General features: G+C 31.8%; 56 protein-coding genes and 1 tRNA gene (1 of these 57 running past the window's edge). 24 read left to right on the top strand and 33 right to left on the bottom strand.

Annotated elements, in window-relative coordinates; all coding sequences use genetic code 11:
* The first annotated feature begins 349 nt into the window (after nt 1–349).
* The 4 genes from ACKTTV_RS17010 to ACKTTV_RS17025 all read left to right on the top strand — a co-directional run bounded on the left by ACKTTV_RS17010 (nt 350) and on the right by ACKTTV_RS17025 (nt 3656).
* Nucleotides 350–976 carry an ABC transporter ATP-binding protein gene (locus tag ACKTTV_RS17010; protein ID WP_408032070.1) on the top strand — a complete coding sequence of 209 codons (627 nt, stop codon included), beginning with the start codon at nt 350–352 and terminating at the stop codon, nt 974–976.
* Nucleotides 973–2490 (top strand): ABC transporter permease, encoded by a 1518-nt coding sequence (locus tag ACKTTV_RS17015; protein WP_408032071.1) that lies wholly within the window; start codon nt 973–975, stop codon nt 2488–2490. The genes ACKTTV_RS17010 and ACKTTV_RS17015 overlap by 4 nt, the downstream gene beginning before the upstream one ends.
* Entirely contained in the window at nt 2483–2926 is a 444-nt protein-coding gene (locus tag ACKTTV_RS17020) for a hypothetical protein (RefSeq protein WP_408032072.1), read from the top strand. The genes ACKTTV_RS17015 and ACKTTV_RS17020 overlap by 8 nt, the downstream gene beginning before the upstream one ends.
* A gap of 166 nt (nt 2927–3092) precedes the next feature.
* Complete coding sequence (locus ACKTTV_RS17025; RefSeq protein ID WP_408032073.1) at nt 3093–3656, top strand: DinB family protein; 564 nt, start codon at nt 3093–3095, stop codon at nt 3654–3656.
* On the opposite strand, the gene ACKTTV_RS17030 is transcribed toward ACKTTV_RS17025, so the two are convergent.
* The 13 genes from ACKTTV_RS17030 to ACKTTV_RS17090 all read right to left on the bottom strand — a co-directional run bounded on the left by ACKTTV_RS17030 (nt 3657) and on the right by ACKTTV_RS17090 (nt 17222).
* Nucleotides 3657–4517 carry a hypothetical protein gene (locus tag ACKTTV_RS17030; protein WP_408032074.1) on the bottom strand — a complete coding sequence of 287 codons (861 nt, stop codon included), beginning with the start codon at nt 4515–4517 and terminating at the stop codon, nt 3657–3659.
* A gap of 8 nt (nt 4518–4525) precedes the next feature.
* On the bottom strand, nt 4526–5722 hold the full coding sequence (locus tag ACKTTV_RS17035; protein WP_408032075.1) for an Ig-like domain-containing protein: 1197 nt from the start codon (nt 5720–5722) through the stop codon (nt 4526–4528).
* A 115-nt stretch (nt 5723–5837) separates the two neighbouring features.
* Nucleotides 5838–7472, bottom strand: coding sequence for a pyruvate dehydrogenase complex dihydrolipoamide acetyltransferase (locus ACKTTV_RS17040; protein ID WP_408032076.1), 1635 nt, complete (start codon nt 7470–7472; stop codon nt 5838–5840).
* A gap of 24 nt (nt 7473–7496) precedes the next feature.
* Nucleotides 7497–8486, bottom strand: a complete 990-nt coding sequence (gene pdhA / locus ACKTTV_RS17045) for a pyruvate dehydrogenase (acetyl-transferring) E1 component subunit alpha (RefSeq protein ID WP_408032077.1) — start codon at nt 8484–8486, stop codon at nt 7497–7499.
* A gap of 142 nt (nt 8487–8628) precedes the next feature.
* The gene (locus ACKTTV_RS17050; protein ID WP_408032078.1) at nt 8629–9303 is read right to left on the bottom strand and encodes a hypothetical protein; all 675 of its coding nucleotides are present in this window, start codon (nt 9301–9303) and stop codon (nt 8629–8631) included.
* A gap of 157 nt (nt 9304–9460) precedes the next feature.
* Entirely contained in the window at nt 9461–10132 is a 672-nt protein-coding gene (locus tag ACKTTV_RS17055; protein WP_408032079.1) for a M15 family metallopeptidase, read from the bottom strand.
* 9 nt (nt 10133–10141) lie between these two features.
* Nucleotides 10142–11788: an ArnT family glycosyltransferase gene (locus tag ACKTTV_RS17060; RefSeq protein WP_408032080.1), complete on the bottom strand. Its 1647-nt coding sequence runs from the start codon at nt 11786–11788 to the stop codon at nt 10142–10144.
* Nucleotides 11789–12014: 226 nt separating this feature from the next.
* Nucleotides 12015–12464, bottom strand: a complete 450-nt coding sequence (locus tag ACKTTV_RS17065; RefSeq protein WP_408032081.1) for an ankyrin repeat domain-containing protein — start codon at nt 12462–12464, stop codon at nt 12015–12017.
* 10 nt (nt 12465–12474) lie between these two features.
* Nucleotides 12475–13794 carry a serine hydrolase domain-containing protein gene (locus ACKTTV_RS17070; protein ID WP_408032082.1) on the bottom strand — a complete coding sequence of 440 codons (1320 nt, stop codon included), beginning with the start codon at nt 13792–13794 and terminating at the stop codon, nt 12475–12477.
* 24 nt (nt 13795–13818) lie between these two features.
* A complete protein-coding gene (locus ACKTTV_RS17075; protein ID WP_408032083.1) occupies nt 13819–14325 on the bottom strand; it encodes a nuclear transport factor 2 family protein in 507 nt (168 codons plus the stop codon).
* 123 nt (nt 14326–14448) lie between these two features.
* Complete coding sequence (locus ACKTTV_RS17080) at nt 14449–16437, bottom strand: PspC domain-containing protein (protein ID WP_408032084.1); 1989 nt, start codon at nt 16435–16437, stop codon at nt 14449–14451.
* Entirely contained in the window at nt 16430–16774 is a 345-nt protein-coding gene (locus tag ACKTTV_RS17085) for a PadR family transcriptional regulator (RefSeq protein ID WP_408032085.1), read from the bottom strand. The genes ACKTTV_RS17080 and ACKTTV_RS17085 overlap by 8 nt, the downstream gene beginning before the upstream one ends.
* A gap of 19 nt (nt 16775–16793) precedes the next feature.
* Nucleotides 16794–17222 (bottom strand): DUF4870 domain-containing protein, encoded by a 429-nt coding sequence (locus ACKTTV_RS17090; protein ID WP_408032086.1) that lies wholly within the window; start codon nt 17220–17222, stop codon nt 16794–16796.
* 156 nt (nt 17223–17378) lie between these two features.
* Here ACKTTV_RS17090 and ACKTTV_RS17095 point away from each other — a divergent pair, with 156 nt between their 5' ends.
* Nucleotides 17379–17834 carry a DUF4442 domain-containing protein gene (locus ACKTTV_RS17095; RefSeq protein WP_408032211.1) on the top strand — a complete coding sequence of 152 codons (456 nt, stop codon included), beginning with the start codon at nt 17379–17381 and terminating at the stop codon, nt 17832–17834.
* A gap of 42 nt (nt 17835–17876) precedes the next feature.
* Nucleotides 17877–18674, top strand: a complete 798-nt coding sequence (locus ACKTTV_RS17100; RefSeq protein ID WP_408032087.1) for a TIGR00266 family protein — start codon at nt 17877–17879, stop codon at nt 18672–18674.
* 65 nt (nt 18675–18739) lie between these two features.
* On the opposite strand, the gene ACKTTV_RS17105 is transcribed toward ACKTTV_RS17100, so the two are convergent.
* Together ACKTTV_RS17105 and ACKTTV_RS17110 are read right to left on the bottom strand one after the other, a co-directional pair.
* On the bottom strand, nt 18740–20137 hold the full coding sequence (locus ACKTTV_RS17105) for a TlpA family protein disulfide reductase (RefSeq protein WP_408032088.1): 1398 nt from the start codon (nt 20135–20137) through the stop codon (nt 18740–18742).
* A gap of 139 nt (nt 20138–20276) precedes the next feature.
* Nucleotides 20277–21665 (bottom strand): TlpA family protein disulfide reductase, encoded by a 1389-nt coding sequence (locus ACKTTV_RS17110; protein ID WP_408032089.1) that lies wholly within the window; start codon nt 21663–21665, stop codon nt 20277–20279.
* A gap of 544 nt (nt 21666–22209) precedes the next feature.
* Between ACKTTV_RS17110 and ACKTTV_RS17115 the strand changes: the two genes are divergently transcribed.
* The 3 genes from ACKTTV_RS17115 to ACKTTV_RS17125 all read left to right on the top strand — a co-directional run bounded on the left by ACKTTV_RS17115 (nt 22210) and on the right by ACKTTV_RS17125 (nt 25918).
* The gene (locus ACKTTV_RS17115) at nt 22210–22728 is read left to right on the top strand and encodes a hypothetical protein (RefSeq protein WP_408032090.1); all 519 of its coding nucleotides are present in this window, start codon (nt 22210–22212) and stop codon (nt 22726–22728) included.
* A gap of 1737 nt (nt 22729–24465) precedes the next feature.
* Nucleotides 24466–25407 (top strand): hypothetical protein, encoded by a 942-nt coding sequence (locus ACKTTV_RS17120; RefSeq protein WP_408032091.1) that lies wholly within the window; start codon nt 24466–24468, stop codon nt 25405–25407.
* 31 nt (nt 25408–25438) lie between these two features.
* Nucleotides 25439–25918, top strand: coding sequence for a DinB family protein (locus ACKTTV_RS17125; RefSeq protein WP_408032092.1), 480 nt, complete (start codon nt 25439–25441; stop codon nt 25916–25918).
* Nucleotides 25919–26772: 854 nt separating this feature from the next.
* Here the strand turns inward: ACKTTV_RS17125 and ACKTTV_RS17130 are convergent.
* Nucleotides 26773–27438, bottom strand: a complete 666-nt coding sequence (locus ACKTTV_RS17130; RefSeq protein ID WP_408032093.1) for a hypothetical protein — start codon at nt 27436–27438, stop codon at nt 26773–26775.
* A 334-nt stretch (nt 27439–27772) separates the two neighbouring features.
* Between ACKTTV_RS17130 and ACKTTV_RS17135 the strand changes: the two genes are divergently transcribed.
* On the top strand, nt 27773–28750 hold the full coding sequence (locus tag ACKTTV_RS17135) for a TolB-like translocation protein (protein ID WP_408032094.1): 978 nt from the start codon (nt 27773–27775) through the stop codon (nt 28748–28750).
* Between the two features lie 60 nt (nt 28751–28810).
* On the top strand, nt 28811–29392 hold the full coding sequence (locus tag ACKTTV_RS17140; protein WP_408032095.1) for an NAD(P)H-dependent oxidoreductase: 582 nt from the start codon (nt 28811–28813) through the stop codon (nt 29390–29392).
* 158 nt (nt 29393–29550) lie between these two features.
* Here ACKTTV_RS17140 and ACKTTV_RS17145 read toward each other — a convergent pair whose 3' ends face one another.
* Entirely contained in the window at nt 29551–29736 is a 186-nt protein-coding gene (locus tag ACKTTV_RS17145; protein WP_408032096.1) for a hypothetical protein, read from the bottom strand.
* A 432-nt stretch (nt 29737–30168) separates the two neighbouring features.
* Nucleotides 30169–30648, bottom strand: a complete 480-nt coding sequence (locus ACKTTV_RS17150; protein WP_408032097.1) for a hypothetical protein — start codon at nt 30646–30648, stop codon at nt 30169–30171.
* Between the two features lie 928 nt (nt 30649–31576).
* Between ACKTTV_RS17150 and ACKTTV_RS17155 the strand changes: the two genes are divergently transcribed.
* Nucleotides 31577–32419, top strand: a complete 843-nt coding sequence (locus ACKTTV_RS17155; RefSeq protein ID WP_408032098.1) for a CPBP family intramembrane glutamic endopeptidase — start codon at nt 31577–31579, stop codon at nt 32417–32419.
* Nucleotides 32420–32640: 221 nt separating this feature from the next.
* Here the strand turns inward: ACKTTV_RS17155 and ACKTTV_RS17160 are convergent.
* Nucleotides 32641–32714: transfer RNA gene (locus tag ACKTTV_RS17160), tRNA-Met, on the bottom strand.
* Between the two features lie 104 nt (nt 32715–32818).
* On the opposite strand from ACKTTV_RS17160, the gene ACKTTV_RS17165 reads away from it, so the two are divergent.
* Nucleotides 32819–33202: an START-like domain-containing protein gene (locus ACKTTV_RS17165; protein ID WP_408032099.1), complete on the top strand. Its 384-nt coding sequence runs from the start codon at nt 32819–32821 to the stop codon at nt 33200–33202.
* Nucleotides 33203–33371: 169 nt separating this feature from the next.
* On the top strand, nt 33372–34208 hold the full coding sequence (locus ACKTTV_RS17170; RefSeq protein ID WP_408032100.1) for an aminotransferase class IV: 837 nt from the start codon (nt 33372–33374) through the stop codon (nt 34206–34208).
* 3 nt (nt 34209–34211) lie between these two features.
* Here the strand turns inward: ACKTTV_RS17170 and ACKTTV_RS17175 are convergent, their stop codons facing one another.
* From ACKTTV_RS17175 to ACKTTV_RS17195, 5 genes are all read right to left on the bottom strand, one after another.
* Complete coding sequence (locus tag ACKTTV_RS17175; RefSeq protein ID WP_408032101.1) at nt 34212–34775, bottom strand: YqgE/AlgH family protein; 564 nt, start codon at nt 34773–34775, stop codon at nt 34212–34214.
* A gap of 73 nt (nt 34776–34848) precedes the next feature.
* Nucleotides 34849–35598: a LytR/AlgR family response regulator transcription factor gene (locus ACKTTV_RS17180; protein WP_408032102.1), complete on the bottom strand. Its 750-nt coding sequence runs from the start codon at nt 35596–35598 to the stop codon at nt 34849–34851.
* 60 nt (nt 35599–35658) lie between these two features.
* Nucleotides 35659–37707, bottom strand: coding sequence for a histidine kinase (locus tag ACKTTV_RS17185; RefSeq protein ID WP_408032103.1), 2049 nt, complete (start codon nt 37705–37707; stop codon nt 35659–35661).
* Between the two features lie 168 nt (nt 37708–37875).
* Entirely contained in the window at nt 37876–38964 is a 1089-nt protein-coding gene (locus ACKTTV_RS17190; protein WP_408032104.1) for a hypothetical protein, read from the bottom strand.
* A gap of 55 nt (nt 38965–39019) precedes the next feature.
* Nucleotides 39020–39235, bottom strand: a complete 216-nt coding sequence (locus ACKTTV_RS17195; RefSeq protein ID WP_408032105.1) for a hypothetical protein — start codon at nt 39233–39235, stop codon at nt 39020–39022.
* A 197-nt stretch (nt 39236–39432) separates the two neighbouring features.
* Between ACKTTV_RS17195 and ACKTTV_RS17200 the strand changes: the two genes are divergently transcribed.
* From ACKTTV_RS17200 to ACKTTV_RS17230, 7 genes are all read left to right on the top strand, one after another.
* Nucleotides 39433–40116 (top strand): DUF6058 family natural product biosynthesis protein, encoded by a 684-nt coding sequence (locus ACKTTV_RS17200; RefSeq protein ID WP_408032106.1) that lies wholly within the window; start codon nt 39433–39435, stop codon nt 40114–40116.
* Nucleotides 40117–40119: 3 nt separating this feature from the next.
* Nucleotides 40120–40659: a dihydrofolate reductase family protein gene (locus ACKTTV_RS17205; RefSeq protein ID WP_408032107.1), complete on the top strand. Its 540-nt coding sequence runs from the start codon at nt 40120–40122 to the stop codon at nt 40657–40659.
* Between the two features lie 65 nt (nt 40660–40724).
* Nucleotides 40725–41702 carry a D-cysteine desulfhydrase family protein gene (locus ACKTTV_RS17210; RefSeq protein WP_408032108.1) on the top strand — a complete coding sequence of 326 codons (978 nt, stop codon included), beginning with the start codon at nt 40725–40727 and terminating at the stop codon, nt 41700–41702.
* A 72-nt stretch (nt 41703–41774) separates the two neighbouring features.
* Nucleotides 41775–42536: a hypothetical protein gene (locus ACKTTV_RS17215; RefSeq protein ID WP_408032109.1), complete on the top strand. Its 762-nt coding sequence runs from the start codon at nt 41775–41777 to the stop codon at nt 42534–42536.
* A 56-nt stretch (nt 42537–42592) separates the two neighbouring features.
* Nucleotides 42593–43138: a hypothetical protein gene (locus tag ACKTTV_RS17220; protein ID WP_408032110.1), complete on the top strand. Its 546-nt coding sequence runs from the start codon at nt 42593–42595 to the stop codon at nt 43136–43138.
* Nucleotides 43125–43415: a hypothetical protein gene (locus tag ACKTTV_RS17225; RefSeq protein ID WP_408032111.1), complete on the top strand. Its 291-nt coding sequence runs from the start codon at nt 43125–43127 to the stop codon at nt 43413–43415. Before ACKTTV_RS17220 ends, ACKTTV_RS17225 begins: the two co-directional genes overlap by 14 nt.
* 111 nt (nt 43416–43526) lie before the next feature.
* A complete protein-coding gene (locus tag ACKTTV_RS17230; protein ID WP_408032112.1) occupies nt 43527–44201 on the top strand; it encodes an NAD(P)H-dependent oxidoreductase in 675 nt (224 codons plus the stop codon).
* A gap of 65 nt (nt 44202–44266) precedes the next feature.
* On the opposite strand, the gene ACKTTV_RS17235 is transcribed toward ACKTTV_RS17230, so the two are convergent.
* The 6 genes from ACKTTV_RS17235 to ACKTTV_RS17260 form a co-directional block, all read right to left on the bottom strand.
* On the bottom strand, nt 44267–45070 hold the full coding sequence (locus tag ACKTTV_RS17235) for a 3-keto-disaccharide hydrolase (RefSeq protein WP_408032113.1): 804 nt from the start codon (nt 45068–45070) through the stop codon (nt 44267–44269).
* Nucleotides 45071–45085: 15 nt separating this feature from the next.
* Complete coding sequence (locus ACKTTV_RS17240) at nt 45086–45826, bottom strand: class I SAM-dependent DNA methyltransferase (protein ID WP_408032114.1); 741 nt, start codon at nt 45824–45826, stop codon at nt 45086–45088.
* A 44-nt stretch (nt 45827–45870) separates the two neighbouring features.
* Nucleotides 45871–46923 carry a sugar phosphate isomerase/epimerase family protein gene (locus ACKTTV_RS17245; RefSeq protein ID WP_408032115.1) on the bottom strand — a complete coding sequence of 351 codons (1053 nt, stop codon included), beginning with the start codon at nt 46921–46923 and terminating at the stop codon, nt 45871–45873.
* 194 nt (nt 46924–47117) lie between these two features.
* A complete protein-coding gene (locus tag ACKTTV_RS17250; RefSeq protein WP_408032116.1) occupies nt 47118–48254 on the bottom strand; it encodes a Gfo/Idh/MocA family protein in 1137 nt (378 codons plus the stop codon).
* Between the two features lie 8 nt (nt 48255–48262).
* Nucleotides 48263–49492, bottom strand: coding sequence for a nucleoside permease (locus tag ACKTTV_RS17255; RefSeq protein WP_408032117.1), 1230 nt, complete (start codon nt 49490–49492; stop codon nt 48263–48265).
* Nucleotides 49493–49499: 7 nt separating this feature from the next.
* On the bottom strand, nt 49500–50489 hold the full coding sequence (locus ACKTTV_RS17260) for a sugar phosphate isomerase/epimerase family protein (RefSeq protein WP_408032118.1): 990 nt from the start codon (nt 50487–50489) through the stop codon (nt 49500–49502).
* Between the two features lie 199 nt (nt 50490–50688).
* On the opposite strand from ACKTTV_RS17260, the gene ACKTTV_RS17265 reads away from it, so the two are divergent.
* Genes ACKTTV_RS17265 through ACKTTV_RS17275 form a run of 3 tightly spaced genes read left to right on the top strand, consistent with a single transcriptional unit; the run spans nt 50689 to nt 53562 of the window.
* Nucleotides 50689–52395 carry a GMC oxidoreductase gene (locus ACKTTV_RS17265; RefSeq protein ID WP_408032119.1) on the top strand — a complete coding sequence of 569 codons (1707 nt, stop codon included), beginning with the start codon at nt 50689–50691 and terminating at the stop codon, nt 52393–52395.
* A 10-nt stretch (nt 52396–52405) separates the two neighbouring features.
* On the top strand, nt 52406–53038 hold the full coding sequence (locus tag ACKTTV_RS17270) for a gluconate 2-dehydrogenase subunit 3 family protein (RefSeq protein ID WP_408032120.1): 633 nt from the start codon (nt 52406–52408) through the stop codon (nt 53036–53038).
* Nucleotides 53039–53058: 20 nt separating this feature from the next.
* On the top strand, nt 53059–53562 hold the full coding sequence (locus ACKTTV_RS17275) for a c-type cytochrome (RefSeq protein WP_408032121.1): 504 nt from the start codon (nt 53059–53061) through the stop codon (nt 53560–53562).
* Between the two features lie 26 nt (nt 53563–53588).
* Here the strand turns inward: ACKTTV_RS17275 and ACKTTV_RS17280 are convergent, their stop codons facing one another.
* The 3 genes in view from ACKTTV_RS17280 to ACKTTV_RS17290 are tightly spaced (at most 13 nt apart) and all read right to left on the bottom strand, a layout consistent with a single transcriptional unit that may run on beyond the window.
* Nucleotides 53589–55784, bottom strand: a complete 2196-nt coding sequence (locus ACKTTV_RS17280; protein ID WP_408032122.1) for a PepSY domain-containing protein — start codon at nt 55782–55784, stop codon at nt 53589–53591.
* 13 nt (nt 55785–55797) lie between these two features.
* Entirely contained in the window at nt 55798–56283 is a 486-nt protein-coding gene (locus tag ACKTTV_RS17285) for a DUF2271 domain-containing protein (RefSeq protein WP_408032123.1), read from the bottom strand.
* A 7-nt stretch (nt 56284–56290) separates the two neighbouring features.
* Nucleotides 56291–57671, bottom strand: partial view of an ankyrin repeat domain-containing protein gene (locus tag ACKTTV_RS17290; RefSeq protein ID WP_408032124.1) — the 3' portion only. Its footprint extends 113 nt past the window's final position; the window shows 1381 of its 1494 coding nt (coding positions 114–1494); its start codon lies beyond the right edge, outside the window; the stop codon is at nt 56291–56293.

Below are 57671 nucleotides of genomic sequence, written 5' to 3' on the forward strand. Positions count from 1 at the left end.
ATTTCTGTAAATAACTTCGAACCAATGTTAAATCATCTGTATTTATTCGCATGGCAAAATATAAAATTTTGTCAACGAATTAGTTAACCTTTACAATTTCGACCCAAAGGAGAAATCTTTTACTCTTTCAAGCGTAATTTAGATTTCTCAGTCACTACCATTCTTTCGAAAAGACTGTTATAGTAATCAGAATTGAAAGTTTAGATCATTTCTTCCAAAGGAAGCTTTCAAATAATTTTGATATTCTTAATTTTACCTTGAATTTTAAGAGTAATTTTATAAATTCATGTTAACATTTTGTTGTTGCAACTAAATTGCATTAATATTGTTTTATTTTCTAAATTAACTCATGGTAAAAACAACAGGTTTATCCTATTCTTATGGTACCGAGGCGGGGTTTAGTTTTCCTGACATAGATCTTAATCCTACAGAACATTTACTTATTTTAGGGCCTTCAGGAGTCGGAAAAACAACCTTATTGTACTTAATGGCAGGACTTTTACAGCCTTCGAAAGGCAATGTGTTTATTGACGGAACGGACATCAGTTCTTTATCAAGACGACAGTTAGATAAGTTTAGAGGTGAACATGTAGGGCTTATTTTTCAACAATATCACTTTGTTAATTCTTTGAATGTTGCGGAAAACTTGAAGTTACGACAAAGCTTTCCCAAAAAGATAGATGATAAAAAAAGAGCAATGGAGTTAGCAGAGAGATTGGGGTTAGCTGATCATTTGACTAAAAAAGTGTCGAACCTGAGTCAAGGACAACAACAACGATTGGCGATTGCTTTGGGAATAATTCACCAACCGAAAGTTATTTTTGCCGATGAACCTACTTCAAACTTAGATGATGCTAATTGTGATACTGTAATTGAATTGTTGAAAGAAGAAGCTACGATAAGTAAAAGTAGTTTGGTTATTATTACACATGATTTCAGAGTGAAGTCTCATTTTAAAAATCAGGTAACATTATGAAATTAGTTTATTTAGCCTATAAAAATTTGGTATCCAAACCATTCAACTTAGTATTAAGTTTAATGTTGTTAGTGCTTAGCGTTTCTCTGGTTACTTTTGTATTGCAGTTAAGTAAACAAGTAGGAGGGCAGTTAAATAAAAATATAACTCCTTTTGATATGGTGGTTGGAGCAAAGGGAAGCCCTTTGCAGTTGGTATTATCATCAGTACTTCATATTGATGCTCCTACAGGAAATATTAAGTTAAAGGAAGCAAAACAAGTACAAAATAATCCCTTTGTGAAATCAGCAATTCCTCTGTCTTATGGAGATAATTACAAAGGTGTTAGAATTTTAGGTACTACTACAGATTATATAGATAGTTATGGGGCTTCTTTGGAAAAGGGAAGCTTGTTTAGTAAGCCTTTTGAAGTAGTTGTGGGGAGTAGCGTTTCTCAAAGATTAGAATTAAAAATAGGAGATAATTTTAGTGGATCACATGGTTTATTAGAATCCTCTATTGATGTTCATGATGATCATCCATATACAGTAAAGGGAATTTTAAAACCAACAGGAACTGTCGTTGATCAATTAATTATTACTAATTTAGAAAGTATTTGGAAAACTCATGACCATGGCTCACATGATCATGAAGAGGATGCGAAAGAACATAATGATCATGATCACGATACTCACGATCACGGAGATCACAAGGAAGAGCACGATGACCATGACCATGATGTTCACGATCATGGCGATCACAAGGAAGAACATGATGACCATGACCATGATGCCCACGACCACGGAGATCATGAAGGAAAACATGATCATGACCACAATGCCCACGACCACGGAGATCATGAAGGAAAACATGATCATGACCACAATGCCCACGATCATGGAGACCACGAAGAAAAACACAATGATCATGACCATGAGGATGAGAAAGAGAATACGAACAAAAAAATCGATTTAAATAATTATGATGATGCTAAGGAAATTACCTCATTGTTGGTAAAATTCAGAAGTCCAATTGGAATGATACAATTTCCAAGATTTATAAATGAGAACACAAATATGCAATCGGCTTTGCCAAGTTATGAGGTACAACGATTAACAAAGCTTTTTGGTTCAGGAATAAAAATGATTAACGGAATTGCCTTTGCAATTTTATTGGTTTCTGGATTAAGTATATTTATAAGTTTGTTAAAAACAATTAGAGAAAGAAAAAATGAATTAGCTTTGTTGCGAACGTATGGAGTTCGTAGTAGTCAGCTATTGATTTTGGCACTTTTAGAAGGTTTATTCTTGGCAGGATTAGGTTATGTTCTTGGATGGATTTTTGGAAGAATTGGAATATGGGGTGTTTCCAGTTATATGCAAAAATCATATGGCTATGCTTTGCAAATTAATGGTCCTGAAATATTTGAGTTATTTCTATTGGGCATGGTAATTGTAATAGCAGTGGTGGCTACTTTACTAGCTTCTCTTTCAATTTTTAAATTAAATGTAGCAAAAACCTTGTCTGATGGATAAAAAAAATATTGTAACCTTTTTCATTTTTACCTTGTTAAGTATCTGTGCCATTGCTCAGGAAAAATTAAATTGGGTAGATTTTGCCGATGTAACTTTTAAGTCTGAATACAACGCCTTGTATAAGGCAAATTATTTGGTACCTACTTTTGGAGAAACAATAAAATCATATACAGGAAAACAAATTAAAATTAAAGGATATTTCTTAGATCTTTCGGGTGATGGTGAAATGCTTTTATTATCTCAGAACCCAATGGCGGCTTGTTATTTTTGTGGAGGTTCAGGACCAGAAAGTATTATAGAAGTAATGTTTAAGGAGAAGCCTAATTTTAAGACAGATCAAGTTATTGAGGTAGTTGGAACACTTAAGCTTAATGATGAAGACGTTGAGCACTGTAACTATATTCTTGAAAACGCTTCTGGTGTTTTGGTTGATTAATCACATAGTATTGAAATTCATTGGCTTGTAACTCGATAACGTAGTTTTATAAAACTAATCGTAACCTTAATCGTTTTTAACTGCAATAACTCATTTTTTAAAAGTGTTGATTTGAATCAATATTTCTTTCATTTAAAATAAGCACTTTTGGAAAAAGTAAAAAAAGATGATTTTTAACAAGGAAGAATTATTAAATGAACTAGTTGTATTGACAAGCTCTCATATCGAGTTTGTAACGCAATTAAGCAACGAAAATAAAGAGAGTTTACAGTATAAACTAAATGACAAATCGTGGTCTGCAGTTGAATGTATTGAGCATTTAAATTTATATGCTCAGTTTTATAATAAAGAAATTGCTTATAGAATAGAAACATCTAACTACCCAACTTCAGATGTATTTAAATCAGGAAAATTTGGAAATAGATTTGCCATGGACATGCTTCCAGGTGAAAAAATGAAGAAGATGAATACTTTTAAAAGTAAAAATCCTGTGTATTCAAAGCTTAATGCGGAGAACGTGCTTTCGGAGTTTTTACGTCTTCAAAAAGAATTATTAGGGTTACTAGAAAAAGCAAGAGCAAAGAATTTAACAAAAACTAAAACGTCTATTACACTACCGTTGTTAAAGTTTCGCCTGGGAGATACCTTCCGTTTTGTGATTTACCATAACGAAAGGCATATCGTCCAAGCTAAAAAATGTATTAAAAACGTATATAAATTAGTTAACTAGCTATTTGAGGTCGTAGAAAATTCCAAAAGAATACGAAGGATTTGCAGCAATAATTCTTCCTGAAAAGGCAGAATCAAAAGAAATAGAAGCTCCAATATTTTTAGTGAAATAGTAAGCTGCTTCAAACCCATAACTACTAAATTCCACATTATTGGCGAAAATACTACCATTACTATTGGCTGCATTCAGAGTACCATTTTGTAACGATTGTAGGATATTGATTCTTGAACTTAACCATAACTTTTTCTCAATGATATTTACTCCAACTTCAAAGCCTGCTCTTAGTTCATCTGAGAACCCTTCGGATCTGTTATTGTAACCTAAATAAGATTTCAAGTAAGAAGGGCGTTTGAATAAGCGAGTACTATATCCCACAGAGGTTGATAGATATTGATTAAACTCTCCATCTCCTGTTTGATAACTTCCATCGCTTCCTCCAGCTGAGCTTCCAGTAGGTAGTCCTAAAATTAATTTGGCATCTAGGGCCCAATTCCCTTTTTTAAAGATGGCATATCGAACTCCTAAGTCAATATCTCCAAAAGAATTGAAAGATTCACCTGGCTGAATGGTATTACTATTGGTACCTGATATCTGATTGTTTTGAGCAACGCGTGCAAAAAATGGTATATAGGCAATTACATCAAGTTTGTTAGAAAGCCCGTATTCTCCGTATAAATTGGTATTGAATTGGGTTCTAGTAACATTAGGGTCTAACTCACCAGTACCTGTAAAGTGTTGATCAGATTGTAAGTACCAAGCTGATAATTTAAAATATCCTTTACCTTTTCCTTTTGACCATTGTGCAAAGCTTTGAAATCCAACAAAAAGAAAAGCGATTATAATTAATTGTTTTTTGATCATAATAAATATTATTCTATAATTTCTCCGTCTCCAACTTTTACACTAAAAGGTTTACACCAGTATAGTAAATGACTAAAATCGTTTATACCTGCATTTGAAATGATATAGGTGTGTGATCCACTGAAAACAGCTACTTTTTGTATTTCCCTTGCATTTGCCACCGTATTTGGATTGTTGGTCATGTATAGGTATAATCCAGGAAGGGCGGTAGAGGCTCTATAGTCGTCGTTTATTTTTAATTCTAAATCATTTGTTCCTGGAATTTCACTCAATGTAAAAGTACCTGTGAGTTGATAGCTACTGGTTGTTCTTATAGTTCCAGTTTTTGTGTTGATTTGCCCTACTTGTACATTAAATGCATCCATGTCTGATACTTCTTGCCCATTAGTGTTTGTGTAAGAAGCTTTAATGGTTACTTCACCTGCATTTTTTGCGGTTACTAGTCCTTGTGTATCGATAGAGGCAATAGTATCATCAGAACTACTCCATGTTACCGTAACATTTTCATTTTGACCGATGTTATTTGTATAGGTAGCTGTGTATTGATGTGTATCACCAACGGTTAGTTCTTCAATAGGGTTATTAATACTCATTATTTCGCCAACAGGGTTCACAGTAAAACCATCTTCAGCACTTATTGTTTTTCCATCAACAACTGTGGAAGCAGTGATAACAACATCTCCTAAATTATTGGCAGTGACAAGTCCTGTTGAAGATACACTAGCGATATTTGAATCAGAGCTAGACCATGTTATGCTCACGTTTTCTGTTACTCCTAAAGCATTAACAAAGGTGGTCTGGTATTGGTGCTCATTATTTACGATGATATTTTCAATTGTATTGTTGATGGTTAAGCTTTCTTCAAGACTGATAACAGTTACAGTTAAAGAAGAGCTAACATTTTTTCCTTCTGAAGTAGTGGTACTCGCTGTTATGATAGCATTGCCAAGGCTTACAGCAGTTAATAAACCGTTTTCTGAAACAGTTAGAATTGAGGTGTCGGAGCTGCTCCAAACAATATTGGGTGTTAAAACTTCACCAACATTGTTGGTATATTTTGTAGTTAGTTGATGTGTTTTGGTAATGCCTAATTGTTCAATAGGATTATTAAAGCTTAGCTGCTCTTCAACACGATCATCAATGATATCGTTAGATACACACCCGATAAGCATTAAAATGGTAAATAAATGATAGATATGCTTCATACAAATTGGTTATTGTTTTTGGATTTAGTCGAAAGCATTTCTAAACATTACAGAAAATAAAAAAACTCGAAGACTGATCTTCGAGTTTTTAATATAATTATAAGCTTATATAGCACTAAGCCAGCATAGTAACTGGATTTTCTAAATATGTTTTTAACGTTTGTAAAAATTGAGCTCCAACAGCACCGTCTACAGTTCTGTGATCACAAGCTAATGTTAATTTCATTGTATTACCAACAACGATTTGTCCGTTTTTAACAACAGGCTTTTCAACGATTGCTCCAACGGATAAAATTGCAGAGTTCGGTTGGTTAATGATAGAAGTAAAACTTTCAATTCCAAACATACCTAAGTTTGAAACAGTAAAAGTACTACCTTGCATTTCTTCTAAAGAAAGCTTTCTGTTTCTAGCTCTTGAAGCTAAGTCACGAACTTGAATATCAATTTCGTTAATATTCATATGGTCAGCATGTCTTAGTACAGGTACAACTAGTCCATCTGGTACAGCAACGGCTACCCCTACATTGATATGACTATGGAATTGAGTATTATTATCTGTCCAAGAAGTATTTACTTGAGGATGTCTTCTTAATGCCATAGCACAAGCTTTTACTACCATATCGTTAAACGATACTTTAGTATCTGGCATTTGATTAATTATTTTTCTAGACTCAATAGCATTGTCCATATCTACCTCAATGTTCAGATAGAAGTGAGGTGCATTAAATTTAGATGCAGATAAAGACTTAGCAATCGCTTTACGCATTTGAGAGTTCTTTACTTCCTCAGTACCTTCTTGACCTGCAATAGCGAAGCTAGTTACAGCAGGAGTTGAAGCGGCAGGAGCCGATTGTTGAGGTGCAGCTTTAGCAGCAGGAGTATAGTTTTCTACATCTTTTTTGATGATACGACCATTTTCTCCAGAACCTTTGATATCCGCTAAGTTGATTCCTTTATCTTTTGCGATTTTCTTTGCTAAAGGAGATGCAAAAACACGACCGTTAGAAGAACTAGTTGCAGTAGCTTCAACAGTAGCAGTTTCTTGAACAGCAGGAACACTTTCAGTTTTTGGAGCTTCTTTTTCAGAAGTTTCAGTCGCAGCTGATAAGTTACCGTCTTTGTGAGCAGCAACTAAAGCAGCAACATCAGTTCCTGCAGCACCAATGATTGCTAATAAGCTATCAACAGGAGCGCTATCACCTTCATTGATACCGATATGTAATAAAGTCCCTTCATAGAATGATTCGAACTCCATGGTAGCTTTATCAGTTTCGATTTCGGCTAAAATATCTCCTTCTTCTACTTTATCTCCAACATTTTTTAACCAAGAAGCAACAGTTCCTTCAGTCATTGTATCACTTAATCGAGGCATGGTTACGACCTGAACACCTTCTGGTATTACAGTAGCTGAACCTTCAGATGAAGTTGTTTCTTCTTTTTTAGGTGCTTCTTCCTGTTTTGTTTCGTTCGCAGCAGGTTGACCTCCCGATAGTAATCCAGAGAAATCTTCTCCTTCATCTCCGATGATTGCTAATAAAGTGTCAACAGGAGCAGTTTCACCTTCATTTACTCCGATATGTAATAAAGTTCCTTCGTGGAATGATTCAAATTCCATGGTAGCTTTATCAGTTTCAATTTCAGCTAAAATGTCTCCTTCTTCTACTTTGTCTCCAACATTTTTTAACCATTGTGCCACAACACCTTCTTCCATGGTGTCGCTTAAGCGAGGCATATTAATTACTGTAGCCATAATTTAATGAGTTTGCTGGATTTATTATTTTATAAATGGATAATCTTCTTGTTCGTATACCGCATCGTGTAAAAGACTTACATCTGGGAATGGAGATTCCTCAGCAAATTTTTCACACTCTTTAACCAAGTCTTTTACTTCTTTGTCAATAGCCTTGATTTCTTCATCAGTGGCATATTTCTTTTCTTTAATAACGTCAAGTACTTGGGTAATTGGATCGATTTTCTTGTACTCTTCAACTTCTTCTTTTGTACGGTAATGTTGAGCATCAGACATTGAGTGACCTCTATATCTATATGTTTTCATTTCTAAGAAAGTAGGTCCATCACCTCTACGAGCTCTTTGAATAGCTTCATCAACAGCTTCAGCAACTTTTATTGGGTTCATACCGTCAACAGGTCCACAAGGCATTTCATAACCTAAACCAAGTTTCCAAATATCAGTATGGTTTGCAGTTCTTTCTACTGAAGTACCCATAGCGTATCCATTGTTTTCAACAATAAATACTACTGGTAATTTCCAGTTCATTGCCATGTTAAAGGTTTCATGCAAAGAACCTTGACGTGCAGCACCATCACCAAAATAACATAAAGTAACAGCATCACTTCCTTTATACTTATCTCCAAAAGCAAGACCTGCTCCTAATGGAATTTGTCCTCCAACAATACCATGACCACCATAAAAACGATGCTCTTTTGAGAAAATATGCATTGAACCACCTAAACCTTGTGAAGTTCCAGTAGCTTTACCATATAACTCAGCCATCACTCGTTTTGGATCTTCTCCCATACCAATTGGCTGAACGTGGTTACGGTAAGCAGTAATCATCTTGTCCTTGGTTAAATCCATTGCATGTAATGATCCTGCCAAAACAGCTTCTTGACCATTATATAAGTGTAAAAAACCTCTTACTTTTTGCTGAATATAAACGGCTGCTAGTTTATCTTCAAACTTTCTCCAAAATAACATGTCTCTATACCAGTTGATATAGGTATCTTTGGTGATTTCTTTCATTATATATTAGTTGTTTATTTTTGTTTGTTCGTTTTGCCTAACTCAAAACGTAGCTACAAAAGTAGTAGTTTTTAATAATTTAAAAAAGCTTCTAAGTAAAAGAAATTACAAAGAGTTCTTTTATTTTTTGTTAAAATTTTAATTACTTTTCTTTCGCTATAATAATACTAGCTTTTGCACCTGTAGCAAGGTTCCATTGATTTGAAGAAATTAGCATGCCTGCATCATTAAATATTTTGAAGGCAGCTGTATTTGGACCTGAAGTTCCTTGATTCAAAGCAACAATCTCTATTCTATTAACTCCTTCTTCTAAAGGAATGTTAAATGATTGATACCGTTGTTGTAAAGTTAGTTTGGTAATTACAGGAATATCATTCACAAGAATCGTTACTCTGTCACCATCTGGATATTGAAAATCTCTACAGATAATATTTACACTTTTAGATTTGGTACTAAAGCTACCTAAGTCCTGGTCAATAACCGGGTATTGATATTGTCCGTTAATTTTCTGGAAAGATTTTAGGTATTGCTCTTCGGCAATTTTCGCTTTTGTAAGTATTCCTTTATTTAAGTATGCTTCTTGTTCTTGTTTTTTCTTACGTTCTTGTTGTTGTTTGTTGTGAGCTGTTTTAAAACCATTATCATTTTTAAAGTCCAATGATTTTGGTTTTTTTGCTTCCTTAGCAGAAATACTAATGTTACCCAATGAGAAACTTCCTTTTTTATTTCCGCCACTAGAACCATCTATTTGTCCGTGAACGATAGAAGAAAAGCAAAGAGCTAAACTTAAAATTATATACTTACCAGCTTCTTTCATATATCAAATTGTAATAGCAAATATAATGCCGATTTTATATCATAGTCTAAATAAAGCGTTAAAAATTACTTAGTTAATGATAATTAAATTGCTAAGAGGCGTTATTTTGTTAGTTTAGATTGTTTTAAAAGAACAATTAAACCTAATTAAATGTGCTTTATTTGATAGGAAAATTAAAGTATGTTTTAGGGAAAGGTTCATTTCTTAAGGTAAAATGCCACCATTCATTTTTATATGGTCTGAATCCATGTTTTACCATAGTTTTTTGTAATAGAGCTCTGTTTTTTTTCTGTTGTGGTGTGAGCTTTTCAAACGCTATATGAGAAGATTTTCCGAAAAAATCGAACGGACTTCCCATATCCAATTCCTTATTTGTTTTAAGATTAACAACCGTTAAATCAACCGAACTACCTCTTGAGTGACCCGATTTAGATGAAATATAACCGAGTCTAAACAAATGTCTTTTATTGATTTTTGGATAGTAAGCAGATTTCATTAGGGTATCATTTATAACTCTGGCCCAGCGAACAAAATGGTTGACAGCTTGTTGTGGTCTGTAGGCATCAAAAATTTTTAAAGAATATCCTTTTTTAATAAGCTCGTCTTGAACTTTTTTTAATGCTTTTGCTGTTAAAGTAGAGGTGATTAACACATCATCTTGATACCCGTCTATAGGAACTCCAACAAAATTGTTATGGTTACAGTAGCGTAATTCTCTTTGAATGCTTGGAGCAACATCTCTTATATAAGAAAATCCTTTAGGTAATTGCGACCATGTAATAAAAGTGGACAATAAAAATGTGATAGTTGTTATCGTTTTAACTTTCATTTTTTTATTTTATTTCAGAGTGATTATATGTGTTTTACTTACGTTATTTTTCCTTGTGCTTTTGTTGGCAAATTTTATATTTAATTTGGTAATTCGAAAATTATCAAAATTTTGATTTATCGAATAGTCGATGTTGTTATTGTCTAATTGCTTTAAGAAATTATCACTAACATAGAAAGTCTTGCCTTTAAATGATGTTGACTCCTCAATATTAACTCTATTAATAGTCTTTTTAGTATAATATTCAAATCCGAAATCGGCGGAATCTTCTTCAAAAACATGAATATCGGAATTTGATTGATTGTCATGTCTTGCGGCATAAACACCTCCTTGATACTTTAATAAGGTAGGGTAGAAGCTTGTTATTAGAAACGTATACACTAGTATAAATGATAGCGAGCTTATCACAAAAAACTTATCAACTTTATGAAGTTTTCTCTTTTTTAAAGTGATAAATAATAACACAAGAACAATGATGGTGGTAATAATAAAAGTAGTACTAATTTGATCTACCATTAAATATAAAAGAACTGGAATTAAAAAAATGGGTAGTATTGAAATTACACTTTGAATTATCACATATAGTTTCTGCTTATTTTGATATTCCTTCTTGATTTTGTATATAAAATCGGCAGTAACAATGGCCATAAAGGGAAAAATAATGTTGGTATAGTGTGCTAATTGAAATTTACTTATAGAGAAAACAAGTATGGCTGTGAGTGCTGCAAAAACTGAATAGTATTCTTCGTTTCTATTGGCTTTTTTAACATTGCGCTTAATCTTGAAAAAGGTGGCTAGGTAAAATAGGATAGACCATGGTAAAAATGCCCATAAAAGGGTATGTAAAAAAAAGAAGATGCTTCCATTATGGTTAACTATAGGACCAGTGTTAAAAAAACGTCCAAATTGACTATCCCAAAAGAAGAATTTTAGCCCCGAAACATTGTTTTTTCCGAAAACTAACTTTTCAGGGTGAAGGTCAAACTGGGTGTATAGCGTATAAAGTTCAGGAATTGTTACTACAAAAGCCGCTATCAGTGCTACAATCCAAATAGGAGAGAGAAGTTGTTTCCAGTTTCTTTTTACGATAAGTTCACCGCCTAGGGCAGCTATAATTGGAATTAAAGTAAAAATACCTTTGGTCATTAAAGAGAATCCAGCAAATAAACATCCTAAAAGTAGAAACTTTATTTTTTTGTTTTTGATATAACTATCAAAATAATATACTGAGGCAATAATAAACCCTGTTAAAAAAGGTTCAGCACGTACATCAAAGTTGGAAATTACGCTATGCAATGAGGTGGCTAAGATAATGGCTGCAATGAGAGCTGTTTCCTTGTTGTAGTTTTGTTTGGTGAATTTATAGGTTACCCAAATACCAAAAATGAAAACCAACACAGCGGGAAACTTGTAAGCAAAATTGTTAAGTCCGAAAACTTTAAAAGACAAGGCTGTTAGCCAGAAAGGCATATGTGGTTTATCTAACCAATCTTTTCCTAATGAAAACAGATTGATAAAATCGTTATTTAAATACATGGTTTTGGCAATAGAAGCATATAAAGCTCCATCGGGAGCCATAATATCTATAAATAAACCAAAAGCCGTAACGAAGCCTATTAAAATTAAAATACTTAGAAGTAAGTTTTTTGTTTTCATTGATAGCTTTTTATCCTTTTGCAAAGTAATGTAAAAAAATATAGGCTAGCGGCTATTATTGTATAAAATAAGAATGAAAATAAAAAAGCAAAAAAAGCCAAAGCATATCGCTTTGGCTTTTAACTAATAAAACCAAGTATTAGTACTTTTATTTGAAGTTAGCTAACAAAGTACTAATGTTTTCCAGTTGGGAATTTTTTGAGATACCTGAAATTCCCAACATTATTTATTTCTTATATTTATTTAAATAATTTTCAATTTCCTGTTGTTCATATTTCTTTGCATAGTCTAAAGCTGTTCTTCCTCTGTTCGTAGTTTCAAGACTAGCTCCATTTTCAATCAGGTATTTTACAGCATTCAACTGTCCGTACTTTGTGGCGTACATTAAAGGTGTTTTTCCAGTGCATTCTCCTTCTAAGTTGGCCTTTCTTTTAACAAAATACTTCAGTGATTCTAATGATTTCATTTTAATTGAAATAGCCAGAAAATTGTACGAGCTACCTCGAACTTCATAACACTTATTTAAATCATCATCTGTAATTAGCTTATCTAAATCTTGGAAATTCTCGTTTTTAATGGCCATAAGAACTTCGTTGGAAATACTTTGGGCTGTAACAATATTTTTATAGAATAAACTAAAAAAGAGGATTAGGGATATTTTAATTGTTTTTTTCATGATTAGTTGATTATATTTCTTCGTTCTTTATATATTTTTCTTTGAAGTTTCCTTGTTCAAAAGTGAGCTCTTTTCCGTCATCGGTAAAAATGAATTTTATATTGGTGGCGTACATTTGCTCAAGAATGAATTGGTTATTCCCTTTATAAACTAAAGGACATTTGTATTCATTTTTTATGATATGAACCAATGCATTGTTTTCGTTGATGAAAACGATTTGATCTGTTTTGGTTTTAGATGATGTATATGTACCTGTGAAAAGTTTAACCTTTTTTGGATCGGCCTTTACTGGAGCGTCATTACAATATAGTTTAAAGATTTCCTGATAGAGAATATTGATATCTTCTTTAGAACCGTTTGAAATCATGGTAAAACTTAAGTTTTCCTTAGGAAAATAGATGGCAGTAGCTCTGAATTCATCAATATGTCCTCTATGACCGTAGCCCGTTCTGTCATTTAATGTATATTCCACAAGGCCTAAACCGTATTCACTTTTGATTGTTTTCATCTCTTGCAATGAATTTTCGGATACCACACTGCCTCTTAAAAGAGACTCCAAGAAATGATTTGTTTCTCTTGTTGTTGATATAATAGATCCAGAACCGATTCCGACAGATAAACTGGTTGGAGCAAATTTCATCCATTTATTACCGTAAGTATAAGAATGGCATTGGGTGTTTGTGTTTTTTTCAGAATAAGTGTTTTTTAAATTGAGTGGTGAACATATTTTGTTTTGTAAAAGTTCTTCATAAGAAGTTTCATAAATTTTTTCTAAAATCCTTGCTAAAAGGAAGTAATTTGAATTACTATATTCACTTTTCGCGTTAGGCTCGAAATCACTGCCATATTTGCTTATTCTTAAAAGCATTTCTTCAGAAGAAACATATTGTGTGCGAGTTTCCCAGAAGGCCTTATCTTTTGTAAAGCTATGTACTCCACTTCTGTGTTGTAAAAGTTGTTTTATGGTAATTTTATCAGCGTTTTTTATCATAGGGAAATACTGCTGAATAGTTTCGTTTAATTGTAATTTATTTTCTTCAACTGCCTTCATAACAAGAACAGCGGTAAATGTTTTAGAAATGGACCCTATGTTGTACTGAGTATTTAAGTTTGATTTTCTATTTGCTTCTACATCTTCAAATCCAATAGCTTTTTCATATACTTTGTTACCATTGGAGCTTATATAAATACTCCCCATAAAAGCTGTGTTCTTTTCTTTTATCGTTAATAAACTATCAATTTTATTTGTGAATAAAGTTGATGTTGTTGCTTTTTCTTGTTTACAAGAAAGGGTCAACAGGATTATTAAAAGTAGTACAGGATTTCTCATTGTTTAGCAGTTCATGTTGATCTTTTAGTGCAGACTAACGACCTTGGTAATAAGCCATTGATCGTTGCTTTTTTTCCATATTGTAATAAACTTACTAGGAATTGACTTTGCATTTGGTTCTTGACTATTAAAAAACTTATGGTACCCAATTTCAACAGCTCCATAATTATGTATAGGGTATACCTCAATGCTACCTTTAATCAAAGTTCGGGTAACTTTATTACAAATATTATTTTTTATAGCATTAAGGATATCTTTCTTTGAAGTTGAAAGTCCGGTATTATCGTGAAAAAACTCAATATCATCGCTTAAAATTTTAGCTTGAGTTTCCATATCGCAGTTATTATACGCATCGAAGAAAGTAGCATCCATTTTTGAGATTTCTTCGAATAATTGTTGATTTTTAGGTTGAAACTGTGGGATTTCATGTACCTGGCCATTGGTAAACCATGATACTAAAAGAGCATACAATAGCATCAGTAATTTCATAAGGAAGTTACCTTTGAAAAAGAAGTCGAAAATTGAGTCCATAGTTTTTAATAGTTTACTCACAAAGTGTGAGGGTAAAATACTTCAACCTATACTAAAGTTGAAGTATTTATGGTTGTGTTGAATTTCCAATAGAGTTATAAGGTGATTTAAAATTTGGTGTAATTACCAAATTTTAAAGGAATAGCTTTCGCCATTTTCATCATAGTTTCTAATGAAACCATGTTTGCCAATTCCAATAATAGTGCTTTTTGAAGCGCTTTTCCCTTTGAAGCCATCGTTACAATCAACTTCAATTTTATACGTTTTTATTTTACCATTATCATAGAATGTAGATTCGGAAAAATCGATATCAATGTTTTTTCGATTCTTGAACCAGCGAGCTAGTTTTTTAAGTTCATTTTTTGTAGTTTCTTTAGTAACAACAAGTTCTGCTTTGAAATCATTAATGGTACTTTCAAATAGAAAGCTTATATCTTCCATGTCCTCATCTTCGTTGTCAAATGAATCTTCTTCACTTTCCTCATCATCAAAATTAGTATTCGATTTTTCACAATCAGTGCACTCAAGGCCTCTAGAAGTCATTTTAAAATGATGGTTAACCATATCACGGTCATAAATATCATCTGTATTGTCAATACTATACAAGAAATCACGTGATGATCTTTCAAAATATACTTTTGAACCTTCAGGTAGGTAAAGAGTAGCTTTTACTTCTTCATCTTTCCACATGTTTTTGAAGTCATTTAAGAAATAGGCATCAAAAACAATTATATTATTATCTGATTTAAAATTATAACGAATATTTTCGGCATTTTTATTTGCTAAATTACGCTTTCTTCCTTCTGAGGTTTTCTTAATTTCTATGTAAGCATTACCTGTTTCACTCTTTTCAATATCGATGTTTACATCGTTTGAATATTTCATCTCTGTATCATCGACCATTACATTCACATAATTATGACTGTTTCGAAGTCGAGATTGGTAATAAATATTATCGTCGTTAACCACTCTAATTTTTAATGGCTTTTCAGTGTCATAAGTAAGACTATGTTTTTCAACATTAGTTCCATTATATGCTCTTGACGTTGAAAATTCGATAGCCGAAAAACCAACTCCTAATAGCGCAACTAACCAAATACCCAGTAACGTTAATACTGTAGAGGTGTTTAATTTCTTAATATTTGGAGAAAGAATACGTAAACCTAAAATGAATAGAACTACAAATGGAATACCTATTAGAATGAATAAGAACGTTGCCAATAACCATCTAGGCATTGATGACTCATAGAAAAATGGTGGGTAATGAACGATATCATTATCAATTTGTAAAATTTCCAAACTTCCAACTGAGAAAATACCTAACAGCAATGAAATCAAGGTAGCACCAGCAATAAAAATTAAAATGACACCCATAAATTTTCCAAAGACTTTGAATACTGCAAGTAATATTTTACCTAAAGTATCTATAAAATCTTGAAATCCCGACTTAGTTTGTGCTCTAAGTTTTTCATAATCTGCACTCGAAATTTTGTCAGATAGTTCATGGGCGCCATCTTTCAGCTTGGTTGATAGGTTTTCAAACTCGTTACGAATTTTTTTTTCAATGTTATCAATATTTACAGCCTCTCCTTCCATTTGAAGTTTTTCAGAAGTAGTTCTGGCTTCGGGAAGAAGAATCCATAAAATAATATAGACTAAAGGAGAGAATCCACTTGCAATTAATACAATAAAAGCTAAACGAATCCAAATAGCGTCAATACCAACATAATGTCCTAATCCAGAACAAACACCTCCTAAAAACTTGTCATTTCCATCTCTGAAAAGCTTTTTACCAGCACCTTTTCTTCGGCTGCTACTTGAAGTAGTTTTAGTGTACTCTTCTTCAACATCGGCATAATCTTCAGGTTGCCCCATGATAGCAATAATTTCATCAATATCACTTTCATTTACAACTTGACGAGCATCCGTTATTCTTTCTGACAATAACTCACTAATTCTGGCTTCGATATCAGAAATAATTTCATCTTTCCCTTGAGGGTCGTCACTTAAAGAACGTCCGATTGCGTCTAAATAACGTTTTAATTTTTGGTAGGCGGTTTCATCTATATGGAAGAAAAATCCACCTAAATTTATGTTGATCGTTTTATTCATTTTCAGTTGATTTTGTACTTGTTACTTGGTTTACAGCATTCACTAGGTTATTCCATGTTTTGTCTAATTCTTTTAAGAATAGTTGTCCATTTTCGGTTAAAACATAATATTTTCTTGGGGGTCCAGAGGTTGATTCTTCCCATCTATAGCTTAATAACCCGGCGTTTTTTAATCGAGTTAATAGTGGGTAAATGGTTCCCTCGACCACTATCATTTCAGCGCTTTTTAAGGTGGATAGAATTTCTGATGTATAAGCATCTCCATTTTTCAGAATGGATAAAATACAGTATTCTAACACTCCTTTACGCATTTGAGCTTTTGTGTTTTCTATCTTCATTGAGCGTGGTTTAGAGTGGTTATTTAATAAATTTTATGGTAAATGGATACTTGTAAACTTCTCCATTGTTTGCTTTCATGGCAGCTAAGATGATTAAAGCTATTTTAATAAGAGTAACAATACTAACTAAAGAAGCAACTCCTAAAATTCCAAAAAGTCCGTTGTAAGAATGATGTCCTCCAAAGTCAATATCTACGCCATTGAAAATGTCGAAAAAATTGCCAAAAATAAATGAGAAAAAAGAAGCGCCTAAAATAAAAATATATAAGCTGAAGCTAATGTTAAAGTTAACAGCTTCCTTTCCATGTTCGTCTAAATAAGGACTTTTATCTTTTAGGGTTTGCCAAATAATTAGTGGAGTTATAATGCTGCCTAATGGAAATAAATATCCAGCAAAAGATGAGATATGTATTAAAAAGGCGTTTGTATTCTCGTTATTGTTTTGCATAATAATATGATTTATATAATACTTGACAATACAAATATATAGATATTAAATGGTATTATGCAATACATAGTACTAAAATTTAACAAAATTTAACATTTAGATTAGATGTTAAAATTTAGTTTAAAGTTGTATTTTGCCAGTAAATCTTATATAGAAATGAAGTTTACACCGAGAAAAATAAATACATTCTTACTTTTTAAATTACCAGCAGCTTTTTTTACAGGGGTTCGTGTTGCCAGTATCTCAGAGACTAATTCAGTTGTTCGAGTACGCCATAGATGGGTAAATCAAAATCCATTTAAGTCGATGTTTTGGGCAGTCCAAGGGATGGCTTCAGAATTATCTACGGGAATTTTAGTAATGAAAGCAATAAGTGATTCAGGAGAAAAGGTATCAATGCTCGTTACTAATATGAATGCGGTGTTTACAAAAAAGGCAGTGGGTAAAATACGATTTGAATGTAATGATGGGGCATTAATTAAAGAGGTAATCAAAAGGGCGGTAGAGACAGGTGATGGGCAAACGGTATTGGTTACTTCAGAGGGAATTAATGAAGAAGGGGTATCTGTGTCGAAATTTGAATTTGAATGGAGTTTGAAAGTGAAGTCGTAACAAAAAAAGTAAAATAGCGTCTAACCAATAAAACTAATTATTATGAATGCACACGAAATTGACTACCGAATATATGGTGAAGAAATGCAATATGTAGAAATTGAATTAGATCCAGAGGAAGGTGTCGTAGCGGAAAGTGGAAGCTTTATGATGATGGATTCGGATGTTAAAATGAATACTATTTTAGGAGATGGATCGAATCAAGAAAAAGGCTTACTTGGGAAAATATTTTCTGCAGGAAAAAGAATTCTAACCGGTGAAAGCTTGTTTATGACCGTTTTTACAAATATTGGACACGGGAAAAAACAAGTATCTTTTGCATCACCATATCCTGGGAAAATTGTACCTGTCGATTTAACTGAGTTTGGAGGAAAGTTTATTTGTCAGAAAGATGCATTTCTTTGTGCAGCTAAAGGTGTTTCTATCGGTATTGAGTTTTCAAAAAAACTTGGTAGAGGACTTTTTGGAGGTGAGGGTTTTATTATGCAAAAAATGGAAGGTGACGGTATGGGATTTATTCATGCTGGAGGAACCATGGCAAAGAAAGTTTTACAGCCGGGTGAAGTTTTAAAAGTGGATACAGGGTGTATTGTTGGGTTTACTCAAGATGTCGATTATGATATTGAGTTTGTTGGAGGGATAAAGAATACCATCTTTGGAGGAGAAGGCTTGTTCTTTGCGACTTTAAGAGGACCTGGTACAGTATATATTCAATCGTTGCCGTTTAGTAGACTGGCAGGACGTGTTCTTTCGATGGCTCCGCAATCGGGAGGAGATAGAGGAGAAGGTAGTATTTTAGGAGGTATAGGAGATCTCTTGGATGGAGATAACCGATTTTAATAATAAAAAAGTAGTGGAGAGCAATATTCTAGTTACTTTCCACTACTATTCTAATTCAATAAATATTAGATATTTAAATTATCAATAATATTTTTCAATTTATCATCTTCAGATGGTCTGGGGGCATTAGGTGTAACAATTTTACCAGTTGGGTCTAGAATAATAAACCTCGGAAGTCCTTCAATAGCATATTTTTGTATAAAGTCGGACTTCATTTCATTGTCAGCAAATAATTGATGGCCGGATAGTTCTTTTGTTTTAATAACTTTTTTCCATTTATCGAAGCTACTTTTTTTGTCAACACTGATTCCAATAAATTCTATGTTTTTGTCATGATAAAGAACCTCGAACCTTTTTAATAAAGGGATTTCTCGCTCACAAACGTTACACCAAGTAGCCCATACATCGATTAGCTTGTATTTTCCATTGTTTAAAAAGTCATCCAAAGAGTTTATTCCTCCTTCATAATTTTCATAATCAAAAAATTTAGGAGTGTTATTACCTTTAGCGGTAAGTTTTAACACATTGTACTTTTCTGTTATTTTATTGTTATACGTGTTGTTTGTGGAGTTTTTAATATAATAGTCATAATACTCTTTAATATAATCGGTATAGGTGATTTGTTTTATTCCTTTTGTAAAGAATAAATCATTTTTTATTAGTGTGTCGTTAATGTTGTTAGTTACTGTTTTTAGATAATTAATAAATGGTTTACTATTTTGATCTTCAGTGTTTGTCTTGTTTGTTTTTCTCTCTAATAATTCTTGAATATATTTTCTGTACGAAAGAAAATCTAAATAATCCTCTCTATGGTCTAATTTGATTTCAGGGATTTTTTGAGAAAAAGCACTTGAAACGTTAAAATCCGTTTCTCCAGTCAGTTTTCCGTGAAAGTCCTCATAATTATTAAAATTTCGAGTAATTTCATAATCTATGTGTCTATACTCTTTATTTTCGATATCAACAGGAAACTTGTTTGAAGCACATAAGGATTTTAAACTGTCTTTGTAATTGTCCATTGTTTGAGTAAATGACTCTTCATTTTGTTTGAATAGAACATAGGCAGACTTAACAATAGAAGAATAAAGCTTACTTTTTTTAATAAAGTAGTTATTGACCTGCTTATTATCTCCTTTAAAAGATGTTTTTTCCAGGTTTTTAAGGTTACTATTAATTTCTAAATTGTCAGATTTAGTGAGGTAAAGTGTTAAGTATTTGTTTTTCGAAAAGACCAAATTGTAATATCCTGTTCTTGGGATTTTAATGGTGTCATTAAAGGTTTTAGAAGATTTATTAATCTTTATCTTATGTTCATAATTGTAGCTAGTTAGTTTAATTTCTTTTTTTTTGAATCCGTCTATTTTACCTTTAATAATGAGTTGTTCTATGGGGGTAGGGGAATTACAGGAGGTTGTTAAGAAGATAAAACATAACAGTAATAATAGTAAGTGGGAAATTTTCATAATTACTTCTTTAATTGATTAAAGAAGTAAATCTCTGTAAAATTTTGATAAACACAAAAAACATTTTTTTTTGTGAATTATTAATAAAAAAAATCCGCAGTAATGCGGATTTTCTTGTAATATAAAGGTGTGTTTTTGTTTAGATGCTAATTCCTAACTCTTCAAACATATTCATTAGTTTTTCACCGTCTGAAGGTCTAGGAGCATTTGGACTGATAATGTTTCCTTCAGGATCAACCATAATAAATCTTGGTAGTCCTTTAATAGCAAACTTCTTAATAAAATCAGAACCAAAAGATTTGTCAGCGAATAATTGAACGCCTCCCATTTCTTTTTGTTCAATGGTTTCTTTCCATTTATCTTTAGCGTTAATATTGTCAACACTAATACTTACAAATTCAATGTTTTGATCGTGGTACTGTAACTCAAGTCTCTTTAAAAGTGGAGTTTCACGCTTACAGAAACTACACCAAGTAGCCCAAACATCAATGTATAAGTACTTTCCGCTATTTAATAACTCGTCTAATGAAGTAGTTCCTCCTGCAATGTTTTCATAGTTTTCAAACTTCGGACAAGGCATTCCTTTTGCTGTTAACTTTAAAGAATTATAGATTTCCGTAATTCTATCTTTATGAGCTTTATTTGTAGAGAAAGCGATGTATTTGTTGTAATATCCTTCTAAGTCTTCTGTGTAAGTAATTCCCTTTTGACCTTTTTCAAACAATAAATCGTTTTTAACAATGCTATCGGTAACTTCAGTCTGAACTGTTTCCAAATAGTTAAGAGCAACATCTGCATCTTCAGTAGCTCTTTCATCAGCTAATCTTTGAATTTCATCCTGAACAATCTTTTGGTAAAAATCAAAATCTTTGTAATCTTCTCCTTCGTTGAAATTGATTTTATCAGTTACAGAAGGAAAGTTTTCTGAAGGAACGAAGTCCTCATTACCACTCAAAGCAGGGTAATATGTAGGATAGAAATATAAATCTCTTAAGTATTCATATTCTATATTCTTTATTTCTTTCTTTAAAAATGCTTCTGGTAACTTGCTGTTGATGGCTAAGTCAGTTAATGCATTTTTATAAGTGTCTAAAGTTGAAAGAAATTCAGGTTCTTCCTTACCTAATAGTTCTCTCAAGTTAATAATTTGCTCAGCAAATAAGTTTTTCTTTTTGATGAAATAATCTCCTGTTACGCCATTAACCCCTTCAAACTTAATAGCATCTGGGTTTTTGTAATCTAAAAGAATTTTAAGATCATCAGTTTTTGTTAAGTAAACATCAAACTTTCTTTTGTTTACAGTTAGTTTGTAATATCCATCTCTTTCTATCCTAAGAGTATCAACAAATGTTTTTGTTTTTTTGTTAAAAGGGATCTTTTTTTCAAAATCAAAACCTTCTAATTTAACATCTCGCTTTTTGAAATTATCAACTGTACCAGATAAAATTAGATAGTCTTTTACGGGTGCTTCTTTCTTACATGAAAGCATAATACCTCCTATGAGGGCTAAAAGTACTATTTTTTTCATTCTTAATTATTTAGGTAAATGTAGTGTTTAAAAGCCCGAAAGTACTTTATTTAGTTTTTTTTTCAAAGAAATTAGTTAAATATTTCATTTTATTGAAGTTCCAACTTTTTGTAAGTAATTTTTAGGCTTTTCAACATTCTGGATCATAAAATACGAAAAAAGAATTAAAGAGCTATAGTATCTACCAAAAAACGAAAAAAACTGAAGTACCACTTCAGTTTTTTAGTTTCTTTTTCCTCTTTTTCACAAGCAATTACTCCCACAAAATAGTTTTAGATAATAGTAGATGATTTCTCATAGTAAAAGTATTAATTGTTAAAGCCTTGTTAAAACAATAATCGTACCAAACAGTTAAAATAATGATCGAATTATAAAAAAAGATTGAATCTATTAAGAATATGTTAACTGAGTTAAAGTGTTAAGCGGTTATACCGTAAAAACATACGTTCAACTATAAAGATTCATGGTTCATAACCTTTTTTTTACTACTCGAAATACTTATAAAGATATTTGTTGTTATTAAAAGATAAAGAAAGTTTTTAGTATGAATAACCACATAATTTTCCCTATCGAGGTTGAAGCTTTTCGGGTAGGAGAAGATGATAAAGTTTTAATAGTAGCAAAAGGAAGAGAAGAGGGAATTAATAGAGTGCAGATTCAAGTTTCTGCCGCAACAATTTACCCTCCAATGTATTTGGTAGTTGGAGAACCAATAAATGAACCGGGTTATTTCCCATATACCGTCCAGAAAACAATTGCTTATCCAAGTAATATTGACTACATCCAGTTTCAAACTGGTAGTGGAACAAAAAGAATACCTATTACCGATGTTACCGAAGGGGATGACGATTTGAAAAAACTATTAGCCTCAGGTGAAAACCAGGTTGTAGGATATGCTTACAATGTAATAGATATGAATAAGGCTATCGTAGATGCAACAGATAAGGTAAGAAAGATGAATATTGATTTTTATTCGGCTGAAATAAAGAGATCGGGTGTAGTTTCATTATCTCATTTTTCAGACTTTCAATTTTTCTATGTAATAATGGAATACAAAGAGTAAGTATACTTAAAATTAAGGGCAAATAGGGAGCTTTGGAATAAAGCTCCCTCCACTATACACTTAAAAAACCCTTCTTACAAATTTATAAGCTAAATAGTAATGCAAAAGTCATAAAAAAGATTCGTTCCTGCAATAAGTAATTTTACTAATATTAAATAGGGTTTTTACTGTCTGTAATAATGAAAACCATTAGTTTCGATATATGGAAAGGTAAAAATTGGAAAATACTACATGGAGTGGGCTTTAGAATAAAAAAAGATTCTCATATGAGAATCTTTTTTAAAAAATGATTTTATAAAAAAATCTACTACTAAACTATACTACTACTCTTATGACACTTTTATTTTTAAAAAGTCACAAAAGAAAAAAATAAAATAAAAAAAGCTCCCGAAGGAGCTAATTACAAAAGTTATATAAGGGGATAATTCGGTTTGTTGTAGGTTAGTTGATTTTTGAAAATCGTATAAAAATTCCTACTCGAATGAGGAGTAGGAATTTTCCCCTTGAAATATTAAGCTGTCCGAAAATTTTGATTCCAAACTTACTGCAATTTAAAACAAGTAAGGCTATCTTACAATTGGTAAAATCCCTAGTTGTATACTAATGGTTTTTACTGGTAATGATGAAGATAACCATGAGTTTAAGTTTGTTTTGCTCTTGAGAGGTCATATAAGTTTTTGTATAAAAAGAAAAATACTCTTTATTGCTAAAGAGTATTTCTAATCAAACTAACTAAACAATGAAATAAGTTTTTAAACTCATTATAAAGGTAATTTATATCTAAGGTTTGTATAGTTGAATTTAGATTAATTGCTGTTTTTTGTAGTTAAGTGGTTGATTTTGATTGATTAAGTTGTTTTTTTTGTAGTCAAAAAAACCTCCTTTTTTGGAGGAGGTCAGTTTGGTTGAATATAGTCTAATGCAAAATTGATATGGACTAACATCCATTTACCTACTACTACGGTATAAAAGTATTTAAGAATATATCAAATGATGTTAACGGAGTTTAAATAAAACTTAAAGATAATTGAAAGGTTTACAGTATATTACTTGAGGATTTGCAAAGTGAAATTAGTGGAAGTTGAAAAAGGAATATATGAAATAGGTATATAGGGGAAAAGAGCTCCATGCTGGAGCCCATGTTTAAGGGGCTAAAAAATTCGGGGGGTATGAAATTTTTATTCATTTCAAATATAAGCCACCAAACCAATTCATTTTTACAAATTAGTTTAGTGGTTTATTGAGGTCGGTAAAACGACCAAAAGTATAGGTGAATAAAAAAAGTACTCAACCTATTAAAGAAGGGTGTGCTTCTTTTTTGTTTTTCTTTTTATTCAATATGATTTCACAACTCGATATGTTGTGTAAGTAAGCTAGCGTAAGGATTCAAATTTGATTAACTTAGAAATCTTTTCCAGAGTTTTGATTTCTTTTTTCGATGATAGAAATTGGTTCATAAAATTTTATAAATGTTTCTTTTTAGGGAACTCGATTTATACTGTTGAGATTTACTTTATGTTTCACCTATAGTTTATTATGAACCAAAATATATCATGTTGTTAAATAATTCGTTTAATGGAATCCGAAAATAATTTTTCGTTTTCATTAATTATGACACATCTTTTTTAAAGAAGTCACATTTATTGTGATAAAAAACTGTTTTTTCTTGAAAAAGGCTGATTGAAACTCCTAAACATATTTAATAAATGCTTTTATAAAAGCATAAAAAAATTATATTTGGCGGCACTAACAAATAATCGAATTGAAATAATGGTAACTAAGAAAGGTGTTTTAAGTGAGGTGTTTATTGTTTGTCTATTAATGGTAACAGGAGTTTTTATGTCTTGTAACTTTAATAAATCTGTTCATAAAGACTTAGAAACGGGAGCATATTCAGAAGGAAATGGAATTGACTGCAAGGATGTCTTAATTACCGTTAATGGAAAATTAGATAAAAGAAATGAGTTTGTTTATGGAGAAAGAGTGACTTTAGTTTTTAATGATGTAGTTGGTTTAAAAAAGATGGATAGTTTAACTTATCCTGGATTATCAATGCATATTGTAAAAAACGGAAAAGATACATTAGTAGCGAAATCAAACTTATTGGAGAAATTGAAAAATGGAATAAAGTTATCACCGCTTCAATTAAAGACGAAGTTTAAGGCAGTATTACCATATAAAAATAATGAGAAATACAAATTGTATGTGGATATATGGGATAAAAAAGGAGATGGATCATTTTCATATGAGTTACCCTTTACAGTTAAAAAAAATGATGTTTTAAAAATAGAAAACAAAGGGCTGAATTATTCAAAGGCATATTTGTATAATGAAACGTTGAAAGAGGTTGTTAATTCTAAGAAAATAAATTCAAACCATGTATTTATTTTAGTTTTAGAACAGGTGAGTGGGTTATCTCAGAAAAAAGGAAGAGTATTTCCTGTTTTCTCAATAGATGTAGAAGATAATGAAGGAAGGAAGATAATATCAAATAAGAACGTATTAAAAGGTTATGAGCAGCAAGGAGTAGAGGCAAAAAAACTTAAAGTTGGTAGGTTAACAACCAGAATTACTTTTTCAAAAGGCAAGTTTAATAATCCTTATAAATTAACAGCCAAGTTATTTGATATGAATTCATCCAAAGAAATTAACATATCAGGTGATTTAATACTTAACTAAAAGAGAGTAAAAGTTACTTGTAAAAAATACTATGAATAAGAATATAACGTCAATATTAAGTGCTTTACAAGAAACTCCAAGGATATTAAATGAGTTAATTTTGGAAATAGATCCGAAGCTAATTCGAAGGATTATTGTGAAAGATAAGTGGACCATTCATGAACATGCTACACATATTGCCATCACTGATTTACATGGATTTCAAAAGAGATTGTTAGACTTTAAAGAAAAAGAGAAACCTGAGTTTATTTCATTATCAGGAGATAACTTTGAAAGAGATTTTTACCTTAATTTAAACTTGGAACAGACAGTTAAAAATTTCTTTAGTGTAAGACAGAAAACAATAGAGTTGGCTAAATCTTTGACCGAAGAAGATTGGAATAAAGAAGCTGTTCATCCGGAATATAAGATATATACTCCTTATATAATGCTTAGGCATTTGTTAATGCATGACCATAACCATCTTTATAAAATTGAAGATATGGGGTTTGGAATAGGGCATGTGAAATAGGTTAATTTTTTATTTCTATACTTACTTAAATTTTGTTGAGAGGGGGGAAAATAAAAAGCTCCCGTAGGAGCCTGTGCAATTTTCCCAAGTCGAAACGAAATAAGCAATCAAAGACTTGAGGATGAATTTTGTTTTGGGTTGAAGTTGTTTTGACAGCTTATTCGTAATTAATGTATTCGTGAATAACATTAATTACAACGCAAAGGTATGTTCTTTGTTGCTGCCAATGTGATATGACGTATTAGTGTTGATGGTATTTTACAGAAAAGAGAAAGAAAATGTCTAGAAAGAGAATACGAACTGTTTGGCGCTTTAATAAAACTGAAAAGGAAATGGTTGAAGTAATATATAGTATTGATTATGTACAAACAAGATGAGCCATTAACTTTAGTTGAGAATTATATTATTTAAGGAAATAAGCTAGTATCTTCTTAGTAAGTTAGTTGAAAAGAAATATAAAATTAACGAAACTAAAAAAGCTCCCGAAGGAGCCAATCATCCCCTAATAGAGGATGCAAAAAAGCTATCAAAACGTTTATTAAGGGGGAAATTTTGTATTGGATGACTGCGTTTTGATAGCCGGTTTTTGTTAACTAAAAAAGTCAATTTATGATGATGATTATAACTAAATATTTCAAGGGGTATATTTAATTACATTGCAAATGTATGTTTGATTTAGTTACGAAAGGTCTATGAAGTAGTCTTGAAGGGTAGGTTTTGTGGAAAAAAGCAATGATTTGTCTAAAACGAGAATTCTTCTTGGTTTTAAGTGTTTGCTGTTCAGTTTTATGCGCTTTTTTCAAAAAAACAAAAAAGTGGAGATAACCCCACTTTTTTTAATTGTTCAGATTGTTTTATTGGTGTACATTGTAAGAGGTGTTTGAAGTACAGTTTCCTGTTGAAACATGCTCTAACGAGATTTCCTCTCCTGTACGTACATGAAGAATTTTCAGAAGATGTTTATCTTCTATTGGAAAATCATTAATAAGTATGGGCTTATTAGCAGCTAAAACACCCAAAAATAATTTACCTTCTCCATTTTTTTGTATGTTAGCATACATGACATCATTAAGACCAGGGAGATTAGGAGAAGTGTTTCTTAACGTTATATTTGCAGATTTTAATACATTTACTGTTAGTGTGTTGTGTTCTTTATAACGATTTCCTAGTACAGTTTTAGAATTTTCATTTGCATAATAATTATTCAAAGAGAAAAAGTTGTTTTTACATTCCGAAATATGTTCAACTTTTGCAGTATATTTCTGATACACTTCTATGTTCTTATCGAATATAACTTTACCAGATTCATCAGTAATTCCTGTTGCAATTGGTTTAGCTTCGTCCAAAGGGTATAGATTTTTTGTCAAATAAAGAGTTACTGAAGCTGATTCTAATGGTACTCCTTTATCTAATACTTCAACGGTTAAAGAGGGTTGTTCAATTGGAAGTTCTTCATTATTAGAACTACAAGAGATGAATAAAGCTGTTAAAAAACAGCTAAGCATTAGTTTAGTTTTCATATGTGAAAAAGTTTAGGTTAAACGTGGTATTGCTTTTTTTGATAGCAAAGACCATCAAAAAGTAAGCAGCAAATTTTATGCCGATTAGGTCTTTTTATGACTAAATTTTAATAGTTTAAATGTTAAAAGTTCATTTACTATTTTTTTGTAAAGTTTTAGAAAGTAATTGCTTAATTTCTGTTCTTTCTGATTGTTGATTTTAACATAAAATTCGCAGTGCTCTCGCTGTAATTTAATTTTATTTGTTCTCCGACAGTAATTAATGATCTCGCAGATCATTTGAATAATAATTATTGTTAACCAAATAAAACTTAGAAAACTAATACTGCTTGAAATGCTAAACTTAAAATATATATTATATGTGCTTGTGGTTTCAATTGTGTTTAATCAAGAAATGAGATCACAAGAGAACGAAGAGCTTGTAAAAATTTTAAATGAACTCAAAATAGAGCTCGTTCAACCTGGCACTGTTTCTACAAATGGTTTTGAATTTGGTACTTCAATTTCTCCAGATATGAAAGAAATGTTTTTTATAAAGGGGTTATCAGGTTTCAGAAGAACCGTTTTGGTTTATAGTCATTGGAAGAATGGGTATTGGTCTGAACCCAAAATAGCGCCATTTTCTGGAAAATATAGAGATATGAATCCATATCATTCTAAGGATGGAAAACGACTATATTTTACTTCAAATAGACCAAGTTCTAATCCTACATTAAAGCGATCAAATTTATGGTATGTGGAAAAAAACTTAAATGGATGGTCAGAACCAAAATTGGTAAATGGGATCAATGATGAGTATGAAATTGTATATCCAACAATTCAAGAGGATGGAACTATACATTTTGTGTCGTGGTCGAGACCTGGATCTAAGAGAGGTGATATTTTTGTTTCAAAACTAAAAAATGGAACTTATACGAAACCAGAGTTAGTTAATGAGTTAAATACCGAATTTAGTGATGCAGATCCTGAAGTAAGTAGGGATGGGAAATTTATGTTCATTACAAGCCAAAGAAAAGGTGGTTTGGGGCATTACGATTTATATGTGTTTAAAAAACTTAAGAATGGTAAGTGGGGAAAAGGAGTTAACTTAGGAGAGAAGGTTAATTCTATAAATATGGATTCTGATCCGATATTAGCGCCAGATGGTAAAACGTTATATTTTTCAAGCGATCGATTGGATGATTTAGGAACTGATCAAAAGAAATTTACAGATTATAAAGAGTTAGTAAGAAGTTATGAAGGAATTCATAATGGTTTAATGAATATTTATAAAGTGGATCTTAGTAAGCTTTTTGAGTATTTAAATAGATAAAACTGGAAATAGGATAACCTATTTTCTAATAAATTAATTTTGAAAAAATAAGTATTACTAATGAAAGCTCAAATAATAATATGTCACCCTAATAGCGGTAGTTTTAACCATGCAATCGCTAATCAGGTTGAACAAGTTTTAATACAAAAAGGATATGAAATTGTTTTTCATGATTTGTATAAGGAGGAGTTTAATCCAGTATTAACATATGAGGAAATTATGGGGAATCTTGAAGATTCTCTTGTTGAAAAGTATATTAAAGATTTAACTGAATCGGATGTTTTAATTATTGTTCATCCTAATTGGTGGGGTAAACCACCTGCTTTACTATCGGGATGGATTGATAGAGTAATGAGGCTTAATGCGGCTTATGCATTTCCTAAAGGAGGTGAAGGAGGAGCTCCAATCGGACTTCTAAAATTAAAAAAAGTTATCATTTTTAATACCGCAAATACAACAATCGATAGAGAAAGAGAAATGTTTGGTAATCCATTAGAATTAATTTGGAAAAACTGTGTTTTCAAATTTTGTGGGGTTCAAAATGTTTTGAGACGAGTATTTACAGTTGTGGTTGATAGCACTTATGAAGAACGTGAAAAATGGCTTAAAGAGGTTGAGCAAATAGTTTCTGACAATGTCTAAAACTAAAAGAACACATTTTTTGGAAAAATAAATGATACTAACCTAGTTGGATGAAAATTTACTTAAACACCTTTTTAGGTGTTTTTTTATATTCTAAATTTAAATGAACGAGTTCTTAACTTAACAGTATGTTTTTGTAAGAAAGGAAAGGGGTTTTACTATCTATAAAGATCTTCAAAGTCTTCAGGTAGTAGTCGGGGAGTTAAAACACCTGAAGGGCATTTTTCTATTCCGAAATGATAATAATACAATTTCTTTTTTGAAGGTCTATTTTTAGTCTTTTCTTCGATTTTGAGTAAGAGTTTCTCTTTTTCTTCTTTGCTAAGCAATTGGAACATACTCATAAACCTTAGTTTGTATAAAAGGAGGTAAAATGATTAGAAAAAGAACTGCGCACTAATTTATTTCAAGGGTAAATGAAAGTTGGATCAACACGCAGTTACAACTTAATCGGTGTAAAGGTAATAATTAAAAATTAATTGAAGTAATCTATATTTGAGTTGATAAGTTTTTTGGTAATTACATCAGTAAGAAATGTTTTTAATCTACTAAGGGTATGAATAGTATGGTGATTATAAGTATAGATATTTCATAAGTGGGTTCAGGAAAGAAAAACCAAGGGAAAATGAAAATGTGAGACATAAAAAATAGAAGAGAAATTGCCCAAGAAGGAATTCTTCGATATGACTTTGGGAGGTAAGTAAAAAGCTTGTATTAATGAGGTGTAGCACTGTTAAGTACATGTATTGCTACACCCCATTTCATTAATTAAATTATTATGAATCATGCGAACTGTCATAAAGTTGCCATGTTATAACAAAATCATTATAATCCATATCCTTTTTAGTATCATTCAGACTATCATTGCAAAATAGGGTAGATTGATAGCATACAGGAACTGGGGTTCCTTTTTTATTAAGTTTTAACCCTAAATGAGTCTGAGGAGCATTAACGCATTCGAAATCTGTGCTGCAAGTTATTGTACTTTTGATTATTAATGGAAAATCAGAAGCGTCTGTAATATCCACGCTGCCAATAAAATTAGATTCAAAACCACTACTGGATTTTAAAGAAAAAGATTCAATCAAATCGCCTTTGTGATTTTCTATTTTAATTGTTGCTCCAAACTGTTTATCAGTTGTTCTAAGAACGGTACCATATAAAACTGTATTAGGTTCAAAATTCCACTCTACAGGAGATAGTTTAGAGGTAATAGTCTGAGTAGTAGTTTTTACTGGTTTGGTTATAGTTGACATTATTATTTGTTTAAGTTTCCTACTCTGTTTAAAATAGGTTTTTCGGATTGCACCTTTGCAATTATTTGTTTTTAAATGATTGCAGTTTAAAAATAAAGAATAGGAGGGTGGGGTTTGGAATGAATGGTATAGAGTTACGATTTTTTGTAATAAGGCAAGAAATTGATGTAATAAAAGAAAGCTTGGTAAAAGATCTTTTTTGAAATGTTTTCTAAGCTTAAGTTTTCTTTACTCAAACTTATAGATGTTAAATAAAATTATATAGAGAGTATGACCAAAAGAAAGGTGAATAAAGAAAAGGTTTCTAATAATTATCATTATTAAACTAGGTATGAATTTAAAAAAGGAGCCAAAACAATAGTTACTGTTAGATTATAGGATATCAATTTAGTAAAAATGGGAACTTTTCTAGTTTCCAACTCTTCAATGTTGTACTGATTATAATTGGACTTATCCAATTAAAAATAAGAAATAGAAAATGAAGTAAATTGTGGTAAAAAGAACTGCGCACTAACATTTTTAATAGAAAACAAATAGTATGAAAAGTTTGGTTAATACGCAGATTATTTATCAAATACAACTTTCTCACTTGCCCCTTAAACAAGCTCTGAATAGCTAAGGCTAAACTAAATAATAGTTTTATAAAAAGAAATAGGTAGTATCCCTGATATTGGGATGGTATAAACCCTTAGAATTTTGAGAGTCTAATGGTTGCTAGTATTAGGGTATTTGGTAAAAACGGAATATGGAAATCAAAAGGATGAATGTGATAAATTTCCATTTGCTGATAAAACGGAAACAAATAAGTTTGAATTACAATAAAAACAATTCTCCTAACTTTTTATTTAGATATTGTTTATATAACATATAAGAGAAGATGTAACATAACCGTACTAAATTCGTCGGTATTAAAGCAAATTAAAATCTAATGTCAGAAGCCAAAGAAACCTGGAAAACTATATTGATTTTCCTAGTTATAGTAACAGTTTTAAGTTCAACTTTTCATTACGCCATCGTCAATTTATATCCGTCAAGAATATATATTGGAGGGTTAATGTGGTGCCCAGCAGTTGCATCTATAATAACACTGAAAATTAAAGGACGTTCAATTTCCTCTTTAAATTGGAATTGGGGGAATTGGAAATATATTCGTTTGTCCTACTTTATCCCCGCTTTATATGGTTTGATAACCTACGTTTTAATTTGGAGCTTCGGTTTGGGGAGTATGGCTAATGAAGAAACTATATTGAATTGGGCTAAAGAAATAGGTTTGGTTGGAATAGGCAGTTTAAATCCTATATTAATTGTAATTATAGCTGTGATTTTAACGGGCACAGTTGAAGTTATAAGATCGGCTGCTACGACTTTGGGAGAAGAAATAGGGTGGAGAGGTTTTTTTATTTATGAGTTAAGAAAAGTTCTCTCCTTTACCGGTGTTTCTCTATTTAGTGGGATTATTTGGGCTACGTGGCATTGGCCGTTAATCGTTTACTATGGAAACAATATTGCCTTGGAAATGACTACATTTTATATTGTTATTATTTCCATGTCCGTTATAATGACCTACTATACTTTCAAATCTAAAAGTCTTTGGTCAGCTGTAATTTTTCATGCGGTAAGCAATATCTATATCCAAAAGATTTTACCTGAGCTTACCATCAAAAATGAAGGGACGGAACATTGGCTAGGTGAATATGGAATTATGTTTGCTATGGTAACTTTTGTTTTTGGCATTTACTTCTGGAGAAAAGCTATTAAGGAGAAGTTGTAAAGAAGGAATAATCATTAAAACTTTCTTTTCTTTAAAAAGTTAAAGAACAATATTGTTAAGCGGTTTTTTCGAAACCAAATTCTAAATAGGAAAGTGGTTGCTGTAAGATATACTTATTAATGAATTTTTTCACGAAGTATTCGCTTTCTAAAATAATGAGAATTTTTGCCCATAAAAAAATGCGCCTTAAAAGCGCATTTTTACTGTGGTTTTTATCTTTGTAGCGAAGGGGGGACTTGAACCCCCGACCTCAGGGTTATGAATCCTGCGCTCTAACCACCTGAGCTACCTCGCCTGATTGCGGGTGCAAATATAGACGTTTTTTTAATTTACCAACAAAAAAAAATCATTTTTTTTTAAATAAAAATTCTATATATTGGCGCTCAAACGTATATATAAATGAGTAAAGTTAAATTTGAATTAGAATTCCCTATTCACGCTTCCCCAAGCATGCTTTATACTTATCTTGCCACCCCTGCTGGGTTAGAGGAGTGGTTTGCTGATAGAGTTAATTCCAGAGGAAAGCAAATTACATTTATGTGGGATGATTCAGAAGAAGAAGCAAAAATTGTAGCTAGTAAAGCTGATGAACGAATTAAATTTAAATGGGCAGAGAGCGAAGGTGACGAGAGTTATTTTGAATTTAGAATTCAGGTTGATCCGCTTACGAAAGATGTTGTGGTTTTAGTAACTGATTTTGCAGATGATGAAGATGAGGTAGAAGAGGCAAAAATGCTATGGGAAAATCAGATTGAAGAACTGAAACATACTATTGGAGCTTAAACAAGTAATTTAAAATAACAAACCCGACAATATTTGTCGGGTTTTTTTGTGCTATTCTTTCGTCTTTTTTAGAAGGGCTCCACTTCTACATGACTAATTTTAATTATTTAGATAATTATCTCTAAAATTCCATGAAATTAGTAATTTTGCAATCCCAAAAAATCTGATAATGATAAATCTAAACGGAACGGTAATTTCTCCAAACGAAGTGAGTTTAAGTAATGAAAACAGAGCTTTCAAATATGGAGATGGTGTTTTTGAAACGATTAAAGTACAAAATAACAAGGTTGTCTTTTTTGAAGATCATTATTTTAGGTTAATGGCTTCAATGCGAATGTTGCGCATGAAGATTCCTATGACATTTACTTTAGAGTTTCTTCAAGAAGAAATCTTAAAAACAGTAAATGCCATTACTTCTGATAGTCGAACTTTTCGAGCTAGATTAACCGTTTACCGTAAAGATGGTGGGTTGTATTTACCTAAAACGAATGAGGTCGATTATTTAATTGATGTAGCTCCAATTGATGTAAAATCAAAAGAAGTATATACTGTGGATTTATTCAAAGATTTTTACAACTATTCGGGTTTACTATCTACTGTTAAAACGACAAATAGAATGCTAAATACTATAGCTTCAGTTTTTGCCGATGAAAATGATTTGGATAACTGTATTTTACTGAATGAAAATAAAGGAGTGGTTGAAGTAACCAATGGAAATATTTTCGTTGTAAAAGGTAATGTTATTAAAACACCTGCGTTAACAGAAGGTTGTATAAAAGGAGTGATTCGAAAGAAAATCATTGAAATCATAGGGAAAAACCCAGATTATACTTTAGAAGAAACATCAATTTCTCCATTTGAAATACAAAAAGCCGATGAGGTATTTATTACAAATGCTATTGTGGGGGTTCAGTCTGTTACTAATTATCGAAAGAAGAAATTTTCACAAGAAATTACACAAAAACTGCAAAATAGCTTAAGAGTACTTAGTATAACAGGAGTATAAAGTTTAGTTCATTTGAACGTCACTTGGAGCATTGGCCCATATCCTGTATTCACCACCTCGTTTTAATAGTTGATTTTTCCAAAGAGTCTCGTTGTTAATAGCGAAAATATTTGGATAGACATTCTGAGAAACAAACCAAGAATTAGTTTTTAATTCATCATCTAATTGATTGGTGTCCCAGCCCGAATAACCTAGAAAAAAGCGAATATCGCTTGGTTTCACGGTATTGTTATTTAAATGTTCTTTTAAACATTCAAAATTACCTCCCCAGTATATGCCGTCATTGACTTCAATACTGTTGGGCAAAAGCTCTGGTATTTTATGAATAAAGTATAGGTTATCCTGCTCTACTGGACCTCCCTGATAAACAGTAAAGTCACAATTAATGTCAGGAACCAAATCGTTTAACGAATACTGTAACGGCCTATTCATAATAAAGCCCACTGAACTCTTTTGAGTGTGTTCGGTGAGTAGCACGATAGTTCTCTTAAACGAGCTATCGTTCAAAATGGAAGGCTCGGCAATGAGCAATCTCCCTTTTTCTGGTTTAAGAATACTTACTGGCATAGAAATTTTATTTAAAACACCAAGATAAGTAAAAATTAATAAAACTTTAACATAAAAGATATAATATATTCAATTAAATACGTTGTATAACTTCAATTACTTCATTTCGTTTTCTTACTGAAACAGGAATAGTTTGATTGTTTTGAAGAACAATATATCCACCGTCGGATTTAATAAATTCTTTAACGAACTGTAAATTAATGAGATGGCTTTGGTGTACGCGTAAAAAGTTGTATTCTTTCAGAATATCAGAAAAGTATTTCAAGGTCTTACCAACTAAAATCTTTTTGTTATCACTCATGTAAAATTCAGTATAATTATTGTCTGACTTGCAGTGCATAATGTCGTCTAGATTAACGACAATTATTTTGTCAGAGGAGTTTAATGAGATCTTTTTTGGACGTTGGTTGGGGTAAGAAATAGAATCTTGTAGTACAGTTAACTGTTCTTTATTCGGTGATATTTGTGATTTTGCTTTATCAATTGCGTTGGTTAAGTCTTCTGAAGAATACGGTTTTAAAATATAATCGATGGCGGCGAATTTAAAGGCTTTAATAGCGTATTCGTCACTAGCTGTTACAAATATAATTTTTGAAGATAAATTAGGATGAATCTCTAGTACATCAAAGCCAGTTCCATCTCCAAGCATAATATCAAGGAAAAGAATATCTGGTTCTTGTTGTCTTAATAGTTTAGACGCTTCGACAACACTTTTAGCCTTAGCTATAATTTCAATTTCTGGATGATTGATTGTGAGATCATTTTCTAACATTTCTAAAGCTGGTGAATAGTCATCAACAAGAACAGCGGTTAAGTTTTTCATAAAATTATTTTTCAGTTTTTCTTTTATATAATTGATCTAAGACTTTGAATGAGTTCGTAGTTAAAAATCCGTTTTTAAAGGTATTTTGAACCAAACTTTCGTTCCTAGCACTTCTCGATTCTCTTTCAATTCTGTAAAATTAATAGAAGTTTCCGAACCTAGGTTTTTAATTCTTTCTTTTGTTACTTTTAAAGCTAAAGAAGCGTGATCTTTTTTCTTTTTTTCTTTTTGCGAGTAGAAAATACCTATGCCATTATCAATAATTTCACAATGAAGAAAGTTTTTGTAGTCGAAAAAATTAATAGTTATCTCTCCATTCTTAATAGACTTAATACCATGCTTAATACTATTTTCTACAAATGGTTGAACTAACATTGGAGGAATCATAATCTCTTCTGTATCTAGTGATAACTTCGTATTAATAGTGTAAGTAAATGGATTGTGGCTCATCTGTTGTTCTAAAGAAACATAGTTTTCCAGAGTTTTAATTTCTTCAGCTAAGCTTACATCATCTTTCCTTGAAGTATTCAAAACAGATCGTAAAAGACTTGAAAACTTGGAAATAGTTTTATTGAGATCATCTACTTTTCCTGCATTTCCAAGAGCTTTAATCCCGTTTAAAACATTAAACACAAAATGAGGATTCATTTGAAGTTGCAGTGCTTTTTGTTCTAAGGTTAACAAATGGTTCTCAATTTGTAGTTGCTTGATTTTTTCTTCGTTTTTATCTTGGAGTTTTTTTACATACAGAAAAATAAAGAATCCTATTATCAATAAAAGGAAAGCTCCGAGTAACCATTTAAACCAAGCTTTTTGATAAAGAGGTTTGTCAATATAAAATTGAAAATGGATTGGGTCACTCTCCTGTTGATTACTTACTTTTGATTGCACGCTAAAGGTATATTCACCTGCTTGTAAATTTGCCAGATTTACAGAACTTTTATCTGACCACGGGCTATAATCTCCATTAAGTTTGTATCGATATACAATGTTTTTTGGGTTATTTATGTCAACGGCTTTATAAGAAAATGCTAGATGATTTTTATGAGAAGGTAACTCAAAAACTTTATCATACCCATTAAAGCTAATACTATCTATAGGTTGGTGTAAAACCTCAATATTTTCAAAAGAAATTGAAGGAATAAAGTTCTTCCCATTAGTAGTATCTTTAAACTTGAAAACACCATTGTACAATGTGGCTATCCAAATATTATGCTGTGAGTCTTCAAATATGTCAGTAATGGCATTGGTTTTAAAAGTATTGTATTTGTTTATTTTTCTATTGAAAGTAAAATTATTATTTAAAACTTCGATACCATCACTCGTTGAAAATGCCCAATATTGATTTCCAACTTTACGAATACCTTTTATGTTGCTGGTTGAAATAGAAATGGTAGAAACTTTTTTATGATGAACTATTTTAATACCACTATTCAGTGTACTGGCAATTGTTTTGTCTTTTAAAAGTAATATTGAGGTGAAATTTCCTGTTTCAATTCTATTAATTGATTTCGGGTTTCTCAAATAATCGATTTTCCAAAGAGCCTTATTGGTAGCAATCCAATAGTTTTTTCCATCGAATTGTATATCATTAACTTGATTCAAATCTATTTGGAAATTGGTTCGTAGAGGTGCTAAGAAACCTTCAGCAAGTCGGTAAATACCTTTGTCAGTTCCAATGAAAACCGTTTTTTTAATAGGACTTACACAGAGTATTTTTTTGTTTTCAATAAATTTAAACGAATTGTTTCTTCGAATAGAAAATGAATTAGGACTTCCAATAAAAAGGCTATCATTATTACTAGCTAAAGCACTAATATAATTGGCCGATATTCCATTTTTTTTAGTGAAGTTCTTAAAATCGCTTCCGTCGAATCTAGTTAACCCTTTATTGGAACCAAACCATAGATATCCCAGTTTGTCTTGAGTAATACAAGTTATTCTATTGCTTAATAAACCATTATTTCTTGTGTAATTTTTATACGAATTAAATTGACTTTCATTTGGAGTTGGGTCGTAATGAGCATTTCCATAGCTGTTTTCTTGAGCAACTAAAAGGTCAATATTTAAAAGAAACAATAAAATAAAAATTCTGTACAAAAACTTCATAGAGCAAACTTACTTAAATTCAAAAAGAAAACCGCTATTATTAATTTATCCAAAGTATCATTAGAATTTACAAAACCTCTTTTAACCATTTTCTATTCTACTTCTGATAACTATTAATAATAGCGGAAACAACTATTAATCCGTTAACTATTTCATAGCAGTTTATAATTATTTCATAGCGTATAAACGTTTGTTTGAGGTATCTGGTTTCACATGTTCTAAATCGCCATAAGGTTTAATTATTGGTTTTAAAACACATAATACCGTTGAGAGTCCCTTAATAGTTAATTCATCATCTTTAAAGTTCCATTTCCATCTAAATTTTTCGATTGGTATACTTGTTTCTTTTACTTTTTTAGCCAAATCTTCATCATTAGCAATTAAATCCATAATTTCTTCTTGCATTGTAAAATATGGGATTTCTTCATCCGAGTTTTTGTAACTAAACTTAAATTCTATCGGTACATTGTATTGGATAGTATAAGGTTCACCAACATAGCGCTCTCTTTCATTAGTTAAAGCTGAAAACCATTCTATTTCTTTTTCATTTGGATATTTACGAGCAATTTCTTTGGATAAGTCAACCTTACCAGGTGAATTCGCAGTTGGATAAAAAACATAATGAGGTTTTGCTAAATAGTGGTCGGTAAACTCACCACCAAAGATGGTAAAATATGGAGAGGATACAATTTGTGGTGTTTTATCGGTTTCAAAAGTGTTTTTTAAGTCTGAAATTAAACCTGTCATTTTCGCAATTCCATTTCCGTGAACTATAATTTTAGAATCCTCATTTAAGACATTTTTCATAGCTGGAATCTCCCCATTTTCCATAGTTTCTTTTAGTGCTTGATCATTCAATTTTTTCCCGTTAACTGTGGTTTCCAAATCCAACCCAAGCTGAGGTAGATTATTATTCACAATATGAATTTCACCATAAGGATATTCTGAAGCATTTGAGTTTAGCCATTCAATAATTTCTTCGATTGAATATGCTCCTTCAACTATTTGATATTGCTTGTTAGCAAAATATGAAATAGCCGCTGTGTAAAAGCTTGCTTCATTCTTATCATAGCCAGTTACGAAAACAACAGGTTTTCTGGTTACATTTTTATCAGAAACAGCATTGCTTATAGCCAATTCTTTATCTTGGTTTTGCAAAATTTCTCTTGCTGTTTTTCCTTTTTTACAACTCACAAAATTTCCCGTAAGCATTAACATTCCTATTGCTATAGCTATTGTTTTGATTCTTCTTTTCATGTGTTTATAATTTTGTTGAAACATTTAAATTAACGAATAAGGTTACCTACTTACGTTAATGTTTCAAGGTTACTATTATATTTTTATAGGTTTCAAAAGTTATAGGAAGCTTGTTAAGTATGTTTTTTAAATTTCTATCTAACAACCAAACTCCATTGCTTTCTTTTTCGGTTTTAGCAACCTTCCCACTAGCATCAATATGCAGTTTAATTTGGGGGTATTTGTTTAAATACATTTCTATAAGCATTGAATAATAACTCTCTAGTCTCATGATTTCTTTGTTTTACACTTCAAAATTACGAGAGGATTAAACTGTAATTTGGGTAGAATTAGAATTCGTTAAGATTAAATTAGAATTCGTTAATAGAGTAGAAATAAAAAATACAGAATGTTAAAATTGACTTGCTTTTACCTTGAAAAATTAATTTTAATGCTACCTTTCTGAACCATTTTGAAGGAATACAAATAATGAAAACAGATTTAGAATATATTGAAGAAAACTATATTGAGCTGCGCGATTTATGCAGCCAGTGCGAAATATCAAAAGAAGAGCTAGCTCAGTTAACAGAAAACAAATTAATTCCTAAGAACTCTTATGAGGTTAAATCTACTCATGTAATTTCTTCACCTTTAGGAGATGAAACAGTGTTGACAGAGATTAAGAAATATTATCATAAGAGTATTGTCGATCTTATTGATAAGAATAGAAGACTAAACAATATGGTAGAGTTTAGGGAGGACTTTAAACATCAATTTATTGATAGTTTTAAAAAGCATAAAAATAAGTTTGCCTATGGAGGTATTGTTGATGATAATGGAAATATAGATGAAAAGAAGCTAGATGATGCATTTGAGGAAGAGTGGCAATATTATCTTCAAGGAATTTATGGAATTTGTACACTGAATAACTCACCTCAGGAAATTGCTCGTAAGGAAATTGCAGTGAAACGATTGATAAATTTTATTGAGGTTCATGGAGAAGGTGCGGTGAACGAAGAATTAAAGCTAGAGTTGAAAGAGATAAATGATGATTTTAATGCAGTTTCTAATTTGTTTGCGCCGTATCAGAGAAAAACAAGTAGTAGAGGTAAATACTTAGATAAAATGCTTGAGTTAAATTCTTTGAACGAATTGAAAAAGAAATATGAGTAAGAGATGAAAGTAAAGAATAGTGTATTTGTAGCCACGAGCATCGATGGCTATATTTCGGACAATAAAGGGGGAATCGACTGGCTACATTCAATACCGAACCCATCGAATGATGATATGGGATATAATGAGTTTATGAGTGATATTGATGCTTTGGTTATGGGTAGAAAAACTTTTGAAACAGTTTGCGGTTTTGATATCGAATGGCCTTATGAGAAACCAGTTTTTGTTTTGACGAATAGTTTGAAGGAGATAGAGGAGAAACTTAAAGGAAAAGTATTTTTGCTAAATGGGGAATTAGTAGATGTTTTAAATCAAATTCATAAAAAAGGATTTAAGAGTTTATATATCGATGGAGGTACAACGATTCAAAGTTTCTTACGAGAAGATTTAATCGATGAGCTCATTATCACAACCATTCCAATTGTTTTAGGAGGAGGAACATCATTATTCACCGAGTTACCCAAAGAATTGGTGTTTGAATTAGTAGATTCTAAGCAATATTTAAATGCAATATCGCAAAACCATTATAGAAGAAAAAGATGAGGTGATTAGTTGTTTAAAGTCTACTGTTAGAGTAAACTCATTAGTTATTTTAAAGAAATAAAATTATGCTAGATAAAAAATTTGATTTAGGGTTTTTCCCAACACCACTACAAAAACTAAAGAATCTTACTGATAAATTTGAAGATTATAACCTTTATATAAAGCGAGATGACCATACAGGACTTGCTTCTGGAGGAAATAAAACAAGAAAGCTGGAATATTTGATACAGAAAGCCATTGATGAAGGATGTGATAGCGTAATTACTGCCGGAGCTCAGCAGTCGAACCATTGCAGACAAACGGCAGCGGCCTGCAGTATCGCAGGTTTACAATGTCACTTACTTTTAGGAGGGGATGAACCCAAAGTATTTGATGGAAATTTATTGTTGTCTTCGATATTAGGAGCTACGATACATTTCACAGGAGATAACAGAAAGGGAGAGGATAAAGAGATCTTAAAGGCTAAACTAGAAAAGGAGGGGCGTAAATGTTTTGTTATTCCTTATGGCGGATCTAATTTAACAGGTGCGTTAGGTTTTGTTAATGCTGTAAAGGAATTAAAAGAACAATTGGAGCAACAAAAATTGGATATTGATTATATTTTCTTTGCTTCAAGCTCGGGAGGTATGCAGGCTGGACTTACTTTGGGAAAAGAACTTTACGGTTTAAGTAGTGAATTGATTCCAATTAATATTGATAAAGATGAAACGAATGGACTTTCATTGGAAGAAGTTGTTTATGATATTGTAAAGGAAGGAGAGGAGAAGCTTCAGGTAAACACCAATTTAAACTTGTCAGATATTTCTTTAAACAGAGCATACGATAAGGATGGTTATGGTGTGGTAACTAATAATGAACGAGAGGCTATTAATGAATTAGCCAGAACAGAAGGAATTTTGTTAGATCCAGTGTATACAGGAAGAGCTTTTTATGGAATGCTAGATGTTTTAAGACAGAAAAATATTCTAAAAGGAGCAAATGTCCTTTTTTGGAATACAGGTGGTTTGCCAGCTGTTTTTAAATATGCGGAGGAGTTAAATTGATAAAGCAGATGTTTAAAGTTGTTTTTATGAAGAATTTTTGGGTTAATTAAATAACTATTTGAATAGATTTAAATGATGAAAAATTATTATTTATTGACCTTTGCTATATTCTTTTTTTTGTATTCATGTAATAGAAAAAAGCCTATTAATGGAGGAAGAGAGGTTAAAACAGGTTTAGTTCCAAAGAGAACACATCATCATGAAGATATAGATACGATTATTGAATATAATAATCCGAAATTTTTAGATTTTAATAGACACCAATTGTTTATTGATACTACTAAAAATTCAAAATATTATAATGAGATATTGAATTGGAAGCCTAACGAGTTCGATAAAGAAGCTGTCAAATATTATACTGAAAAAATTAACAAAGAAAATAACTTTAAGCGTTTTGAATTGGGGGGGATCCCAAGAGATTGGATATTAATCCACTCATTAAATAAGAGTTTTGTAGCATACAATCCTGCTAACTCCATAGATTGGAGATTTAGAATAACCAATAAATCAGTTAATTATTATGCTATTGAAGCAGATGCTGATGTTATTTCTAAAGTGATAAAACTTAGTAAAGATGAAGTTGTTCTGGAGTTAAAAACAATTGCAATGAAAAGCCCTGATTTAAAAAGATTTTTATCTATAAAAAAGACTCAATATCCTTTTATATGTTCTTTTGAATTTTCAGAAACGGGAAGTTTTGACGATGATAGTTATTATAGACTTGTAACCCCATTGAAAAATTTACAGCGATTTAATTTACTCGTTAGTGATGCAAAAGAACATATTCATTACAATCCTAAGTTTGATGATTTAAATGAAAACAAATTGAAGTAAAAAGTTAGTGTTGAGGTTAATGTATGTTAAATATTCAAAAAAATAACTCGATTTAAATGAAAACATTAGTTCTTTTTTTTCTAATTATTCTACAGGTTCATGATGTATACTCTTGTTTCTGTAAAAGAGAAAAAACTGTAAAAGAATCTTATAAATCCAAATTTATTCATAGTATAGTTCATGCAAGGGTTTTAAAAAAGACAAAGATCTCTTTGAAAAGCTTGATGAAGGAGTCTGAAATAGACTCTCTGAAAAATGGTGGTAACAATTCGCATGAATGGGAATTAAAAAGAATTGAGAGAAACGATATTTATAAAGTTGAACTTGAATTGATTAAGGGGTTTAAAGGGAATTCGAAACCTGAAATTATTACGATATACACTCATAGTAATAGCTCATCTTGTGGTTATCCTTGGTTTGTTGTTGGTAAAGAATATCTAATCTATGCATCATCTGAGAAAATAGCATCTTATACTTTTTATAAAATGAAAGAGAAATTTTTATGGACTTATCATTGTTTAAGAACAAAAGCGTTTGATCCTCTTGAAGCAGAAGAATTAAGTAAACTAAGTTCCAAAGCAAAAAATAATGATCCCAACTAGTCAAGATTTCTGTTTCGTTTATGGTTGTTATATCGTTACTTTCCTATTAATATTGATTGGATACAAGTTTGGAAAAATCAGAAAAACGTATTTATATCATTTAGTATTTTATCTGATGTATACGATACTAATGGTTTTTATTTATATGGATGAAGATAATTTTGGTGGCGGAGCTTCTTTGGTTGTACTATTCTATTCGGGACTTTTTATTGTAATACATTGGTCTGTGTTTTTTTTGATAGAAATTGTAAACGCTATTAGAAATTTCAAGATTTAGGAATTCTATTTAATAGGGAAAATCATACTATCCTTTTTGACCGTTATTGCATGAATGAAATACTGTACTTAAGTTTGTAACTATAAAAAATATAGTATAAAATAAATACAAATGAGTATACCAAATATTTCCAAAGAAGACATTATTAATGCATTCAATTACAGACATGCAACGAAGGAGTTTAATGCTGATAAAAAACTAAGTCAAGAGGATATTGACTTCATTCTAAAAATAGCGAATCTATCACCAAGTTCTTTCGGGTTTGAGCCTTGGCATTTTATTGTTGTTCAAGATAAAGAATTAAGAGAATCATTAAAACCAGTTGCTTGGGGAGCTCCTGTGAAACTAGATACAGCAAGTCATTTCGTGTTGGGGTTAACCATGAAATCTCCATTAACAAAATGGGATTCAGAGTATATTATGCATATGATGAAGGAGGTAAAACAGTTTCCTGAAGATGTTGTGGAAATGTATTCGAAGTTTTATCGTGAGTTCCAGCAAAGAGATTTTGATTTAGATACCGATAAGAAATTATTCGACTGGGCTTCAAAACAGTGTTATATCGCTTTAGGGAATATGATGACAGCAGCGCCTTTAAACGGAATTGATAGTTGCCCTATTGAAGGATTCCATCAGGAACAAACGGAAGCTTTATTACGTGAGAAGTTTGGTGTTGACACAGAAAAGTACGGATTGTCATATATGGTGGCCTTCGGGTACAGAAAAGAAGATCCACCAAGAGCAAAATCAAGAAGAAACATTGAAGAGATTGTAACTTGGAAATAACGGGAAAATAAAAACCTCATAGATTTCAAAATCTATGAGGTTTATTTTTTTATTAGTGAGTTATATTACTCCAATTCACGAAGCCAAATATTTCGATAACTTACACCACTATTATCCTGATGGTCTTGAAGTTTAATTGGTGCTTTTCCATGAGCTTTATTTTTCGGCCATCCAATATATTCCGTAGTCCCTTCAATTTCAAAGTGATCTTGCACTAATACGCCATTGTGTAAAACAGTAATGGTACCTGATTTCGTTTTTTTTCCGTCTTTATTAAATTGTGGAGCGTGGAATATAATATCGTAGCTATTCCATTTTCCTGTTTCAACAGAAGCCATGGCAAGCGGAATTGATTGTTTGTATATAGAAGCTACTTGTCCGTTTACATAAGTAGGATTGTTATTATTATCTAACACCTGCACTTCGTATCGGTTTTGTAAAAATACACCACTATTACTCTTATTCTGATTGGTTTGCGTATTGTTCGGGTCGGAACGCCATTCTATGTGTAATTGAACACTCCCAAAGTTACGTTTTGTTTGAATATCACCTGTTTTATCTTTAACCGTCATACTACCATCATCATTTAAATTCCATTTCACATCGGTACTGTCCCTGCTTGAAATCCATTCATTGAAGTTAGTTCCATCAAATAAAACAATGGCATCCGAAGGAACTCCCAACTCGTTAAAGTTAATTTTCGGAGGAACTGGCTTCCAGATTTCAGTCTCTTCGGGTTTTGTAGGTTCTTTCTTTTCTTCGATTACCTTTGTGGTTTGTTTTTCAGAGGTGTTCTTTGTTGAATTATTTTCACAAGCGGTTATGAAAACAATGATTAACAACAATGAGCTTATTGACTTAAATTTCATTGGTTTGTTTTTATATTATATAACTTTTTCGGCGATAACCATATAAGTTGGAAATGCGTATGTTTCTCTTTTAAAAATATTGTTTACTTTAAAATTAGTTAAGTTTAAAAAAAGCAGGATCTCATCTTTTGTAAATGCTCTAACTTTTGCAGAATCTTTCCCAATTTCGACTAAATTTCCTTGTTTTTCTTCATAGTAGGTGGAATTCCAATGTAAATGCCAGTTTGTTAAAATTTCTGGCACCCAAGTACTTTTTCTTACATATTTTATGTTCTCAAAGAACGCTTCATGAACAATGTCGTTTGTTTTATTTGTATAAGGAATAAACTCGTTAGCGTCTATAAAATCAAAACAAAAGAGTCCTTCTTTTTCCAAGGAACGATGTATACATTCAAAAGAAGACTGCACATCATTGTTTTCTACTAAATAACTAATTGTACGACCTGTGATTAGTACACTCTCTACTTGTTTGTCTAGTTCAAAAGAACGCATGTCTCCTTGAATAAATGGAGTATTTGGATTTTTTTCTTTAGCTATTTTTAGCATATCCGAGCTGAGGTCAAAACCTGAATATTCGTAGTTGTTTTGAACAAAATACTGAGATAAACTACCTGTACCACAACCAATTTCCAGCAGACTTTTCTTATTGTATTTATCCAAAAAGCTTTCGTACAATTCATATTCCGATTTATAGTCTATGAATGTGGCGTACATCGCATTATAAACTTGGGCTAAATCTTTATATAAATTACTCATTGGTTTTACGGTTTGACTAAATTAAAATTTGGAGGTTCTTTAATTTATAGATCTAAAATTCTTCTTAGCTTTTCATCATCAATATCGTCACCAGCAAAATCATCGAAACGTTTTTTTGTTGCTTGAATAATGTGATCACTTATAAATTTAGCACCTTCTTTGGCACCTTGTTCAGCATCTTTAATACAGCATTCCCATTCCATCACAGCCCAAACATCACAGCCATATTGAGTTAATTTTGAAAAAATAGTTTTAAAATCTATTTGCCCATCACCTAAAGATCGATAACGCCCAGCTCTATCGCCCCAATCGGAATAACCGCCAAATACACCTTTCTTTCCTGTTGGATTGAATTCAGCATCTTTTACATGAAAAGATTTAATAAATTCATAATAATGGTCGATATAGGCTATATAATCCAATTGTTGTAATACAAAGTGAGAAGGATCATATAAAATATTTACTCTTTTATGGTTGTTAGTAGCATCTAAAAAACGCTCGAAAGTAATGCCATCATGTAAATCTTCACCCGGATGAATTTCATAACAAACGTCAACGCCGCATTCATCAAAATGATTTAAAATAGGAAGCCATCTATCGGCAAGTTCTTTAAATCCCATTTCTACTAAACCATTTGGACGTTGAGGCCATGGATGCATAGTATGCCAAAGTAAAGCACCTGAGAACGTGGCGTGGGCATTTAGTCCCAAATGCATACTTGCGGTTCCTGCATTTTTAACTTGTTGTTTGGCCCATTCAGTTCGTTCTTTTGGATTGTTTTTTAAATGATCTGGAGCAAAATTGTCGAACATAACATCATAAGCAGAATGAACTGCAACCAGCTGGCCTTGAAGATGCGTTGATAATTCGGTAATTTCGAGTCCGTATGAAGCTACTTTATCTTTTAGTTCATCGCAATAGGTCTTGCTTTCAGCTGCCTTGTCCAAATCGATTAAGCGTTGTTCCCAAGTAGGAATTTGAATTCCTTTATATCCCAAATCGCTAGCCCATTTACAAAGTCCATCTAAAGAATTAAATGGAGCCTTGTCATCAATGAATTGAGCTAGGAAAACAGCTGGTCCCTTTATTGTTTTCATGTGTCTATTGTTATAGTTTTAGAATGGTCACATGTAACCTTTGATATTAAAAATAACTATTCCTATGTTAATAATTATTTTTAGCATGTAGGTTTCATTGTTAGTTAAATTTTTGAGTCTTTGATTTTCAATGTTATAAAATTGGAGATGGTATTATGCCAAGGGGTTTAAACCCCTTGAAATAGTTGAGGTCTTTATTCAATTGAAACCCAAACATTCCCTCTTTTATGAGATTCGACGGATTTTTCAATAAAGTTCATTCCTCGTAAACCTTCCAAAAGATTAGGGAATTCTCCAACATTATACTCTTCATTATTGATAGCTCTAGCAACACCTTTATAAATATTACCCATAGCATCAAAAATACCTTCTGGGTGCCCAGGAGGAAGTTTGGTTCCATCTAAGGAGATAGCACTGTTATATTCATGTCCCGGTTTTAAGGTTTGAATAGGTTTTCCTTCTTCCATTAAATAGAGGTAATTTGGATTTTCTTGCTCCCATTTTAGTCCAGCTTTATCTCCATATATCTTAACTTGAAAATCATTCTCTTCGCCTGTGGCTATTTGACTAGCACAAATAACTCCTTTAACCTTGTTCGTACCTCTCAATAAAACCGTTCCATCAATATCCATCACATTATCTTCATAGACATGATTTAGATCAGCAAGAATACTTTCAATGGTTACCCCAGAAACATATTCTAACATATTAAAGGCATGAGTTCCAATATCTCCAATACAACAACTAATACCTGATTTTTCAGGATTAAGACGCCAAGTGTTTTTTCGCTTTTCAACATCATGAATGATCGGATTTATCCACCCTTGGTAATATTGAGCATCGATTTTCTGTACTTTTCCAATAACACCGTTTAAAATCATTTCACGCATTTGCCTCACCATCGGGTATCCGGTATAGGTATACGTCACAGCAAAAATAATGTTGGCTTTTTCCGCGGCATTGAATAAATCTTTAGCTTCGGCATAAGTGGTAGTTAAGGGTTTTTCACAAATAACATGAAAACCATTTTCGATTAATTTTTTCGCCATACTATAATGCAAAAAGTTTGGCGTTAAAACTGAAACCACTTGGATTCTTTTTTCCTTGGAAAGTTTTAATTCTTCCGTAACCAAAATGTCAAGATCACTATAGACTCTGTTCGAAGGGAGTCCGATACTTTTAGCAAAACCGAGATTGTCTTTGTGGTTAGAATTAAAAATACCACCAACAAGTTGATACTTATCAAACATTGAAGAAGCAATACGGTGAACAACACCGATTAAAGAATTACTTCCACCACCTAAAATTCCTAATCTTATTTTAGAACTCATTCTAGTTATTAAGCTTTATATTCTACATTTTCGTTTTTAAACAGTACCGCAAAAATGAATAAAACTACCACAGCAAAAATTGCAGGGAAGGTCCATATACTTTGCCAATTGTGAGTACCGTTTTCGGTTAAAACATTTTGATCTACAATTTGTCCAGCTACCCAAAAACCAACTAGCATTCCAACACCATAGGTAGCTAATGTTATTAATCCTTGAGCAGCACTTTTAACTTTTTCACCAGCTTTAGAATCCGTGTAAATTTGACCCGATACAAAAAAGAAGTCATAACAAATACCATGCAGAGCGATTCCTATTGCAATCATAAAGAATAGATCTCCTGAGTTTCCATAAGCGAATAGTAAATAACGAATTCCCCATGCAAGCATTCCAAATAGAATCGTTTTTTTGAAACCATATTTTTTAAAGAAGAATGGGAGTAATAGCATAAAAGCAACTTCTGACATTTGTCCCATAGATGCCCATGCTGTAGAGTTTTCTACCTTAAGTTCTGTTAAATAAGGACTAATGTTTTGATAATAAAACGCTAAAGGAATACAAATCAACACAGATGAAATAAAAAACACTAAGAAGTTTCTATCTTTCAATAATTTCAAGGCGTCCAAACCTAAGATATCCGAAACAGTTACTTTTTCATTTTTATTTGAAGGAGGTGTTTTCGGAAGTGTAAAACTAAATACACCTAGAATAAATGAAGCAATAGCAACCATCGTAAAAGTATTCGAAAGCATTCCTTGTTGAATATTTTCAATAGCATCCCATTTAAAAGCCAAACTGATAATCCAGCCTGCTACAATCCATCCCACAGTACCAAAAACTCTTACTAATGGAAACTGTTTAGAAGGATCATCCATTTGATTAAAAGCTACCGAATTTACCAAAGCTAAAGTGGGCATATAGGCAATCATATATCCTAAAACATAAGGATAAAAAGAATCAAAGCTTGTGGCTTGCGACATAATATACATTAGTGTGGCACCTATTAAATGTAATACACCGAGTATTTTTTCAGCATTGAAATATCTATCAGCAATAAGTCCAATGATAAATGGAGCAACTATTGCTCCCCATGATTGAGTAGAGTAGGCCATTGCGGTTTCAGCACCTGAGGCATTTAAGTTATTTCCCATAAATGCACCAAGAGTAACAAACCATCCTCCCCAAATAAAAAATTCGAGAAACATCATAAAGGATAGTTTTGTATAGGTTAAAGACTTCATGTTTTATTTAGTTATTAAGGTTGTTTATACATGTTTTTACGAGCTCTTTGGTTTTCAGGATCCCTTTCTTATAATCTGTGCTTCCCTCATATTCAACCCCAACAAATCCCTCGAAATTGGATTTTTCAACAATTTGAAACATTTTCTGATAATCTATTTTCGTTTCATTTCCAGTTTCATCAAAAGCATAGGATTTAGCAGAAACCCCTTTAGCATATGGCATTAGTTCTTCAATTCCTTTGTAGATGTCGTATTCTTCAACACAAGGAGCAGCCCAACGAGCATTTCCTTCTCTTTTTGTACAGAAGTTTCCAAAATCTGGTAAAGTACCACAATAATCGGAGTTAACTTGTTTCATAACTTCAGCTAAGAGGTTGGCTTTACTTGAGTTACCTCCGTGGTTTTCTACTAAAATAGCAACATTTTTTGGTTTTGAATACTCAACAAGCTTCTTTAATGACCGAACTGAGTTTTTTACCCAGAGTTGCTCATCATCTTCGCCAAACAAGTTGATTCTGATAGAATGACACCCTAAAAACTGAGCAGCATCAATCCATTTTTTATGATTTTCAATCGCTTTATTTGTCAACTCTTCGTCAGAGAAAGATAAGTCACCTTCTCGGTCAATCATGATAATGAGGTTTTTCATACCCAAACTATCACTTCTCTTTTTTAATTCTTTTAAAATAGCATCGAGTCCCTTCTCTTTATAAGGATAATTGACATCCTCAGATACATATAATTGACTTACGTACTCTAATCCTTCAAAGCCTAAATTCTTTGCATCTTCAGCAAAGTTCATTGGATCTATGGAGCCATCAAAAATTCCTTTATGAAGCGACCATTGAGCCAAAGAAAGTTTATAATCGACTTTTTTAGTTTCAATAATTGGTGATTCAGTTTGCTTTGTTTTCTGAACATCTTTTTTACATGAATATGCTACACACAACAGTAACATAACCAAAATTACTATTTTTTTAGGTTGTGAATATTTCATTTTTTAAGTTAAAGATTTATTAAATGTATTAATTTTAGAGGTGTATTGTTGTAAATAAGTAAAAAACTGATTGATTTGGTTTCAGAAAACGTTTTCGCTCTACTTTTCGCACTTTTTATGTTAAGAATCTGAGTATTAAAAAATCTTTAACTAATTTTCTTACCAACAAAAACTATCATAACCTTTAAAATACAAGCTAATGAATATAACTAAAGATGTAAATTCTTACGATGCAATTGTTGTAGGAAGTGGAATTTCAGGAGGATGGGCAGCGAAGGAGTTGTGTGAGAAAGGACTTAAAACTTTGGTTTTAGAAAGGGGTAGAATGGTAAATCATCCAACCGACTATCCAACCGCAAATTTAGACCCTTGGGATTATCCAAATGCTGGAAAGCCTACTCAAGAAGATATTAAACGACAAGAGAAACAACATAGAACAGGATATACCACTCGAAAGTATAGAAGTCATTTTTTTGTAGATGATATTGAACATCCTTATAATGAAACGAAACGGTTCGATTGGATACGTGGATATCATGTAGGGGGTAGATCTCTTATGTGGGGACGACAAAGCTATCGTTTAAGTGATATTGACTTTGAAGCAAATGCTAAAGAAGGAATTGCTGTAGATTGGCCAATTAGATATAAAGATTTAGCACCTTGGTATGATTATGTGGAAGAATATATTGGAGTAAGTGGTCAAAATTTAGGCTTAAAACAATTGCCTGATGGTAAGTTTTTAAAACCTATGGAGTTAAATTGCGTAGAAACACATTTAAAAGATAGTATTGCAGATAATTATGAAGATCGTTTGTTAACTATTGGTAGAACAGCTCATATCACGGAAGGTACAAAACCTGGAAAAGGTAGAGTTAACTGTCAATATAGAAATAGGTGTATGAGAGGCTGTCCTTTCGGAGCCTACTTTAGCAGTAATTCTTCTACTTTACCAGCCGCGGAAGCAACGGGTAATTTGACTATTCGCCCAAATTCTATTGTATATGAAGTGGTGTATGATAAGGATTCTAAAAAAGCAACAGGAGTAAAAATTATAGATGCCGAAACAAATAAAACGATAGAGTACAAAGCCAAGGTGATTTTTTTATGTGCATCTGCCATTGCTTCAACATACATTTTATTGAACTCTAAATCTGATAGGTTTCCTGATGGAATGGGGAATGATTCTGGCGAGTTGGGGCACAATATAATGGATCATCATTTTAAAGCTGGAGCTTATGGGAAGTTTGACGGTTTTAACGATAAGTATTATTCAGGAAGACGTCCGAACGGTATTTATATTCCGAGGTTCAGAAATTTAGGAGGAGATACTAATCAAAAGAGTTTTTTAAGAGGTTATGGATATCAAGGAGGAGCAAGTAGACAAGATTGGTCAGGCAGTATTCGTGAGTTAAGTTATGGAAAGGCTTTAAAGGAGGCAATTATGCAGCCTGGAGGATGGACAATGGGATTGATGGGGTTTGGTGAAACCTTACCATATCATGAAAACTTGATGTTCTTGGATTATGATAAAAAAGATAAATGGGGCTTACCTACTGTAACGTTTGATGCAGAATTCAAAGAGAATGAACTGAACATGCGAAAAGACATGATTCAACAGGGTATGGAAATGTTAGACAAAGCAGGATTCAAAGATATTAAACCAATGGACAGTATTGGAGCTCCTGGACTAGGAATTCATGAAATGGGAACTGCGAGAATGGGAAGAGACCCGAAAACATCAGTATTGAATAAATATAATCAGGTGCATAGTGTTAAAAATGTTTTTGTAACAGACGGTGCCGCAATGACGTCGTCGGCTTGTCAAAATCCATCACTAACCTATATGGCAATGACAGCAAGAGCAGCAAATTATGCAGTGAGCGAACTTAAAAAAGGAAATTTATAAAACAGTAATTATGAACAGAAGAGAGGTTTTAAAAGGTTTAGGCTTATCCGTTGGAGCGCTAGTAGTAACACCAACAGCCCTAAGTTTATTACAGAGTTGTGCAAAAGAGCAGAAAATATCTTGGACTCCGAAGTTTTTTACTGTTGAGGAGGTTCCTTTGTTGAATACAATTGTAGATATCATGTTGCCAAAAACGGAAGATTCTCCAAGTGCTACTGAAGTAAATGTTCCGCAGTTTATTGATAGATATGTGGCTGAGGTTTTTGAAGAAAAAGATCAAAAGCTTTATCGTAAAGGCGTTGAAACTATTGTAAATATATTCAAAGGTACCAAAGAGTCAATCAACTTTTTTGATGTTAAAGAATCTGAGGTGGAAGCAGAAATGGCTAAAATTCTAAAGAAAAGTAAGCAAGAACATGAAGATATAATGGAGAGTTTTTTCTTAGCGGTTAAAAATGAGAAAGATATCGATAGTGATGTTCTTAGCTATGTAACGCTTGATGGAATAAGAAACTTGAGCATATTTGCTTATAAGAACACGGAACGAGTAGGAGAAGAGATTTTGAATTATGATCCTGTTCCGGGGAAACAAGAAGGTTGTATAGATATTGATATGTCATCAACTAAAGCATATTCATTGTAATTGTTTAAATAGTGAAACAAATGAAGAAAAGTAATTTTTGGATATTGCAAATGGTGCTTTGTATTGCATTAATTTTTGGTAGTTGTTCTGATAAAAAAGAGAAAAATCAGAACAACTCAAAAGATACTACCGTTTCTGCGCCTGAGAAAGTTGAGAAGAAAAAAGAGACGGTTGAGAAAAAGGAAATAATCGATTTGGAAAATAAAGGAATTGGTCCTGTTAAATCAATCGAGTTGGGTGACATTGATCAAGCTGTGGCGAACATAGGAGCAGAACATTTTAAGAAAAAATGCACTAGTTGCCACAAAGCTGAGAAAAAGTTTTTAGGACCTCCGATGAAGGGCTTGTTGGCGAAAAGGTCTCCAGAGTGGGTAATGAATATGATGTTAAATCCAATGGAAATGACCAAGAAAGATCCTATTGCAAAACAATTATTGAAAGATTATAATAATCTCTTAATGGTTGGGCAAAATCTCACAGAAGAAGAGGCCCGAAGTATTTTAGAGTTTATTAGAACTTTATAAGTGAATTAATTAGAAAAGAATAAAAATTAGTAACAATCTGTTTTTATTCTTTTTTCCTTTTTGAGAGTTTCTACAGAAATGCCTAACTCATTATTTGCTATCAATTCAATTATTTTAAGGACTTCGTTCATCATTGCAATGGACCCACAAATGTATATACAACCTTTACTTTTTAAAGTCGAACGGACAATGTTTTGCTGCTCATTCAAAACGTCCTGAACATAGGTTTTCTCTAGGCCTTCTTGAGAGTATCCATTATAAAAAGAGGAAAGCTTTCCATTTTTAAGATATGTACTAATATGATCCTTATAAAGTTCAAAAGATTCAGATGTTCTTCCTCCCCAGAAGAGATGCGTTTTTGTTTTTGTATTGTTTTCATCAATCATTCCTAAAAAAGGAGCGATTCCTGTTCCATTAGATATTAATAAAACCTCTTTTGATTTTTTAGGAAAGTGGAAATCAGAGTTGCTTTTTATTAAACCATTAATGGATTGATCATTTTCAACAGTACTTAAATAGTTTGAACAAATTCCTAATTCATGCTTTTTAATACTTAATAAAATATGATTATTTACTCTAGCAATTGAATAGAGTCTTTCAATTCCATCTTTTTCTGGATAGAGAGCAAGAAGATCTCCTGATTTGAATTTTTCTTTTTTATTTGGTTTTAGTTCTAACAAAAATGTATTGTCAGAGTTTAGGTCCGTCTTGGAAACGATACTGAAAGAACTTTGTTTTTTAGGAATACGTTTTTCTAGAGTAACATTCAAGTTTATTTCGAGTGTTTCATTAAGTTTAAAAACCCAATTTTTAAAACTATCTAAAGACTGATTGTTGACCTTAGTTAGCGATAGTATAGAAGAGAAGCCTTCTTTTTTATCTAGTAATTCATTAACCTGAATAGCATATTCACAATATTTAGGATACGCCAAAGAACCAAATCCAACAACGGTATATTTCATTGATTGTAGAGGTTTTGTTGTAGCCAAAAGAGATTCAAACTTCTTGGCGTTTAAAGGAGCTTCTCCATCTCCATAAGTTGATGTTAATACAATTAAATATTTTGCCCGTTTGTATAGTTCGTAATCGTTTAAATATGCAGAATAGACACTTCTGTTATCTTTTAAAAGAGCATTGTATAATGCGTTTGCGAAATAGATGGTGTTGTTTGTTTCTGATCCAGTAAGAATTATGAATTCGGCTTCATCTTTAGTGTATTTGTTTTTGATAAGACCAACCGATTTTCGTCTTCTTTGAAAGGTAATGGCAAACCCAGAATAAATAAAAAACAGAATAGCAATGCAGGAAAGGAATAGTATTATGGCCCAAATGGAACTTCCATTTCCTGTATGTAAAATAAAGCTTAAGTCAAGGAAATTTGTTGTGTTACTATAGATATATGAGCTCAAAACTTTCCCTGAATATTGATGAACAAGAAGTTCTTTGTGTTTTAATGTTAAAGAGAAATAATCTTCCTCGTCAGGAGAAAAAGGAAATTCAAGACTTCTCATGTTTGAAAGTGGAGTTTGTTGAAAAATGCTAAACTCTGAAAGTTCTTTCTTTGGAAGTGTTTTTTTCGTAAAAGTAGGGGTGTGATTTATTTTATCTTTTGGAAGTAAAGAAAACTTCTCCAACGACAAATAAATCCCAGTAATGGTTATTATGATTATTGGAATAAGTGTAAAGCGCCCAACTACAATATGGTAATATTGCTCAAATTGTTCTTTAACTATTTTTGAGAAGAATTTATGAATCCCTCCTTGTCTTTTAGTTATTAAAATAATTCCAGTAATGGCAATAATTAATAATAAAAAAGAAATAAAAGCAACGATGAAACGTCCTGTTGACTTAAGAAATAATGATCTGTGTAAACTGGTGGCAAATTTGTAAATAGGTTTTCTTTTAATAATATCACCTGCTTTTTTACCTGTACTTGGATGAATAAAAAACGTTTCACTCTTACCATTTTTAGTAACCACAGAGGCTTTAACTCTGTCGTTTTCGTCTATATCAAGAGATATTACTTCTGCATATTCATTAGCTAATAAATCAAGAGTTTCTGCCAAGTTGTAGTTATTCAAATTTGAAATACTTGCCTCTGAACTTTGAACCTCAATAGGTTCTATAGCTAAAATAGCTCCTGTAACAGAAGCAATGAGTATAAAAATGAAAGAAGATATAGCCAAAGTTAAATGGCTATATCTCCAAATAGAAATGGTCATATGTTATGAACAATTATTGAGAAATAAGGCGGATATATCTTATAAAGCCTTTTCCTTCTATTTTGTTTTTTAAGTTTTCTGAAGTTAATTCGAATTGAACATCATCTTTATAATATTCTTGATCTTCAACAGCAGATTCAAAACGTAATTTGTACCCTTGATCTATTTTGTCATTATCTATTTTAATAACACTAATAGCTCTATTCCCTCCACTAATAGTAGCTCCCGTTATAGCATCGATATCGGCTCTAACTTTTCCTTGGAAGTTCCACCATTCGGTGATATCAGAATACCATTCTTCGTCATCTCCTTGTACGTACAAGGTTTCAACATATTTGTCGTTTTTATCTAATACTGAAATTACAATATAAGCTCCTTCACCAGTATAATTTTTCATTTGAATCATACATTTAAAAGAAGTTTCTTCTGCAATTCTGGTAAATCCAAATAAAAATAAAGAGCTAATTAATACAAGAGCAAATATTTTTTTTGCCATCATAATTGAACTATTTTAAAAAGTTAATATCTATATTTTTAGAACTAAGTATTTCATTTTCTTTTGCTAAGTCGAACACAGTTTCACCAAATTCAGTAGTTATTGACTTTTTAGCGCCAATACTTAATAAGTATTCGATGATTTTTGTGTCCTTAGCTGACATTACTGCCTTATGTAGTACAGTTAAACCGTCACTATTTTTTGCGTTAATATCAAGATTTAAAGAACTAATTTCTTTGAGCAAATTAAGGCTATTTTTATCAATTGCTAAATGAAATAAGGTATTTTTACCAGCTTGTATTTTATTTAGGTTTAACCCATTGTTTACTAAAAGATCTTTCTTCTTTTTGAAGTCTTCTTTATAACGATCTCCATAACTCTCTATCAAATAATAAGCTAAAGAATTTCCTTTGGTGTCAATTAAGTTAATATCGCCGCCTTTGTCCAAAATAAATTTTACGATATCAGATGCATTTCCTGCAACTGAAGCTGTTAAAGCCGAGTTACCATCCTTATTCTTATGATTGATGTTTTTCGTTTTATTAGCAAAAAGACTAACAACCTCTAATGAATTTCTGTATGCAGCATGCATTAAAACAGAATTTCCTTCTTCGTTAACTTGATTCGGATTTACTCCTTTGTCTAAGAAATATTGAAGAGTTTTAAGATCTTTGTTTCCATAAGCTAAGTTATGTAAAGGAGTATTTCCATCCTTATTCACCACATTTACTTCTAAACCTAAACTTTCTAAGTACTTTAAATACTCTAGTGAGTTGTATCCTTTTCTTGATCCTCTGGTAGCTAAGAAAAGAGCATTTTCCCCCTTTTTATTTAACTTATCAATTGAGATACCTTTGGTTTTTAATTTATCCAGAAAGTCTTTGTTTCCACTTTTGGCTACATAATTAAAAATTCCATTTCCATCATGATCTCTGCTATTAATATCAATTCCTTTCGATACGAAGTAATCAATTAAAGAAAAATCTTTCAAGCTTCCAGAAGCTAATAAAAGAGCATTAGCACCATGTTCATCGGAGTCATTTTTAATATCAATACCATTTTCAATACATAAATCATAAATTTTAGTATTGTCTTTCCCTGTGGCAGCAGCAAATGTTGACACTGAGAAATTATGAGAATCTTTTAAGTCCATTCTTGCTTTATTTGCAATTAAATGTTCCATTAATTCAACATTATTGGCATAAGCAGCCCAAAAAACATAGGTTCTTTTGTCGTGAGTTAATTTGTTAACATCATTTCCTTTGATAGAAAGAAGGTGTTTTATGGCATCGTTGTTTGTTTTCTCTAGTATCGCATATACAACAGCATCGAATCCATAAGCATTTAATGCAGTTGGATTATTTCCCTCAGAAATTTTTTGCTTTACGGTT

The organism is Tenacibaculum xiamenense (assembly GCF_964513065.1).
GTDB lineage: Bacteria > Bacteroidota > Bacteroidia > Flavobacteriales > Flavobacteriaceae > Polaribacter > Polaribacter xiamenense.

What these genes read in the sequence shown, in the direction of transcription:
- ACKTTV_RS17010 (WP_408032070.1), top strand. Translation starts at nt 350, where the DNA reads ATGGTAAAAACAACAGGTTTATCCTATTCTTATGGTACCGAGGCGGGG.
- ACKTTV_RS17015 (WP_408032071.1), top strand. Translation starts at nt 973, where the DNA reads ATGAAATTAGTTTATTTAGCCTATAAAAATTTGGTATCCAAACCATTC.
- ACKTTV_RS17020 (WP_408032072.1), top strand. Translation starts at nt 2,483, where the DNA reads ATGGATAAAAAAAATATTGTAACCTTTTTCATTTTTACCTTGTTAAGT.
- ACKTTV_RS17025 (WP_408032073.1), top strand. Translation starts at nt 3,093, where the DNA reads ATGATTTTTAACAAGGAAGAATTATTAAATGAACTAGTTGTATTGACA.
- ACKTTV_RS17030 (WP_408032074.1), bottom strand. Translation starts at nt 4,517, where the DNA reads ATGATCAAAAAACAATTAATTATAATCGCTTTTCTTTTTGTTGGATTT.
- ACKTTV_RS17035 (WP_408032075.1), bottom strand. Translation starts at nt 5,722, where the DNA reads ATGAAGCATATCTATCATTTATTTACCATTTTAATGCTTATCGGGTGT.
- ACKTTV_RS17040 (WP_408032076.1), bottom strand. Translation starts at nt 7,472, where the DNA reads ATGGCTACAGTAATTAATATGCCTCGCTTAAGCGACACCATGGAAGAA.
- pdhA (WP_408032077.1), bottom strand. Translation starts at nt 8,486, where the DNA reads ATGAAAGAAATCACCAAAGATACCTATATCAACTGGTATAGAGACATG.
- ACKTTV_RS17050 (WP_408032078.1), bottom strand. Translation starts at nt 9,303, where the DNA reads ATGAAAGAAGCTGGTAAGTATATAATTTTAAGTTTAGCTCTTTGCTTT.
- ACKTTV_RS17055 (WP_408032079.1), bottom strand. Translation starts at nt 10,132, where the DNA reads ATGAAAGTTAAAACGATAACAACTATCACATTTTTATTGTCCACTTTT.
- ACKTTV_RS17060 (WP_408032080.1), bottom strand. Translation starts at nt 11,788, where the DNA reads ATGAAAACAAAAAACTTACTTCTAAGTATTTTAATTTTAATAGGCTTC.
- ACKTTV_RS17065 (WP_408032081.1), bottom strand. Translation starts at nt 12,464, where the DNA reads ATGAAAAAAACAATTAAAATATCCCTAATCCTCTTTTTTAGTTTATTC.
- ACKTTV_RS17070 (WP_408032082.1), bottom strand. Translation starts at nt 13,794, where the DNA reads ATGAGAAATCCTGTACTACTTTTAATAATCCTGTTGACCCTTTCTTGT.
- ACKTTV_RS17075 (WP_408032083.1), bottom strand. Translation starts at nt 14,325, where the DNA reads ATGGACTCAATTTTCGACTTCTTTTTCAAAGGTAACTTCCTTATGAAA.
- ACKTTV_RS17080 (WP_408032084.1), bottom strand. Translation starts at nt 16,437, where the DNA reads ATGAATAAAACGATCAACATAAATTTAGGTGGATTTTTCTTCCATATA.
- ACKTTV_RS17085 (WP_408032085.1), bottom strand. Translation starts at nt 16,774, where the DNA reads ATGAAGATAGAAAACACAAAAGCTCAAATGCGTAAAGGAGTGTTAGAA.
- ACKTTV_RS17090 (WP_408032086.1), bottom strand. Translation starts at nt 17,222, where the DNA reads ATGCAAAACAATAACGAGAATACAAACGCCTTTTTAATACATATCTCA.
- ACKTTV_RS17095 (WP_408032211.1), top strand. Translation starts at nt 17,379, where the DNA reads ATGAAGTTTACACCGAGAAAAATAAATACATTCTTACTTTTTAAATTA.
- ACKTTV_RS17100 (WP_408032087.1), top strand. Translation starts at nt 17,877, where the DNA reads ATGAATGCACACGAAATTGACTACCGAATATATGGTGAAGAAATGCAA.
- ACKTTV_RS17105 (WP_408032088.1), bottom strand. Translation starts at nt 20,137, where the DNA reads ATGAAAATTTCCCACTTACTATTATTACTGTTATGTTTTATCTTCTTA.
- ACKTTV_RS17110 (WP_408032089.1), bottom strand. Translation starts at nt 21,665, where the DNA reads ATGAAAAAAATAGTACTTTTAGCCCTCATAGGAGGTATTATGCTTTCA.
- ACKTTV_RS17115 (WP_408032090.1), top strand. Translation starts at nt 22,210, where the DNA reads ATGAATAACCACATAATTTTCCCTATCGAGGTTGAAGCTTTTCGGGTA.
- ACKTTV_RS17125 (WP_408032092.1), top strand. Translation starts at nt 25,439, where the DNA reads ATGAATAAGAATATAACGTCAATATTAAGTGCTTTACAAGAAACTCCA.
- ACKTTV_RS17130 (WP_408032093.1), bottom strand. Translation starts at nt 27,438, where the DNA reads ATGAAAACTAAACTAATGCTTAGCTGTTTTTTAACAGCTTTATTCATC.
- ACKTTV_RS17135 (WP_408032094.1), top strand. Translation starts at nt 27,773, where the DNA reads ATGCTAAACTTAAAATATATATTATATGTGCTTGTGGTTTCAATTGTG.
- ACKTTV_RS17140 (WP_408032095.1), top strand. Translation starts at nt 28,811, where the DNA reads ATGAAAGCTCAAATAATAATATGTCACCCTAATAGCGGTAGTTTTAAC.
- ACKTTV_RS17145 (WP_408032096.1), bottom strand. Translation starts at nt 29,736, where the DNA reads ATGAGTATGTTCCAATTGCTTAGCAAAGAAGAAAAAGAGAAACTCTTA.
- ACKTTV_RS17150 (WP_408032097.1), bottom strand. Translation starts at nt 30,648, where the DNA reads ATGTCAACTATAACCAAACCAGTAAAAACTACTACTCAGACTATTACC.
- ACKTTV_RS17155 (WP_408032098.1), top strand. Translation starts at nt 31,577, where the DNA reads ATGTCAGAAGCCAAAGAAACCTGGAAAACTATATTGATTTTCCTAGTT.
- ACKTTV_RS17165 (WP_408032099.1), top strand. Translation starts at nt 32,819, where the DNA reads ATGAGTAAAGTTAAATTTGAATTAGAATTCCCTATTCACGCTTCCCCA.
- ACKTTV_RS17170 (WP_408032100.1), top strand. Translation starts at nt 33,372, where the DNA reads ATGATAAATCTAAACGGAACGGTAATTTCTCCAAACGAAGTGAGTTTA.
- ACKTTV_RS17175 (WP_408032101.1), bottom strand. Translation starts at nt 34,775, where the DNA reads ATGCCAGTAAGTATTCTTAAACCAGAAAAAGGGAGATTGCTCATTGCC.
- ACKTTV_RS17180 (WP_408032102.1), bottom strand. Translation starts at nt 35,598, where the DNA reads ATGAAAAACTTAACCGCTGTTCTTGTTGATGACTATTCACCAGCTTTA.
- ACKTTV_RS17185 (WP_408032103.1), bottom strand. Translation starts at nt 37,707, where the DNA reads ATGAAGTTTTTGTACAGAATTTTTATTTTATTGTTTCTTTTAAATATT.
- ACKTTV_RS17190 (WP_408032104.1), bottom strand. Translation starts at nt 38,964, where the DNA reads ATGAAAAGAAGAATCAAAACAATAGCTATAGCAATAGGAATGTTAATG.
- ACKTTV_RS17195 (WP_408032105.1), bottom strand. Translation starts at nt 39,235, where the DNA reads ATGAGACTAGAGAGTTATTATTCAATGCTTATAGAAATGTATTTAAAC.
- ACKTTV_RS17200 (WP_408032106.1), top strand. Translation starts at nt 39,433, where the DNA reads ATGAAAACAGATTTAGAATATATTGAAGAAAACTATATTGAGCTGCGC.
- ACKTTV_RS17205 (WP_408032107.1), top strand. Translation starts at nt 40,120, where the DNA reads ATGAAAGTAAAGAATAGTGTATTTGTAGCCACGAGCATCGATGGCTAT.
- ACKTTV_RS17210 (WP_408032108.1), top strand. Translation starts at nt 40,725, where the DNA reads ATGCTAGATAAAAAATTTGATTTAGGGTTTTTCCCAACACCACTACAA.
- ACKTTV_RS17215 (WP_408032109.1), top strand. Translation starts at nt 41,775, where the DNA reads ATGATGAAAAATTATTATTTATTGACCTTTGCTATATTCTTTTTTTTG.
- ACKTTV_RS17220 (WP_408032110.1), top strand. Translation starts at nt 42,593, where the DNA reads ATGAAAACATTAGTTCTTTTTTTTCTAATTATTCTACAGGTTCATGAT.
- ACKTTV_RS17225 (WP_408032111.1), top strand. Translation starts at nt 43,125, where the DNA reads ATGATCCCAACTAGTCAAGATTTCTGTTTCGTTTATGGTTGTTATATC.
- ACKTTV_RS17230 (WP_408032112.1), top strand. Translation starts at nt 43,527, where the DNA reads ATGAGTATACCAAATATTTCCAAAGAAGACATTATTAATGCATTCAAT.
- ACKTTV_RS17235 (WP_408032113.1), bottom strand. Translation starts at nt 45,070, where the DNA reads ATGAAATTTAAGTCAATAAGCTCATTGTTGTTAATCATTGTTTTCATA.
- ACKTTV_RS17240 (WP_408032114.1), bottom strand. Translation starts at nt 45,826, where the DNA reads ATGAGTAATTTATATAAAGATTTAGCCCAAGTTTATAATGCGATGTAC.
- ACKTTV_RS17245 (WP_408032115.1), bottom strand. Translation starts at nt 46,923, where the DNA reads ATGAAAACAATAAAGGGACCAGCTGTTTTCCTAGCTCAATTCATTGAT.
- ACKTTV_RS17250 (WP_408032116.1), bottom strand. Translation starts at nt 48,254, where the DNA reads ATGAGTTCTAAAATAAGATTAGGAATTTTAGGTGGTGGAAGTAATTCT.
- ACKTTV_RS17255 (WP_408032117.1), bottom strand. Translation starts at nt 49,492, where the DNA reads ATGAAGTCTTTAACCTATACAAAACTATCCTTTATGATGTTTCTCGAA.
- ACKTTV_RS17260 (WP_408032118.1), bottom strand. Translation starts at nt 50,489, where the DNA reads ATGAAATATTCACAACCTAAAAAAATAGTAATTTTGGTTATGTTACTG.
- ACKTTV_RS17265 (WP_408032119.1), top strand. Translation starts at nt 50,689, where the DNA reads ATGAATATAACTAAAGATGTAAATTCTTACGATGCAATTGTTGTAGGA.
- ACKTTV_RS17270 (WP_408032120.1), top strand. Translation starts at nt 52,406, where the DNA reads ATGAACAGAAGAGAGGTTTTAAAAGGTTTAGGCTTATCCGTTGGAGCG.
- ACKTTV_RS17275 (WP_408032121.1), top strand. Translation starts at nt 53,059, where the DNA reads ATGAAGAAAAGTAATTTTTGGATATTGCAAATGGTGCTTTGTATTGCA.
- ACKTTV_RS17280 (WP_408032122.1), bottom strand. Translation starts at nt 55,784, where the DNA reads ATGACCATTTCTATTTGGAGATATAGCCATTTAACTTTGGCTATATCT.
- ACKTTV_RS17285 (WP_408032123.1), bottom strand. Translation starts at nt 56,283, where the DNA reads ATGATGGCAAAAAAAATATTTGCTCTTGTATTAATTAGCTCTTTATTT.